The 57,671-nt window shown below is 35.3% G+C and carries 56 protein-coding genes; 14 read left to right on the forward strand and 42 right to left on the reverse strand.

Translation table 11 applies throughout. The features are described from left to right. Window positions 1-57: 57 nt before the first annotated feature. Complete coding sequence (locus CF599_RS13080; RefSeq protein WP_121966462.1) at window positions 58-597, reverse strand: hypothetical protein; 540 nt, start codon at window positions 595-597, stop codon at window positions 58-60. A 1,227-nt stretch (window positions 598-1,824) separates the two neighbouring features. Here CF599_RS13080 and CF599_RS13085 point away from each other — a divergent pair. From CF599_RS13085 to CF599_RS13115, 7 genes are all read left to right on the forward strand, one after another. Further along, on the forward strand, window positions 1,825-2,340 hold the full coding sequence (locus tag CF599_RS13085; RefSeq protein WP_121966463.1) for a cytochrome c: 516 nt from the start codon (window positions 1,825-1,827) through the stop codon (window positions 2,338-2,340). A gap of 26 nt (window positions 2,341-2,366) precedes the next feature. Beyond that, window positions 2,367-4,325: a Sec-dependent nitrous-oxide reductase gene (nosZ, locus tag CF599_RS13090; RefSeq protein WP_121966464.1), complete on the forward strand. Its 1,959-nt coding sequence runs from the start codon at window positions 2,367-2,369 to the stop codon at window positions 4,323-4,325. A gap of 85 nt (window positions 4,326-4,410) precedes the next feature. Further along, on the forward strand, window positions 4,411-5,019 hold the full coding sequence (locus CF599_RS13095; RefSeq protein WP_121966465.1) for a hypothetical protein: 609 nt from the start codon (window positions 4,411-4,413) through the stop codon (window positions 5,017-5,019). A 1-nt stretch (window position 5,020) separates the two neighbouring features. Beyond that, window positions 5,021-5,458 carry a nitrous oxide reductase accessory protein NosL gene (locus tag CF599_RS13100; protein WP_121966466.1) on the forward strand — a complete coding sequence of 146 codons (438 nt, stop codon included), beginning with the start codon at window positions 5,021-5,023 and terminating at the stop codon, window positions 5,456-5,458. A gap of 88 nt (window positions 5,459-5,546) precedes the next feature. After that, window positions 5,547-6,740 (forward strand): nitrous oxide reductase family maturation protein NosD, encoded by a 1,194-nt coding sequence (locus tag CF599_RS13105; protein ID WP_371514469.1) that lies wholly within the window; start codon window positions 5,547-5,549, stop codon window positions 6,738-6,740. Then, the gene (locus CF599_RS13110) at window positions 6,724-7,431 is read left to right on the forward strand and encodes an ABC transporter ATP-binding protein (RefSeq protein ID WP_121966468.1); all 708 of its coding nucleotides are present in this window, start codon (window positions 6,724-6,726) and stop codon (window positions 7,429-7,431) included. The genes CF599_RS13105 and CF599_RS13110 overlap by 17 nt, the downstream gene beginning before the upstream one ends. Continuing rightward, complete coding sequence (locus CF599_RS13115; protein WP_121966469.1) at window positions 7,424-8,206, forward strand: ABC transporter permease; 783 nt, start codon at window positions 7,424-7,426, stop codon at window positions 8,204-8,206. Before CF599_RS13110 ends, CF599_RS13115 begins: the two co-directional genes overlap by 8 nt. A gap of 49 nt (window positions 8,207-8,255) precedes the next feature. Here the strand turns inward: CF599_RS13115 and CF599_RS13120 are convergent, their stop codons facing one another. From CF599_RS13120 to CF599_RS13135, 4 genes are all read right to left on the reverse strand, one after another. Further along, the gene (locus CF599_RS13120; protein ID WP_121966470.1) at window positions 8,256-8,849 is read right to left on the reverse strand and encodes a Crp/Fnr family transcriptional regulator; all 594 of its coding nucleotides are present in this window, start codon (window positions 8,847-8,849) and stop codon (window positions 8,256-8,258) included. Window positions 8,850-9,388: 539 nt separating this feature from the next. Then, window positions 9,389-10,375: a hypothetical protein gene (locus CF599_RS13125; protein WP_121966471.1), complete on the reverse strand. Its 987-nt coding sequence runs from the start codon at window positions 10,373-10,375 to the stop codon at window positions 9,389-9,391. Between the two features lie 149 nt (window positions 10,376-10,524). After that, window positions 10,525-10,956 carry an IS200/IS605 family transposase gene (gene tnpA / locus CF599_RS13130; protein ID WP_121966472.1) on the reverse strand — a complete coding sequence of 144 codons (432 nt, stop codon included), beginning with the start codon at window positions 10,954-10,956 and terminating at the stop codon, window positions 10,525-10,527. Between the two features lie 476 nt (window positions 10,957-11,432). Beyond that, on the reverse strand, window positions 11,433-11,753 hold the full coding sequence (locus CF599_RS13135) for a hypothetical protein (protein ID WP_121966473.1): 321 nt from the start codon (window positions 11,751-11,753) through the stop codon (window positions 11,433-11,435). A 135-nt stretch (window positions 11,754-11,888) separates the two neighbouring features. Between CF599_RS13135 and CF599_RS13140 the strand changes: the two genes are divergently transcribed. Together CF599_RS13140 and CF599_RS13145 are read left to right on the forward strand one after the other, a co-directional pair. Continuing rightward, a complete protein-coding gene (locus tag CF599_RS13140) occupies window positions 11,889-12,827 on the forward strand; it encodes a Dyp-type peroxidase (protein ID WP_121966474.1) in 939 nt (312 codons plus the stop codon). A 255-nt stretch (window positions 12,828-13,082) separates the two neighbouring features. Further along, window positions 13,083-13,982, forward strand: a complete 900-nt coding sequence (locus CF599_RS13145; protein ID WP_121966475.1) for a DUF4299 family protein — start codon at window positions 13,083-13,085, stop codon at window positions 13,980-13,982. 102 nt (window positions 13,983-14,084) lie between these two features. On the opposite strand, the gene CF599_RS13150 is transcribed toward CF599_RS13145, so the two are convergent. The 5 genes from CF599_RS13150 to CF599_RS19660 form a co-directional block, all read right to left on the reverse strand. Continuing rightward, on the reverse strand, window positions 14,085-14,774 hold the full coding sequence (locus CF599_RS13150; protein ID WP_121966476.1) for an alpha/beta hydrolase: 690 nt from the start codon (window positions 14,772-14,774) through the stop codon (window positions 14,085-14,087). Between the two features lie 68 nt (window positions 14,775-14,842). Then, window positions 14,843-15,418, reverse strand: coding sequence for a Crp/Fnr family transcriptional regulator (locus tag CF599_RS13155; RefSeq protein ID WP_121966477.1), 576 nt, complete (start codon window positions 15,416-15,418; stop codon window positions 14,843-14,845). 112 nt (window positions 15,419-15,530) lie between these two features. Next, window positions 15,531-16,274, reverse strand: coding sequence for an MBL fold metallo-hydrolase (locus tag CF599_RS13160; RefSeq protein WP_121966478.1), 744 nt, complete (start codon window positions 16,272-16,274; stop codon window positions 15,531-15,533). 198 nt (window positions 16,275-16,472) lie between these two features. Next, complete coding sequence (locus CF599_RS13165; protein WP_121966479.1) at window positions 16,473-17,342, reverse strand: helix-turn-helix domain-containing protein; 870 nt, start codon at window positions 17,340-17,342, stop codon at window positions 16,473-16,475. Between the two features lie 14 nt (window positions 17,343-17,356). Then, window positions 17,357-17,521, reverse strand: a complete 165-nt coding sequence (locus CF599_RS19660; protein WP_173835550.1) for a hypothetical protein — start codon at window positions 17,519-17,521, stop codon at window positions 17,357-17,359. Window positions 17,522-17,773: 252 nt separating this feature from the next. On the opposite strand from CF599_RS19660, the gene CF599_RS13170 reads away from it, so the two are divergent. Beyond that, window positions 17,774-18,355, forward strand: coding sequence for a Crp/Fnr family transcriptional regulator (locus CF599_RS13170; protein ID WP_121966480.1), 582 nt, complete (start codon window positions 17,774-17,776; stop codon window positions 18,353-18,355). A gap of 339 nt (window positions 18,356-18,694) precedes the next feature. Here the strand turns inward: CF599_RS13170 and CF599_RS13175 are convergent, their stop codons facing one another. From CF599_RS13175 to CF599_RS13200, 5 genes are all read right to left on the reverse strand, one after another. Continuing rightward, window positions 18,695-19,198 (reverse strand): acetyl-CoA carboxylase, encoded by a 504-nt coding sequence (locus CF599_RS13175; RefSeq protein ID WP_121966481.1) that lies wholly within the window; start codon window positions 19,196-19,198, stop codon window positions 18,695-18,697. A gap of 451 nt (window positions 19,199-19,649) precedes the next feature. Continuing rightward, window positions 19,650-20,933, reverse strand: a complete 1,284-nt coding sequence (gene bioA / locus CF599_RS13185; protein ID WP_121966483.1) for an adenosylmethionine--8-amino-7-oxononanoate transaminase — start codon at window positions 20,931-20,933, stop codon at window positions 19,650-19,652. 286 nt (window positions 20,934-21,219) lie between these two features. Next, entirely contained in the window at window positions 21,220-21,792 is a 573-nt protein-coding gene (bioD, locus tag CF599_RS13190; RefSeq protein WP_121966484.1) for a dethiobiotin synthase, read from the reverse strand. Continuing rightward, window positions 21,779-22,900, reverse strand: coding sequence for a pyridoxal phosphate-dependent aminotransferase family protein (locus CF599_RS13195; protein WP_121966485.1), 1,122 nt, complete (start codon window positions 22,898-22,900; stop codon window positions 21,779-21,781). Before CF599_RS13195 ends, bioD begins: the two co-directional genes overlap by 14 nt. Before the next feature lie 3 nt (window positions 22,901-22,903). Next, window positions 22,904-23,506, reverse strand: coding sequence for a hypothetical protein (locus CF599_RS13200; protein WP_121966486.1), 603 nt, complete (start codon window positions 23,504-23,506; stop codon window positions 22,904-22,906). Window positions 23,507-24,176: 670 nt separating this feature from the next. On the opposite strand from CF599_RS13200, the gene CF599_RS13205 reads away from it, so the two are divergent. Beyond that, complete coding sequence (locus CF599_RS13205) at window positions 24,177-24,746, forward strand: Fic family protein (protein ID WP_256383866.1); 570 nt, start codon at window positions 24,177-24,179, stop codon at window positions 24,744-24,746. A gap of 222 nt (window positions 24,747-24,968) precedes the next feature. Here CF599_RS13205 and CF599_RS13210 read toward each other — a convergent pair whose 3' ends face one another. From CF599_RS13210 to CF599_RS13295, 18 genes are all read right to left on the reverse strand, one after another. After that, a complete protein-coding gene (locus CF599_RS13210; RefSeq protein WP_121966488.1) occupies window positions 24,969-25,796 on the reverse strand; it encodes a hypothetical protein in 828 nt (275 codons plus the stop codon). Between the two features lie 630 nt (window positions 25,797-26,426). Continuing rightward, window positions 26,427-29,420 (reverse strand): VWA domain-containing protein, encoded by a 2,994-nt coding sequence (locus tag CF599_RS13215; protein WP_121966489.1) that lies wholly within the window; start codon window positions 29,418-29,420, stop codon window positions 26,427-26,429. A 411-nt stretch (window positions 29,421-29,831) separates the two neighbouring features. Further along, window positions 29,832-30,089: a helix-turn-helix domain-containing protein gene (locus tag CF599_RS13220; protein ID WP_121966490.1), complete on the reverse strand. Its 258-nt coding sequence runs from the start codon at window positions 30,087-30,089 to the stop codon at window positions 29,832-29,834. A gap of 147 nt (window positions 30,090-30,236) precedes the next feature. After that, a complete protein-coding gene (locus CF599_RS13225) occupies window positions 30,237-31,157 on the reverse strand; it encodes a hypothetical protein (RefSeq protein WP_121966491.1) in 921 nt (306 codons plus the stop codon). 244 nt (window positions 31,158-31,401) lie between these two features. Next, window positions 31,402-32,514 carry an Ig-like domain-containing protein gene (locus CF599_RS13230; RefSeq protein WP_121966492.1) on the reverse strand — a complete coding sequence of 371 codons (1,113 nt, stop codon included), beginning with the start codon at window positions 32,512-32,514 and terminating at the stop codon, window positions 31,402-31,404. A 342-nt stretch (window positions 32,515-32,856) separates the two neighbouring features. Further along, window positions 32,857-34,791, reverse strand: coding sequence for a DUF262 domain-containing protein (locus CF599_RS13235; RefSeq protein WP_121966493.1), 1,935 nt, complete (start codon window positions 34,789-34,791; stop codon window positions 32,857-32,859). Between the two features lie 101 nt (window positions 34,792-34,892). Then, entirely contained in the window at window positions 34,893-38,264 is a 3,372-nt protein-coding gene (locus tag CF599_RS13240; protein WP_121966494.1) for a carboxypeptidase-like regulatory domain-containing protein, read from the reverse strand. A 149-nt stretch (window positions 38,265-38,413) separates the two neighbouring features. Further along, window positions 38,414-39,106 carry an HAD family hydrolase gene (locus CF599_RS13245; protein ID WP_121966519.1) on the reverse strand — a complete coding sequence of 231 codons (693 nt, stop codon included), beginning with the start codon at window positions 39,104-39,106 and terminating at the stop codon, window positions 38,414-38,416. 92 nt (window positions 39,107-39,198) lie between these two features. Continuing rightward, window positions 39,199-39,588, reverse strand: a complete 390-nt coding sequence (locus CF599_RS13250; protein WP_254050310.1) for a virulence RhuM family protein — start codon at window positions 39,586-39,588, stop codon at window positions 39,199-39,201. 60 nt (window positions 39,589-39,648) lie between these two features. Beyond that, complete coding sequence (locus CF599_RS13255) at window positions 39,649-40,044, reverse strand: four helix bundle protein (protein ID WP_121966495.1); 396 nt, start codon at window positions 40,042-40,044, stop codon at window positions 39,649-39,651. 156 nt (window positions 40,045-40,200) lie between these two features. Beyond that, a complete protein-coding gene (locus CF599_RS13260) occupies window positions 40,201-41,178 on the reverse strand; it encodes a zinc-binding dehydrogenase (RefSeq protein WP_121966496.1) in 978 nt (325 codons plus the stop codon). Window positions 41,179-41,248: 70 nt separating this feature from the next. Continuing rightward, complete coding sequence (locus tag CF599_RS13265; protein WP_121966497.1) at window positions 41,249-41,821, reverse strand: Crp/Fnr family transcriptional regulator; 573 nt, start codon at window positions 41,819-41,821, stop codon at window positions 41,249-41,251. Between the two features lie 191 nt (window positions 41,822-42,012). After that, the gene (gene dinD, locus CF599_RS13270) at window positions 42,013-42,873 is read right to left on the reverse strand and encodes a DNA damage-inducible protein D (RefSeq protein WP_121966498.1); all 861 of its coding nucleotides are present in this window, start codon (window positions 42,871-42,873) and stop codon (window positions 42,013-42,015) included. 364 nt (window positions 42,874-43,237) lie between these two features. Then, on the reverse strand, window positions 43,238-43,837 hold the full coding sequence (rclC, locus tag CF599_RS13275) for a reactive chlorine resistance membrane protein RclC (protein ID WP_121966499.1): 600 nt from the start codon (window positions 43,835-43,837) through the stop codon (window positions 43,238-43,240). A gap of 66 nt (window positions 43,838-43,903) precedes the next feature. Next, entirely contained in the window at window positions 43,904-44,740 is an 837-nt protein-coding gene (locus tag CF599_RS13280) for an AraC family transcriptional regulator (protein ID WP_121966500.1), read from the reverse strand. A gap of 936 nt (window positions 44,741-45,676) precedes the next feature. Beyond that, window positions 45,677-46,705: an RNase H family protein gene (locus tag CF599_RS13285; protein WP_121966501.1), complete on the reverse strand. Its 1,029-nt coding sequence runs from the start codon at window positions 46,703-46,705 to the stop codon at window positions 45,677-45,679. Between the two features lie 531 nt (window positions 46,706-47,236). Continuing rightward, window positions 47,237-47,923 carry a prolyl oligopeptidase family serine peptidase gene (locus CF599_RS13290; RefSeq protein ID WP_121966502.1) on the reverse strand — a complete coding sequence of 229 codons (687 nt, stop codon included), beginning with the start codon at window positions 47,921-47,923 and terminating at the stop codon, window positions 47,237-47,239. A gap of 450 nt (window positions 47,924-48,373) precedes the next feature. Then, window positions 48,374-48,922 carry a YqiA/YcfP family alpha/beta fold hydrolase gene (locus CF599_RS13295; protein WP_121966503.1) on the reverse strand — a complete coding sequence of 183 codons (549 nt, stop codon included), beginning with the start codon at window positions 48,920-48,922 and terminating at the stop codon, window positions 48,374-48,376. Window positions 48,923-49,171: 249 nt separating this feature from the next. Here CF599_RS13295 and CF599_RS13300 point away from each other — a divergent pair, with 249 nt between their 5' ends. Beyond that, window positions 49,172-49,789: a hypothetical protein gene (locus tag CF599_RS13300; RefSeq protein ID WP_121966504.1), complete on the forward strand. Its 618-nt coding sequence runs from the start codon at window positions 49,172-49,174 to the stop codon at window positions 49,787-49,789. Between the two features lie 66 nt (window positions 49,790-49,855). Further along, window positions 49,856-50,452 (forward strand): hypothetical protein, encoded by a 597-nt coding sequence (locus tag CF599_RS13305; RefSeq protein WP_121966505.1) that lies wholly within the window; start codon window positions 49,856-49,858, stop codon window positions 50,450-50,452. A 53-nt stretch (window positions 50,453-50,505) separates the two neighbouring features. Here CF599_RS13305 and CF599_RS13310 read toward each other — a convergent pair whose 3' ends face one another. The 4 genes from CF599_RS13310 to CF599_RS13325 form a co-directional block, all read right to left on the reverse strand. Next, complete coding sequence (locus CF599_RS13310) at window positions 50,506-50,913, reverse strand: hypothetical protein (RefSeq protein ID WP_121966506.1); 408 nt, start codon at window positions 50,911-50,913, stop codon at window positions 50,506-50,508. Between the two features lie 13 nt (window positions 50,914-50,926). Beyond that, entirely contained in the window at window positions 50,927-51,337 is a 411-nt protein-coding gene (locus CF599_RS13315) for a helix-turn-helix transcriptional regulator (RefSeq protein ID WP_121966507.1), read from the reverse strand. Window positions 51,338-51,477: 140 nt separating this feature from the next. Continuing rightward, window positions 51,478-51,825, reverse strand: a complete 348-nt coding sequence (locus tag CF599_RS13320; protein ID WP_121966508.1) for a hypothetical protein — start codon at window positions 51,823-51,825, stop codon at window positions 51,478-51,480. A 237-nt stretch (window positions 51,826-52,062) separates the two neighbouring features. Then, a complete protein-coding gene (locus CF599_RS13325) occupies window positions 52,063-52,356 on the reverse strand; it encodes a co-chaperone YbbN (protein ID WP_121966509.1) in 294 nt (97 codons plus the stop codon). A gap of 143 nt (window positions 52,357-52,499) precedes the next feature. Between CF599_RS13325 and CF599_RS13330 the strand changes: the two genes are divergently transcribed. Next, window positions 52,500-53,132 (forward strand): DUF3267 domain-containing protein, encoded by a 633-nt coding sequence (locus tag CF599_RS13330; protein ID WP_121966510.1) that lies wholly within the window; start codon window positions 52,500-52,502, stop codon window positions 53,130-53,132. A gap of 21 nt (window positions 53,133-53,153) precedes the next feature. Here CF599_RS13330 and CF599_RS13335 read toward each other — a convergent pair whose 3' ends face one another. The 5 genes from CF599_RS13335 to CF599_RS13355 form a co-directional block, all read right to left on the reverse strand. Then, on the reverse strand, window positions 53,154-53,867 hold the full coding sequence (locus CF599_RS13335) for a DUF1963 domain-containing protein (protein WP_121966511.1): 714 nt from the start codon (window positions 53,865-53,867) through the stop codon (window positions 53,154-53,156). Between the two features lie 4 nt (window positions 53,868-53,871). Beyond that, the gene (locus CF599_RS13340; protein WP_121966512.1) at window positions 53,872-54,588 is read right to left on the reverse strand and encodes a hypothetical protein; all 717 of its coding nucleotides are present in this window, start codon (window positions 54,586-54,588) and stop codon (window positions 53,872-53,874) included. Between the two features lie 412 nt (window positions 54,589-55,000). Beyond that, on the reverse strand, window positions 55,001-55,690 hold the full coding sequence (locus CF599_RS13345; protein ID WP_121966513.1) for an SMI1/KNR4 family protein: 690 nt from the start codon (window positions 55,688-55,690) through the stop codon (window positions 55,001-55,003). 9 nt (window positions 55,691-55,699) lie between these two features. Further along, complete coding sequence (locus CF599_RS13350; protein ID WP_121966520.1) at window positions 55,700-56,839, reverse strand: hypothetical protein; 1,140 nt, start codon at window positions 56,837-56,839, stop codon at window positions 55,700-55,702. Between the two features lies 1 nt (window position 56,840). After that, window positions 56,841-57,608: a TSUP family transporter gene (locus tag CF599_RS13355; protein ID WP_121966514.1), complete on the reverse strand. Its 768-nt coding sequence runs from the start codon at window positions 57,606-57,608 to the stop codon at window positions 56,841-56,843. Between the last annotated feature and the right edge of the window lie 63 nt (window positions 57,609-57,671).

Below are 57,671 nucleotides of genomic sequence, written 5' to 3' on the forward strand. Positions count from 1 at the left end.
TCTTCGGATAACCTATTTACAGGTGTAAAGATCGGTTATCCGAGTTAAGAGGATGATTTAAAGCATATTATAGATATGAAAAGCTCCGATAAAAGTTTTTATCGGACACTGATGATACTTAATATGCTGTGATAAGGATCTAATAAAAAAATTATTTAATACAATCGCTACATTAAAAAGTATCAAATAAAAAGCTAAGAAATAATTTATAAAACAAACATAGCCCTTTTGAATACTATTTGAAATGATCAATTTTCTACCATAGGTATAAAAATAAAGAGCATACATAATACCATAAAAATTAAAGATTGAAGATTGAAGCCATTGTTCAACCTCAATAATATTATCAAAGACAAAAACAACACATCCAACAATTAATAATTTATATATTTCTCTTCTCTCTATTTTTTCTTCTACTAGAAATAGTAGTGATAATAAAATAACATTAGCAATTAGAGGAAAGATATTAAAATCTGTATTTGAAATAGTTCTTTCAAAAAACGCTACACATAACGAAACAAGCATCGCTAGAAGCATAAAAAAAACACCTCTACCTAAATCTTGTTTACTCCCTATATTTGATTTTAAAAATCTCATTATGTGTTCTGTTATAATTTAAACAATTCACCCATTGCGAATACCTATACTACTAGGACATTTAATGTACAAAAAAGTCACATATTGACATAATATAACATTATATATGTACCAACATTAAAATAATATTTCACACTAAATGTTATTTATTCAAAAACAAATTTTTATATAATATTACACAAAAAACAAATTATTTATACTAAAAAGATAAAAATTCACAAATATGTTAAAGTTAAAATTTAACATATAGTATCTTTTTAATATCAATTTTTACAAAAAACAATCTACCACATACTAAAACACTACCATAAGCAATACACACACCTTAACTTATAATGTGATTTTAGTTTATTGATCTAGAGAGATGTATATAAATGTAGTACTCTCTTTAGATTTTTATATCTATCTTTACCAATAGGAATTTCAATATTCACTAACAAATTTAGACCAATCTTCTAGGTCAATATTATAAACTAATCACATCATACGTTAACAGGGTAAAACAGGCATTATTTATGCTATTTAGATTCGAGTGAGTCCATAGTGAGTCCATAATGAGTCCATAGTGACTCCATTAAAATAGGCTTTTTAATGGAGTCACTATAGACTTAGTATGTTATCAATATGCTCTTATATAGATTAAGCCTAAGATTCGTATGAACTAAACACTATAAAGCAATTCTACTTCATAGCTAATGCAGACTTATCTTATATAATTACTTTCCGCTTATATGACTATCACATATTCTCAATTAAACCTAGAATGTAGAATATTTAATCAATAGCTGCTAGTACAATAGCAAGCACCATAAACCTCTTTAATAGATAAAAAGTTAAAAGCACAAATATTTGACGACGATGCGATTATAATTTTAAAAATATACTATCTAATTCTAATTTTATAATAAAATAAACAATATGATAATCAATAAATTAACAACTAAAAAACAGTTTAAAATAATAAAACTACAAAATGCGATTTGAAACAACTTACTAATACCTAAAATAGATATAAAAAGTCAAAAAACCCCTCCATAGCAAATGAAGTTACTTTTTAAACTAACTTTATAAAAGCAACTAAAACAAAGCATACAAACAATTCATAATCAATACATTATTATAAAGGATAAAAATATCCTTTTATTTCACCATTTGTGATTCAAGTCATAAAAAGTGGCTAGTTATTGGCAGTAATTTAGCAGAAAATAAACTTAATAATACTATAATATGAGAACAAGTACTCTACCCCTATTGATTTTTAGCTCATTCCTAATCGTGAGTTGTAACGGAAAGACAGACAAGACAACATCTGAACCCGAAATTACAACTAATGAAAGAAAAGTAGAGACGGCTACAGATGAGGCTAAAACTACTTCTACAGATAATGGTGCACCTACATCAGAGCGTATCGAGTTAGATAATAAAGGTTTCGGCCCTGTAAAAGAGTTAAAACTTGGTGATATAGATAAAGCTCTAGCTGATAAAGGGCAAGAGATCTATAAAAATATGTGTACTGCTTGTCACAAACCGGACAAAAAATTCATAGGACCTGCTCCTAAAGGTATCTTAGATAGACGTTCTCCTGAATGGGTTATGAATATGATTCTAAACCCTGAGGTAATGATCGAAAAAGATCCTTTAGCTAAAGACTTACTTAAAGAGTTTAATGGAGCTCCTATGGCTAATCAAAATCTAACTGAGGAAGAAGCTCGTGCAGTACTTGAGTACTTCAGAACGCTATAGAACATCAAAGCTTAAAAAGTAATAATATGAAAAAAAACATTAACCTAGTATTAGCAGGTTGTGTTGCCTCATTATTTCTTATGGGATGTAATAATTCCAAGCAAGGTAATAAAGGAGCAATAGCAACAAATGCTGCGGAGAAAGTCTATGTAGCACCTGGAGAATATGACGAATATTACGGATTCTTCTCAGGTGGATTTAGTGGACAACTATCTGTTTATGGATTGCCATCAGGAAGGCTTTTTAAAGTAATTCCTGTATTCTCTCAAGATCCAGAAAAAGGATATGGTTATAGTGAAGAAACTAAACCAATGTTAATGACTTCTCATGGTTTCGTGCCTTGGGATGACTCTCACCACCCTGATATTTCTCAAACTAATGGAGAATTAGATGGTAGATGGATATTTATTAATGGTAATAATACTCCTCGTATCGCTAGAATTGACTTAGAAGATTTTAGCACTGCAGAGATCATTGAAATACCAAATAGTGCAGGGAACCACAGTTCTTCTTTTGTAACTGAAAATACAGAATACGTAGTAGCTGGTACTAGATTCTCTGTGCCTATTCCACAGCGTGATATGCCTATTAAAGATTATAAAGGAAACTTTAAAGGTTCGCTTTCATTCATTAAAGTAGACCAAAAAACAGGAGATATGGATCTGTCTTTCCAAATTCATATGCCTGGTTTTAACTATGACTTATCTCACCCTGGTAGAGGTAAATCGCACGGTTGGTTCTTCTTTACAACGTATAATACAGAAGAAGCACACAGTTTATTAGAAGTTAATGCTTCTCAAAACGACAAAGACTTTATCGCCGCTGTTAACTGGAAAAAAGCAGAGGAATATATCAAAGCAGGAAAAGGTAAAAAAATGCCTACTAAATATGCTCATAACAAGTTTAACAATGAGACACATACTGCTACTAGTACGATGAAAGACGAAGTACTAGTTCTTGATGCTAGTGAGCTACCTGGATTAGTGTATTTACTACCTACTCCTAAATCACCTCACGGTTGTGACGTTGATCCTTCTGGAGAATACATTATCGGTAATGGTAAATTATCTGCTAACCTTACAGTGCACTCATTTACTAAAATGCTAGATGCTATCGAGAAGAAAAAATTTGATGGTGAGGCTTATGGTCTTCCTATCTTAAAATTTGATGATGTATTAGCTGGTGTAGTGGAACAGCCTGGTTTAGGACCTTTACATACAGAATTTGATGGTAAAGGGTATGCTTATACTACATTCTTTATCTCTTCTGAAGTAGTAAAATGGAAATTAGGTACATGGGAAATCATAGATAGAAAACCTACTTATTATTCTGTAGGTCACTTAATGATTCCTGGTGGTAACTCTAGAAAACCTGATGGTAAATATCTTGTTGCGATGAATAAAATCACTAAAGATAGATACTTGCCTGTAGGACCAGATCTTAACCACTCTGCTCAGCTATATGATATCAGTGGGGATAAAATGGAGCTAATCCTAGACTTCCCTACTATCGGTGAGCCGCACTATGCTGCTGCTATTAAGGCGGATAAAATAAAGAGCAAATCAAGACAGATTTACAAACTTGACGAGAATAAACACCCTGCAGTAGCTAAATCTCCTAATGACACTAAAGTTATTAGAAAAGGAAATGAAGTACACATCTATATGACGATGATACGAAGTCACTTTACTCCTGATAATATCGAGGGTGTAAAAGTAGGTGACAAAGTATTCTTCCATATTACAAACTTAGAACAAGACTTTGATGTACCTCACGGATTTGCTATGATTGGAGCGAATACCTCAGAACTATTAGTGACTCCAGGTAAGACAGAAACCATAGTTTGGGAACCAAAACAAGTAGGTGTATGGCCATTCTATTGTACTGACTTCTGCTCTGCATTACACCAAGAGATGCAGGGATATGTTAGAGTATCTCCAGCAGATTCTAAGATAGAACTTTCTTGGTCATTAGATGACGAATAAGTATTGCTAAATACATAGTTGTTAGTTTACATTTTAGTTCATTAAAGGGCAAAGCACTGTCTTTGCCCTTTTTAAAAATAATATCATGAAAAAAGCATCAATATTGATGATAATAGGCTCTTGTCTACTTTTATCATTATTCTATTTCCCTTTGTGGAATATAGAATTAGGAGCCCCTCAATATCCTGTGCCACTAGGTATGGATATCTATATAAATGGAATTAAAGGAGTACAAGAATTTGACCTTCAGAACATAGATGGCCTTAACCATTACATCGGAATGAAGACCATCCCTAAACCGGAACAGATGTGGGAATTCTCTGTTTTCCCAATTGTAATAGCTTCAATGTCTATATTAGGTATTGCTATTGGGGTAGCAGGATTCTTTAATAAAGTAAAACCTGGTTTCTTCTTAGGATGGCTAATACTTATGGGACTACTAGGTATCGCAGGTATGTATGATTTTAATCTGTGGTTAGTGGAATATGGTAGTGATTTAGATCCTCACGCTATTATGAAGATGGTTGATACTGCAGGTAATCCCCTTACTTATGAACCTCCCCTATTTGGTCATCGTAAGATTCTAAACTTTGACGCTTATTCTTACCCTCATATCGGAGCATATCTAATGGCTCTAGGGATGTTACTAACCTTTATCGCTTACTTCGTAGGGATCAAATCTAAAAAGAATTAATATGAAATCACTTTACTTACTTGGCATAATATTTCTACTCACTTCGTGTACTGTAAAAGTAACTCCTATAGAGTATGGTACTGATAGCTGTGACTTCTGTACAATGGGGATAGTAGACAACAAACATGCCTCTCAAATAGTTACCTCAAAAGGTAAGAACTACAAATTCGATGCTATCGAATGTATGATTTCTTATGTTGCAGAAAACGAAAAAGAGCAAGGTCCTTATTCACATATCCTAGTAGCAGATATCTTAAACCCTGGGGAATTAGTTCCTGCTAAGGATGCTGCTTTTATAATCTCTAAGAATATACCTAGCCCAATGGGCGCTTTTTTATCTGCTACTAAGTCAACAAATGATGCAGATAGACTAATCAAAGAAAACACAGGTAATCTATACACTTATGATCAAGTAGTAAAGCAAATCAAGAAGCACTAAAAACAACATTATAACACCCACTATTGACATGCAAACAGTAACTAAAAATCTCTTGTTTTTATTTTTACTTATCCAAAGTTTTTGTGGGATGGCTAAGACTATCACTGTTGGTAAAAACTCATCTATTACATCTATTAAAAAGGCAATTGAACTAGCGCAGGATAATGATGTAATCCAAGTAGAAAAAGGTACTTATAAAGAAACAGATATATTTATAAATAAGCCACTAACATTAATAGGAAAGAATGCTACAATAGACGGTGATAACAAAGGAGAAATCTTTATCATAAAAGCAGATGATGTAACGATACAAGACTTTAAGATCATTAACGTTGGTACTAGTTATATTAAAGATTATGCTGCGATTAGAGTTCGTGAGAGCAAGAATTTCACAATCAAGAATAATGTTATCGCCGATCTATTTTTTGGAATTTACTTAGAAAAATCAAAAAACGGAAAAGTACTTAATAACAAAATATATGGTAAGGCTAAGAATGAGTTTAACTCAGGAAATGGTATCCAACTCTGGTATTGTAATAACATAGAGATTAAAAACAACTATGTGGAGAAAGTCAGAGATGGTATCTATTTAGAGTTTTCTAACTATTGTACCATAGATAATAACATAAGCAGAGACAATGTTAGATATGGTCTTCACTTTATGTTTTCTAACAATGATGTGGTCACTAATAGTTCTTATATAAGCAATGGCGCAGGTGTAGCTATTATGTTCTCTAAATTTATGACAATGACTAATAATACCTTTAGTCATAACTGGGGATCGGCCGCCTATGGAGTCCTACTTAAAGAAGTGAATGATACGAGTATTACCTATAACACATTTAAAGCCAATACAACGGCTATCAACATTGAAGGATCTAATAGAGTTGAGTATTTACACAATGATTTTATCAGCAATGGATGGGCGATTAACTCTAGAGGAGCAAACTATCAGAATACAATTAAGAATAACAACTTCTTAAACAACTCTTTTGACCTTTTATATCAAGGTCAGCTTAATCAAAATAGCTTTGATAATAATTATTGGAGCAATTACGCTGGATATGACCTTGATAAAGATGGCATCGGAGATGTTCCACACAGACCTATCAAGCTATTCTCTTACATTGTGAATAAGACACCTGAATCAATCATCTTCTTACGAAGCTTATTTGTTGATATTATCGACTTTTCAGAAAAAGTCTCACCTGTATTTACTCCTGACAATTTACTTGATTCTAAACCATTTATAAAGCAAATTAAACATGATAACAATAAGTGATTTACATAAAAAATTTGGAGAGATCCAAGTACTCAAAGGAATTGATTTATCTATTGAAACAGGTGTGATTGCTATTCTTGGGCCTAATGGTAGTGGGAAGACTACGCTTAACAAGTGTATTCTAGGTATGGTATTCCCTGATAAAGGAACTATAACAGTCAATCAACAACCTATCTCAAAACAATGGGAGTATAGAAAAGACATAGATTACCTACCCCAAATAGCTAACTTTCCCAATAACATTACAGTTCTTGAATTAATTAAGATGATTAAAGACCTTAGAGGAGAAAGTAAGAAAGACGAAAGCTACTTGATAGATCTTTTTAAACTTAGTCCTTTTTTAGGTAAAAAACTCAACAATCTATCAGGGGGAACAAAACAAAAAGTCAACCTACTGTTGACCTTCTTATTTGACAATCCTATTCTAATACTTGATGAGCCCACTACAGGATTAGATCCTGCTGCATTAATCACTTTAAAGGAATTAATCTTAAAAGAAAAACAAAAAGGAAAAATCATATTAGTTACCTCCCATATTATGAGTTTTGTGGAAGAAATATCTGACCAGATTATCTTTATACTAGAAGGAAAAATCTATTTTAAAGGAACTATTCAGGAATTAAAAGACGCTACAGGACAAAACAACTTTGAACATGCTATTGCTAATATTTTAACTGATAATCATGCTTAAGATCCTTAAATATAGTTTTTACGACCTGATAAGAAGTAGATGGAGTTACATTTACTTACTGTTCTATTTAGCCCTTGGCTTTGTACTATTATTCTTAAATAACGACATAGGTAAAGCTATTATAACACTGATGAATATTATCATTGTGTTAGTTCCTCTGATCAGTACTATTTTTGGTATTATGTACTACTATGATTCTAAAGAATTCACCGAGCTCTTATTAGCCTTGCCTATCAAGAGATCTTCTATCTTTTTAGGACAGTATCTAGGAGTTGCTCTATCCTTATCTATGAGTTTATTAATCGGATTAGGTATTCCCTTTATATGCTATGGACTATTTGCTTCAGACATCATATTTGACTTTCTATTACTACTTGTGACAGGGACCTTCTTAACCTTTATATTCAGCGCCTTAGCTTATAACATAGGCCTTAAAAACGAGAATAAGATCAAGGGATTTGGATTTGCTATCCTTTTATGGTTATTCTTAGCAGTAGTATATGATGGTATTTTCTTAAGTATCTTAATGATTTTCGGAGACTATCCTTTAGAGAATATTTCCCTAATAGGTACAGTTCTAAACCCAATCGACCTTTCACGTATATTAATTATACTAAAACTTGATGTATCTGCTTTATTAGGATACACAGGTGCTGTATTTAAAAAATTCTTTGGTGGTAATATGGGAAGCTTTATCTCTTTTGCTATTTTATTACTTTGGACTTGTATTCCCATCTTGGCTATTTACTTAACGGCTAAAAAGAAGAATTTCTGAAAAATACATTTAAGTCAACAAGCCTGTGTAAACTAGCTTGTTGATTTTTTTATATATACAATTTTCCTCTTTCTATTCGGAGTTGTTTTCTACACTCTATTTCTTTAATTGTTCTGATGACTGTTTCTACTCTAAGTCCAGTTAAGTCAGCTATCTGCTGCCTAGTTAATTCTACTAAGAACTCCCTTCCTTCTTCCACTGCACTTTGATTTTTAAGATAATGAAGTAGTGTCAATATCCTTTTATAAGAATCATTAGATGATATATCAGGAGCCATAATAGATTTATAGTATAACCTAGATGATAAAGCCTTAAAAACACCAAAACAAGATGTCTTCTCCTGCTCTAGTAGTAAGAAAAAGTCTTCTTTCTTGATAAGAACTATCTTAGAGTTAACTAAAGTAATAGCATTAGCAGGATAACCTATCTCCATAAATAAAGGCGGTTCACCGAAGCTCTCCCCTTCTCCAAACATTCCCTGGATAAACTCTTTGCCCTCTTCATTGTAATTATTCATCTTTACTTTACCCTGAATAATTTGATAGTAATACTTAGGTTCTTCACCCTGCTCTACAATCATTTGATCCTTGTCAAATTCCTTGACAAAACCATTATAACTCAGTAGTACATCGATATCAATCATAACTTTATAACCTTTCTTTTACTTGCTGAATTTACGATATTATTTAGCTTAAAACATTAGTATTCAGCAAAAACTTACTACCTAGTGTTATCAACTTTACTAAAACAAAAAAAAGGCTACTTCCTCATATAGGAAATAGCCTTCTTATTTTGACGTAGAAGTCATCTTTACTTTTAAATTTCTACAGACCCCTATACCAAAAGTCTTAAGATTTCAAGCTCTCAAACTAGCTAATGTCGTATCAAACCCATTAAGTAGTAAGTGAAAACTGTTTTTTAACTTCATATTTTATCACTCAATAAAGCTTGAATTAGTATGTAACTCTGTTGAATAGCTGTTTTAATTAATAAAAAACTATCAACCACAAAAAAAGGGATTTTAGATTATAAATCTTGTTTCAAATAGCTAAATAAGATCTAATTCTACACTCTTCTTGTAGAGTACATAAGCTGTAGGCATTTTATTTGTCTAGCGCTTCAAATTCCTACTCACCTCCATTATTTCTAAAAGTTAAGATGACTTCAATATCTTCTGATTTGCTATTTTTTGTAAACCAATTCTTTCTTTAATTCAATATCATTCGCTAGTCTTGCTGTTCCTGCAGATTCTACAACAGAAGAAAAATGACCATCAACAATTGAAAAAGCACCTATAAATGCATACATACTAGGAGTATTTCCACTTCCACGATAATCGTCAGCAAACTTACCAATCATATGATCAGATAAACGCAAACTAACTCCATTGTGGATTACGTTAACAACATAACTACTACCTTCTGATTGAGTACATTTTGTAAATAAATCAACATAAACTTTATAAGTACCATCTTTTAGGTCGTTATAGTAAATATTTTCATTTTTCACTCCATCAATAGAACAAGCAGGATTGGAATCAATATCTAACTCAGCTATTTTTCCTTCAGCACCATGAAGCACTCTATCCCCGTAATAAATATGATTGTTATCTGCATCAAATAAATGTAAATCTACATCATCCTCCTTATCCCAAGATAAAGAAACTTGCAATTCACCAACACCTGCTGTAACCGTTTGGAATTCTCTATAGTAAATACGAGTCTGTTCACCATCTGATATTGTTCCTACAATATTTAATCCAAATGAATCTAAATCCAATTTTTGAGAAAAGTTAAAAACAACTATGTATTTATAATTCCCCAATCTAGTTTGAACTTCTTCAGATGTCTTAAAACTATAATATCCATCATGACCATCTAAAGCAATTAACACTGATTCTAAAGGTGTAGTACTTGTAAGATTCATTATGGCCTTACCACCATTGATCACAAATTTGTTTACATTTATTTCTGTAATCACATCTCGCTCTCCTGCAGGTAAATCCCCCCCCTTGAACTTAGCTCCTTCAATATCAAAGAAATCATCCTTTAATGTATTTGGCGCTTGTACTTCTTCGATATTTGGTGATGAATTATCATCATTACTACACGATGTAGTACTCAACATAAAACTACCTACTAAGGCAAATAATAAAATTTTCTTTTTCATAACTTTTATTTAATTAACAATAACTAACTAATAATTAATAATTCTATGCAAACATAAGTCTAATTTAATACAGATAGTAAAATAAACCACTATGGACTGAAAGTCCATAGTTTGTTAAAGCAGACTAAAGTCTGCCTGGGTGGAGCAACTTACTCAAGTATAAAGTTACCCTCATTATCATTGGGTTTACGATGATGCTCTAAATATTCATTTAGCATTTCATCAGTAATATTTCCTGTACTCCAACAACCAAAACCTATCGCCCAAAAGTGACGTCCCCAATACCGTTGTTTCAAAACAGGAAATTCAATTTGTAACTTTCTTGATGTACGACCTTTTAGCAACTTGACTATATTACTCAGATTTTGTGAAGGACGATACTCTATGTGTAGATGAATATGATCTTTTGAAACAACTCCTTTTAGAATTTGAATATCTTCTGCTTCACAAATTTGAATTATTAGACTACGACATCGTATCTGAATATCGCCTTCCAATACTGGATATCGATACTTTGTCGCCCATACTAAATGCGCTGTTAAACGTGAAACACTATGTCCATTTGTGCGTTGGTATACCATATATCAAAGGTAAACATTTTTAGAAGCTGAAAGCTAAATGCACTAAAGTGCTTAGTTTTGACTACGGTCTGTGACCAATAAATTATTACTTTTTAGTATATTATATTCAATCAAGTAATACATCTATTGCATTTAATTACCTTTAAACGTGAATTAATAGATATTGTGAAAAATAAAGAGTCGGTTTTATAATAAAATAAATAATTAAAAGTTAAAAATAAGACAGTATGAGATTAAAGTAAATAGTGATAAAAACGATAAAAAAGTCAAATAGACATATCAGCCTAACCTCTTCATTCAGCCACATATTAAACTAATTACTCAATATCCACTAAGAATATTAAGCAATTACAAACTTATTATAACTAAACATTGTACATTAACTCTAAATATATCTATCTACTTGATTTCATTTCTTCCAACAAAACATTTACTTGTATTCTTATAATCTACTGTCATTTATATTATCTTCAGGATTAAGACTTCTTTATCAAGCCATTTACTTTCTTATCCAATACATTCCATCCTATAAAGAAACCTACTAAAAGAATCGTATAGATAACTAGCCATGGAAGAACAGGCGCATTAAGAAAGTTATAAAACATTACAGCAATCAAAAATAAGATAGGATAAATCATCACTAAGACACAGAATGTTTTTGAGACCAAATTATTCCAATAATAAAGTCCTTTCAAGTCTTTTGACTTAGGTGAACCAAGAGACATAAGTGATGGAACGAACATTGCTAAACTTCCTAAAAAAGCTAAACTCACTATAATCCACAATACTATTTGCATACGATACTTAATTTTAGACAAAACTACATAAATATATTATACCTCGTAGTCCGAATTTAACCATGTAATCCTTCTGTTTTAGCTGAAAAAATAAATACCTTTACAAGACTTACATTAACTATTAAAACAAATAAAATGAGTCAAAAACCACAGAATGTTACTGATTATCCGAATAACAACACTATTTTTTCGGTTTGGAAGTTTAAAGAGGGAGCTGAGATTAAAGAAGCTTTCGAAGCTTTATGTGGATTAGTAAAGAATCTTAATAGTTCATTTAAAGTTCGCGTGACAGAAGGCCCTACGAGTTGTATACTTGGAATTAGTCACGACGCTTGGTTAAAGCTTGGTCTTCCTACTCCACTGCCTAAAGAGCTAGTTCCTTTTAAAGAGATAAAAGGAGATAAACATACTGCTGTAGCTACTGATGCAGACCTACACTTACACCTAAGTGCTGTTAACTCTGCGATATGCTATGATATGGCGATGGCAATCTCTAAAGTACTACTTCCCGTAGCTGAGTGTACCGATGAAGTACAAGGGTTTAAGTATTGGGATGGACGTGCGATTATCGGTTTTGTTGATGGTACGGAGAACCCTAATGGGGAGGACAGAAACTACTTCGGTATCGTAGGTGATAGCGAGCCTAACTATAAAGGTGGTAGCTACTTATTTGTACAGAAGTACATCCACTTTATGAAAGATTGGGATAACCTATCTGTGGAAGAACAAGAGAAAATAATGGGACGTTATAAAGCAACAGATATCGAAATGGAAGAACATAAGAAGCCTTCTAATGCACATACAGCTCTAACGGCTATCGAAGATGAAGATGGCAATGAACTAAAGATTATCAGAGCTAATATGCCTTATGCTAACCCTTCTAAAGGACAGGCAGGGACGTACTTCATCTCATACGCATCAACGTTCAGTACAACAGAGAAGATGCTTAAAAACATGTTTATAGGCGAACCTGTGGGGAACTATGACAGAATACTAGACTTTAGTAAAGCGATATCAGGTACTTTATTCTTCGCTCCCTCACTAGATATATTAGATGATTATTCAGCAGAATAAGATAAAAAGAATAAAAGCTCCTTCGAGGAGCTTTTATTCTTTTTATGTTTTTTTGTGATTTTGTTGTTTTGGTTTTTTGTAAAGTGAAATAATCTTTCAAAGTACAGTTCCACAAAATCACGACTTAACAAAAAAACAACATCACGACTTAACGACATCACATCATCACGACTCAACAACATCACGGCTAAAAATCAAACACATAAATGAAATTATCATTATATTTGATAGCATTGAAAAATTAAATCAGATAATATGGCAATAGAAATAGCTATAAAACAGAAGGGTTTCTTTAAGAAAAAGATAACTCTAAGTATGATTAAAAGCCTCTTAGATAGTCACACTATTCTAGGAGAAAGAGATAGTAACTCTGCTTATGTCTTTTACGAATTAGATAGTGATAATATCGATGATATAAACATTGTCGTCCAAAATCCTAATCACTTAGGTCGTGGTTTTATGGTCCGCAAAAAAAGTAAAGACATAGAAGTAATCTTAAATGTACCATGTACTGATCAAGATGTTCTTGACTTCTTTGATTTTGTTTCTAAAACATGTACGTTCTTTAAGGTAAACTCTTTTACTATGGATCTAGAGAGACAAGTAAAACTAAAAGAACTCCCTACTCTAACACAAGACATCTCTGATTGGAATAAAGACTATCTATATCAGCAAGTACAAGACTTACATCAGAATGAACATATATTTATTGTTTTTGCTGTTAAAAACCCAATTCATATACCTGCTAATATCTTAGCACAATGGAGTCAAGAAAACATCACCGACTTAGAAAGAGTCTTCTCTACCTATCTTCAAAATAAACAACAAGAAGATTTGTATTACATGAAGCCTTCCTTCTTTCAAAAAGGAGATAAAATACGAGGGGCATATAGTCTAACAGAAACGGTAGATAGCATCATACCTAAAGAAGCTTTTATTCCTCCTATAACATCGGGGTTGCCTGATGGAGTTGCTCCTAACGAATGGACTGTCGGCTTGGTTCGCTTTAAAGGTAAAACAGATGCAGATATTGATCACTTGCCATATGAAGTTTTCTTAGATAAAATAAGCCATCTAAAACTAGAAGAATACGATGATCTCCATTGGATACTTAGAAATCCTACTAAAGAGTTCTTAGAAGGGCTATTAAAGTAATTGTATTACTATTAAAGTAATTGTATTACTATTAAAGTAATTGTATTACTATTCAATATAACAATAAAAAAGCCTCACTTATCTTAGTGAGGCTTTTATTGTTTATAAGGATGTAGCCGCTTCTATGATTAAAGCTACTACTTCTACAGGCTTAGATAATAAAGAAGCATGACTCGCATCTAATGTTACTATCTTTTTAGGATTCATACGCTCTGCCATCTCTTTTTGTGTTTCTGGAGGTAGCATATTATCTTGGTTAGATAGTTGATACCAACTAGGCTTAGTTCTCCAAGCTGGCTCTCCACTTTCTGCACCGAAACACTGACCATGAGTAGGCTTTTGGGCAAATGATAACGCCATCGCTTTATCTGCAGATATATCTGCACAGAATGCCTGATGATATCCTTCATATTTAATCCAAAAAAATCCATTTGCATCGGGATAAATACTCTCTCCTCCTGAAGCAGTTCTACGTCCTAAAAGCATCCCTAGATTCTCCCCTTTGTCTGGAGCAAATGCCGCAATGTACACTAACCCTAATACCTTTGGGTTATTACCCACATTAGAGATAACTGACCCTCCATAAGAGTGCCCTACTAATAAGACTTTCCCCTCTTGAGCTTCTATTAATTGAGTTGTTCTTAATATATCATCACTTAGTGAAGTCAATGGATTCTGAACACTTCTTACTTTATAACCAGCTTTTACTAATAACGGAATTACAGCTTCCCAATGTGAACCATCTCCCCACGCTCCGTGAACTAGAACAATCGTTAAATCTTTTGCTTCCATAAGTTTATCATATAAAATATTACGAGTATAAAATTAATGATTCTATAGGCTAATTTTGTTATCTTAAGTTAACTCTCCGAAATTCTTTTCTTTATTCTACTCAGTGATTCTTTAGTTATCCCAAGATAACTAGCGATATGTTTATGACTGATTTTTTCAAAGATAAGAGGGTTCTCCTCCATCAGATTTACGTACCTCTTCTCAGGACTATTATAGAGTAGATCTACGATGCGCTGTCTAGACTTAAGGTATAATCCCTCAACCATTTTTAATCTGTAGTCCATCCAATAAGCATCGCTCTGGTAGAGACGAAACAAATCATCTTTATGTAACAAAAAGATATCAGTCGTTTCTAATGCTTGAATATTAAGAATCGTCTTCTTATCGTTTAGTATCCCCTCATAATCAGTAACGCAGTTCCCATCGAAGAAAAACACATAATTAACTTCCTGTCCCTCTTCATTAGTGATATACATTCGCAAGGTACCTTTTTGAATAAAACCAATGTACTCACACCGTTCTCCTTCCTCTAATAACAATTGTCCTTTCTTATACATTCGCTTCTCTAACAGAGAGAAAAAATGTTCAAAATAAGGCTGTTCTACCTTAAATAATTGGTTATACTCTTGAAAGCTTTCTGACATCTCTTTTCTTTTAAAAAACGCTGTTATTACTGTAAAAATACAGTTTTTAGCTTATAAAAAATCAATTGTGAGACTTCTTTTTCGACTCAACGACATCACATCATCAACAACCTCAAAACTCCTCAGGATCGTGATATCCATACACATTTACACTTGAGTGTTCTATCATAAATCGTTTGATCACCTCTAATGACACTATTCTTAAATCATTATTATCCGCTCTAGCGCTCGTTAACTGATGTATAGGGTGATTAGGGTTAGTTAGTTCTTCTCTTAGATAATAAGCATCACCTACATATAGCCACCATTGCTGCTGTGCATAGTACACCACCCCAGAGTGACCTAAAGTATGTCCGGGTAAAGGAGTCAAGTAGACCTCTACTCCTACTATATCAAGCTTTACCACTTTTAACCTATTCCATAGTTCAGTATAATCAGCATATTTAACTAATTCAGAATCCGTAGGAAGCAGTGTTCTCACGTATCTAGGATTACCCGATAGATAGTTATCATATTCTGTTTTACTCAGGTGTACTCGTGCGTTAGGGAAGTCAATTATTCCTCCGATATGGTCACAGTCTAAGTGAGACAATATGATATCTGTTACGTGGCTTGGGTCTAACCCCAGTTTTCTGATTTGCTCCACAGCAATGCTATTTGCATCTAATCTAAACCCTACTGCCTCTACTAATTCAGGCGCTAATCTAGACTGTGCTAAATCACAGTCTCGTAGCCCTACTCCTGTATCTATCAGTATTAATCGATCCTCTACCTCTAATAAAGTACAATGCCCTATAGCGATATCACCTGTAGGAGCGTGAATCTCTAAGCAATTTAAATGGTGTATTCTTGTCATAATTATATCTCTTTGTTAAGAAAACAAAACTCACTATTCTAAAGTCTTGAAAATAGAATTATAACGACAAACTACTTTAATCTTAAATCTGCAGATAACGTTTAAACGAGAATCAATTGTACAAAACAGAGTAATATTAGTGATTAAAGCACACTGTAGTGTGGTTTAAGAGCTAATTGAAGCTATGTAAAGTAGAATTTATTCGTAGTAAATGGTAGTTGCAGATCTAAGGTTAATCTCTATAATGCGAAAAGGTGTGTGAATATCCGTATTCGATGTTTCTAGATATTTACTATGTTTAATGAAGCCCAAAGGACTCTCTCCTACAAATAGCTTAAACTCTCTGCCGAAATGAGATTGGTCAGCATAGCCTAAGTCATAAGCAAGTTGAGTTAACGATATCTCTCTTCCCTGTTGCATACTATGTAATGCCTTTTGAAAGCGGACAATGCGACTATAGGTATACGCATCTATGCCCACTTGTTCTTTAAAGTGTCGCTGAAAAGTACGTTGAGACATTCCGATTTTACTTGCAAGTACTGCTGTATCTACTAAATAAGTAGTTTGTCTGATTTGTGTTATAGCATAATCTAGTGCGGCCTCTGTAGATGATTCTTTTACCTTGCCTAAGAGATAATGTTCTATAAGTGAGATTGCTTCATGTATTGACTCACTGTCTTGCATCTGTCTAATAAGAGAATAAGGTAATAAGGCTACCGCATCGACCAAGGTATTGGTCAACTCAGTTGCATTCACTCCAAAAACCTTCTTAAATACTGTAGGATGAAAGTCTACTCCTAATAGGGTTGCCTCTGCTGTAAAGTGATTCAGACAGGGCGAATCACTCTTCTGTCCATAGATAAACGCCTTAGGTAATACACGATGGTCAGCGCTGTTTAATAAAAGGGATTGGTTTTGAAACAATTGAATGATTAACCCTGTATTCCCTGAGGCGATAATGCGGTAAAAGGATTGTTCATTATGCCCCATAGAAAGCACTTCACCAATCCAAAAACGACTGATGACTCCCCTTAACTCTTTTCTTGGTTGGATATAGTTGACTTGCATAACCTGTTACTAAACTATTGTTTCTCACCACTTCGATAAATCACATAAGCTCCTATAATAATACCGATAAAGGCAAGTAACACAAACATCTCTTGTGGCAACTCACCATTGAGTCCTCCTATGGAAATACTTAGAAAAACAACAGCAACTATAATTATTCCCCATCCTAACAACTTCATAGCTAATCTATTTTAGATAGGTAAAGATAATTATTTTGTTTTTTATAGGAGAGTATTCAATATCATACCTTTTCTTCTTTTTACAAATCAAGTAAATATTCACCAAAAACAACTATTTCGCAATAGTTCATACACAATATGTGTTGTTTAGCAAAAAAACACGTAATATGCTAATTTTTAACTAATTAATTACTCAAACGGCACTAATATTGCGTATCTTATATATATTTAATTCCCTAAAGATCAGGTGCTATGATACACAATCCTATTTTACTTAAACTAGAGGAGATAAATATAAATCTAAGTCCGGAAGAACTAAAAACAATGCTAGATGCCTTTACTATTGAGCATCTAGAAAAAGGAGAGTTCTTTCTAAAACAAGGTGATCAAAATGAGACTATTGGTTTTTTAACTAAAGGCTCCTTATATGCCTATTCTATTGATAAAGATGGTTATCAGAAGGTCAATAATTTCTACTATCCTGTCGAAAATGCAATCCTCTTTAATTACGACTGCTATTATCACAAGAAACCTTCAACTTTATACATTGAATGTTATACACCGTGCGTTTTTTATGCCATTACACGTTCTAAAATAATAGATCTATGCAATGAATTCGCCCCTTTACTTAAACTTGAAGAAGAAGTTCTAAAAACAAACTTACAAATGGCAGTTCAAAAAGCAAATATCTTACAGAGCGATTCTAATGTAGATAAGGTAAAAATACTACAACAATATTATACGCAAGTGTTTTCTTATTTTCCTTATTCCTACATCGCATCTTATTTAGGTATTCACCGCAATACCTTTAATAGAATATTTAAACAAATATAATTTTTGCACTATTTAGTGCATTGCAACAATCTTATAGTCAATACATTTGTATTAGTTAAAACAACACAAATTAATAACAACAACAATAATAATAAAATACTGTTTTTTCTGGGTAATTCCTTTAAAAGCATTTTAAAATTTAAAACAAGATTGTTCCGACAAACAATCTTTTAGACCTATGTTAACAGAAAAAAAACAATTGTTGTTCTTAACTCGAAGGTTAACATCGCCCCATTTCAAAAAAAGAACTAGTTGTTTACTCAGCTAGTTCTTTTGCTTTTAAAACAAAAAACCGACATCGCTTTCGCAACATCGGCTTTATTCATCTACTTTATTTTTCTACATATATCTATCCCAATTGTCTTCTAATACCAATCCATTGGTACAGTACAGACAGCGTTTCTCTTTAATCTTTTTCATCTCTCCACAGTCAGGACAAGTTACCTGCGCTGTATCTTCATTCACTCGCTGTTGAAGTTCGATACTATCATCATAGCAGTCTCCTCCTTTACCTCCTAACGTTACAGTGTATTTATATCCACGTTCACTTGTGAACGCACACTCTCCATCTGCAATGTTCTGAGGAGCAAAGTTTGCCTTATCCAACCAACCTTCCTCAGGCCAATTGATCTCTGTCAAGTTCCCTCCTTTGACCTCTACGCTCAACTGATATGTACTGCTACTTCCTGTAAAAGGATTCGCATACTTAATCTCTGCGCAGTAAGTTCCATCTGTATAATAGTCACTCTCACCATAAATGGTAAAACCGTGTGACCCGGCACTTTTTTTGCAAGCGAACAACAATAATGTTAGACTTACAAACAACAGAACGATTTGTTTCATTATCCTATTTAAAATACCTCAACCTAAGTAAGACCTTGCTTTAGCCTTGATATACGTTATAAAAAATCACTACTTACACACTCCACAGCTATTCCCCTTTTGAGAACAATACTTGCAGTATTTGCAATTCTTACACGCTTTACAATTTGATGAACCTGTACAGGTAGCATAACTTACTGAACTATAATTACCTACAAAAGCAAGCAAACTAAACACAGATAATGTAACTAATAAATAACTCTTTATTGTTTTACTTTTTATCTCTATTAGACAATAATAATGCCAATCAAAACTACCTCTATAATTCATCACGCTAAAAGCGGTGCAAATGTATCAAAGTATATGTGAAGAAAAACTTAAATTATCATCTTTATTTTATACTTTTTAAGGAATTATTTTAAGAGAAATAAAGAAGAAAAAACACAATCATTACGACTGTTTAATCACTAACTTACATCATCGACAAAGCTTCTAATATACAGCCATATATGTAATCCAAATCTTCGTCTGATGTACAGTAGGGTGGCACGAGATAGATGATATTTCCAAGAGGTCGCATTAACACTCCACGTTCTAAAAAGAAGGGATACAATGTATCGTGCATATCACTGAAGTAAGAAGTATGCTCTGAAGTCTTCCATTCCATCGCAAAAATAGTTCCACACTGACGAGCATCTAACACCTTAGAATGTTGTTTTAACTCATTGATAAACGCCTCGTGTTTACTTGCTATTCGAGTGATGCTATCTTGAGTACTTTGTTCTAATAGTAGATCCATACTTGCTAATGCTGCTGTACAAGCTAATGGACTAGCCGTAAACGAATGTCCATGAAATAATGCCTTGGTCTTATCTTCTGTGTAAAAAGCTTGGTAAATCTCCTCTGTACACGTAGTCATCCCTAGAGGTAGCGTACCTCCTGTTAATCCCTTAGAGAAACACATCACATCAGGTGTCTCAGTCAAGTGATCCACAGCAAATAGCTTACCTGTCCTCCCAAAACCGACAAATATCTCATCTTGTATCAAGAGTATTTCTCTCTCTTTACAGTGCTTCATTAACGCCGATAAATGCTCTGCCTTGTGCATCAGCATTCCCCCTGCACCTTGTACTAATGGCTCATAGATAAAGCATATCGTCTCAGAGGCGTGCATATCGATAAATGCCTTAGTCTGTGCTAGATTATCCTCAGTAGGCGTGTCTATAAACAATACTTCAAACAACATCTCCCCAAAAGGATCAGTCCAAATCCCTCTACCACTCACAGACATTGCGCCGAAAGTATCTCCGTGATATCCATTCTTAAAAGCGATAACCTTGCGCTTATTTCCTCCTTTGTTATAATCAGCTTGTATCGCCATTTTAAGCGCTACTTCTATAGCTGTAGACCCATTATCTGTATAAAAAGCCTTCGTTTGACTCTCAGGTAATAACGCTAATAATCGCTCTGACAACTCTATCGCGGGCTGATGTGTAAACCCCGCAAAGATCACTTGCTCTAACGTAGCTACTTGCTCACTTAATTTCTTAGCGATATAAGGGTGTGCATGCCCATGTAAAGTCACCCACCACGAAGACACCGCATCTATATATCGCTTGCCATTCGCGTCGAATATATAACTCCCCTGCCCCTTAACGATAGGGATAATATTATTAGCTGTCTTCATCTGCGTATACGGATGCCAATTGACCGCGTAATCTCTATCTACTAATTCTTGTTGTTGTTGTTGTGTCATTTCTTTTGTTTTTTTGTGATGTTGTTTTTTTGTGATGTCGTGGAGTTGTGATGGTGTGATGGTATGATGTTGTGATGTTGTGATGTCGTGAAGGTGTGATGTTGTGATGTTGTGACGTCTATATCCACAGACCACATCACCCTATGCCGAAGGCAACAATTCTTAATTCTCCACCTTTGTAGATATACATTCTTCAAGATATATCATCTTTTAAACGCAGAATCAAACTGTAAACTGTAAACCATCAACTGTAAACCACATCACCCTATGCCGAAGGCAACAATTCCTAATTCTTAATTCCTAATTCCTCATTAAACACAACCTCCGTCTCCTCACCTATCTCCCTTTTAATAGCCTCCATAGAATAAGGATTAAACTCTCCATTAAACACTAGATAAGCGATAGGTATTCCCCTTGACTTTAATGCTTCTATAGATAATATCGTGTGGTTAATACACCCGAGATAATCCCTAGTGACTAAGACCACAGGGAGGTTAAGATGAGCGATTAGGTCGATCATATAAGTATCCGAATTAATAGGTACGAATAGCCCTCCTGCACCTTCTACGATAAGGTTATTATCCGTCTCAGGCAGTGTGAAGTCAGTTAATTGTATCGTTATACCCTCTCTCTCAGCAGACTCGTGTGGTGAAGCAGGTATCTCTAATGCGTAGCGTTCTTTATGAATAAGAGTGCCTTCAGATAGTGCTTTGACTTTCATACTGTCTGAATCGTGCAAATCACCTGATTGGATCGGTTTCCAATAGTCTGCTTTAAATTTGTCTACTAATACGGCTGATATGACTGTCTTGCCTATTCCTGTGCCTATTCCTGTAACGAAAAGTTTAATGGGTTCCATTGTGTTGTTTTATAATTTGAAATAATTGTATAATCTCCTCTTGTGTATTAAATGCGTGTAGGCATATGCGCAAACGCTCCGTACCCACCGCTACAGTAGGTGGTCTAATCACACAGACATTGATGGTTGCCTTTTGTAAATCTGTCATTAAATCAGTGACGTTATTTACCTTGTTTAAACGGATAGTTTGTATCGGACTAGCAGTTATAGACATACCCTTAGGAGCTAGGGACTGATAGGTATGGATTACCCCTTGAAGTTTCTCTTGCAAGTCTTTATGTGTCAAGATAAACTCATACGCTACCCTAATACTCACTGCCATCAAAGGACTTGGCGAAGTGCTATAGATAAAGGGCGAACCGAAGTTTACTAGTGCTGACTTTAATGCCACACTACCTAGAACACTTGCTCCGTGTACTCCCATTGCCTTGCCATAGGTTATCACAGTTGCGAATATCTGTGGATATAACCCCAACTCACTTACTCTGCCTAATCCATAGACTCCGATAGCGTGTGCTTCATCCACTATCAAAAAAGCCCCATATCTCTGCGTTAAAGCAATGATCTTTTCTAAAGGAGCTAAGTCTCCATCCATTGAATAAAGACTCTCTATCGCCACGTATACCTCTCCTGTGGCTTGCTGAAGTAACCGTTCTAGATCTAGCAAGTCGTTGTGCTTAAACTTCCATTTGCGCGCTCTAGATAATGTACACCCATCGTGTACTGACCGATGGATATACTCATCTACGATAATGGTATCTCTAGGTGTCGGCAAATTGCCAAAAAGAGCGAGATTCGCCTGATACCCCGACCCAAAGAGCAACGCCTCCTCTACGCTGTGTACCTCTGCAATATACTGCTCTACATCCTCCACTATCTGTGAGTTCCCACTAATAAGCCGAGACCCTGTACTTCCACCTAATAGCTTTGGGTTAGCGTATACCGTATCTAATAAACATTGTTCAAATGCCTTATTTTGGTTTAACCCTAGATAATCATTAGAGAAGAAGTCTGTCGCTGTGGAGCTATATTGTTTTAGTTGACGGTAATTCCCTTGATCAATCCGCTCTTGAAGGCGTTTCCTTAAGGATAAAGGCAATATCTCCATCTCTTAGGCTATCTCATTTGTGATTGCCTCTAGCCACGCTAGACTAAGCTGCTGTTCATAGTGAAGAATCACTTCAGCGTGCTTCTCCCAATCAGGAGTGAACGCTTCTAACTGAATGATCATTTCCTCTAGATGCCCTTGTTCCTCCGCGATTATTGACTTAACCATTACCTTAGACGAATGCGTTTCTAATACCTCTTGGTAAATAGGATAGAGCAAATCAGCTCGTACCTCGATTGCGTAAGTCACTAGCAAATAAGCGGCAAAACGAAGTGACGCACCACTTAACTGTAAAGTCTCCTTTAGGTATCTCACACAGAAGATATCGAGGCGCTGTAGATATTGTTGTGTTTGTATAGGTGCTAATAAGCTAGCAGTATCATATCGCTCCGGAAAAGGAACGGATAGCTTTTTGATTTGCTTCTTTAGGTAGTAGGCGTGCCTGTGCTCCTCTGTGGCGTGCTTGAGTTGAAGGAAAGTTACCTCGTATGGATTCTCACAGGCAGATATCTTACGAGCCCCTGTATTCTCCATAAAGGACAAGGCATTTAGCCACTTGCTATGTAGGGTGTCATTCGCTACGATAGTATTTAATAGTTGTTTCATCTTGTGTTCGTTTATGGCACAAAACTAGAGCGACTAGGTGGACTATATGGAAGCCAGTTTAAAGAAAAAAGCTAGTCCGGAGAGGTTAATTAGGAATGATTGCCTTCGCCATTAGAGTAGTGAATGCTATACACATTTCGTCTACTATCTCATTGGGCAATGCGAGCAGTATCCGTGAGGGGTTCTTGCTGAATAAGGCCCTCTGAGCAAGCATTGGGCAGTGAATACGCACTTATCTAGCAGATATCAGGAAGGGGGAAGAGATTTATGAAAGTACACTTTAATTATCATTTCGTAATACAAAACACTTCATAGTTTATATCACTTGTTAAGTTTTATCGCTACGCGGTTTCTTCTTTTACTTTTTTTCCTTGATGAAAAAAAGTAACAAAAAAAATCAAGGCTTTAACTCCTAAGCGGCCAATTACGGCACAAATTCCTGAAACAAAATTAACTCCCTTCGGTCAGACAGAATTTTGTTTCGGGGAATTTACACCTATTGACACTCGCTTATCCGTTAAGGCCGTTGGTGCTTCGCAAGGGTAATTACGTTCTATAAGAACACTTCAATTATTACTTCGTAAGGTAATTATCTTTAATAGAGGTAAAATCACTCAAAACAAGAAAGATAACAATGTTGAACTAATATAAAGACATATATAAGTTTGAAATTTTTGACGACCGTTTGGAAATAACTTCTTATGGTAGCTTACCTGAAGGGCTTTCTAAGGATGAGTTTTTTGAAGGATATTCTATAATTAGAAACAAGGAATTGATGCGCATTTTCAAGGATTTAGATTTGGTAGAACAATTAGGATCAGGAATTCCAAGAATTATACAGGCTTATGCGCAAGATTGTTTTCACTTTTCTGAGAACTTTTTAAGAGTTACGCTGCCTTCAACGGAATCTGTAACTCAAACCAAACAAGTCACCGAACAAGTCACCGAACAAGATACCGAACAAGATACCCTGCAAGATACCCTGCAAGATACCGAACAAGATACCGAACAAGATACCGAACAAGTTAAAGTACTAATTTCAAATATGTCAGATGAAAGATATAGTAGTATTGAATTAATGGTACTTGTAGGGATTAGACATCGACCAACTTTTTTATATAATTACTTACAACCCGCTATAGAAGCAGGTTTAATAGCATTGAGCATTCCTGATAAACCAACAAGTCGTAATCAAAAGTACTATTTAACAGAGAAAGGTAAACAACGTCAAAAAACTTAAGGTAGATACATTTGTATAGTAAACTCTTAAAGACATATCACTAAAAGAAAAACGCTACTTTAGCTTCAACCCAGAATCAGCGATAGACAGATAAACGAGAAGTAATTATACAAAATAGGTCTGAATTAGCGATACAAGCATACTATAGTATGGTTTTAGAGCTAATGAAAGAGCTATGAAGTAGAATTGATTCGCAGTATTTGGCTAACGTTTATTTTGGGTTTAACCCATCTTATAATGCAATTGTAAGAATCGGATGCCATAGAATGAGAAGTTGTGATCTGTGCGAACGACCTCATCCTTATCTACATAGATGTGAATGCTCTCGTGTAAGGCACTGACGAACTTCGCCCAGTGTTTTCCTTTGTGGTTGGTGACATAAAAGTAGAACCCTGTCTCGCCGAACTTCTTGCCATTACTCTGTAAGAATAAGCTTCCGTCAGCCATAATCTCTTGGTTTAACAGTACAGTGGCATTGCCATTAGGTAAAGGGAAGACAACCTTAAACAAGGTTTTGTCCTGACTAGGTAGATAAGTATGAGTGTATATACCTGAGAACAAAGTCTCTCCTGTCTGTTTTATCTTGCGGTACCAAATCGTCCATACAGTATGATTTGCGCTCTTTAGCTTTATTATTTCGCTCTCTAATCCCTTGGCTAGACTTATGGTATTAGTAGGCATATTGAGCTGTTGTAATCGCTTACTAAACAACCATCCTAATAATACTCCAAAGGGCTTAAACACGCCTTTCCACTCGCACCATATCTCTACGTTGTAATCAGAGGTATGGGTGTAAAAATCTATTATCTGTGGATGTAATCTAGCATACTCTTCTGCTGTAAAGCGAAATATACTGAAGTCTTCGATTAGTCCACTCCCCTGCTCATTAGTAACTACTTCATATTGATACTGTGTCGCTAATCTGTCGATGTATGACTTGTCTATAATAGCTGTATCTCCGACGATTCCTTCTAGCCAAGGTGTCTGAGTGAAATTAATACGCTGTCCTGTTATTTTTACCCATAGCTGAGTAATTAAGTCTTGTAGCATTATAGTGGATTAGTGTATATAAACCTAGATTCCGCACTCGCCCAATACTACGAATAAATTCTACTTTACATCTCTTTCATTTCTTCTAAAACCATACTATAGTATGCTTTTTTCATAAATTCAGAGCTGTTTTGTATAATTTACTCTCGTTAATAGGTCTATCGCGTATTCTAGGTTAAAAGTAGTGTTTTAGAATTAAGTTTGAAAGGATACTTCAATTATCACTTCGTAAGAGTAATTATCTTAACATAGCCTATATCACGTCCTGTCGGCACACAATCGTAGGGATGTATTACATACATCCACAAAAAATATCAACGATATTTTAATAATACATACTGTGTCTCGACAAGGCACAAAACACTGACACAAACCATTGTGTGTTGAGTACTCGTCACGGATTTCAAATCCGCGACAACTAAGCGCTTCGCAAGAGGAATGGGGTGATAATATGATGACGCAAAGTCGGGAGACTATTGCGTAGCGATAATTACGGTATAAAAGAACATTTCATTTATCATTAATAAGAATAATAATCTTTTAAACACAAGTTAAAAACTGTCAACCGTTAACCGATTACTGTAAACAAAAAAGCCACCTCAGTTAAGGTGGCTTTGAATACTATACTATTTAAAATTTGATTGTTTCTACTATCTCTTTTTCTTTGCGTTCTTTTAGGATAATGGTCTTTTTAGTGACTTGTTGTTTACTTGTACCGAAGTATTTATATACCTCAACATAGGCTTTAGCAACTGATCTAGTCTTGACGTCATTCTGTGCGAAGTAGTTAATTGCGATCTCATATTTCCCTGACTTCGCTTTAGGTAACACGTACATCTCAGGTCCATACCCTTGTCTTACATCTAGAGAGATATGTCCACCTTGCTTAGTATTTCTATTGCGGTAAGAGCATTCTTCTCTATTCGATTCTAAGACGTGTAAGTCAAGATCTGTACTCTCCACGTTCCAATATACCAACGCAACAAGATCATTCTCTATCTCTCCTTTGAATTCGTATATATAATCATCATTTACTTGTGTTTTAAGTTGTTTGACGAACATCTTGTCTTTTATCGACTGATTTGAATTCTTTGTTTCTAGTTGTTTAATAAAATTAGAGGCAAATAGTCCATTAATCGCTTTAATACTTCCGTAATCTCCTCGTTTAAACCCATTAGAAGTTCCGATGTAATAGAAGATTAATGCCAACTTAGGGTTAGTCTGCTCTAATGCTCTAGCCATATTAAAGTAAATTAATCGGTCTTGCTCACGTGTCTTTAATACTTTCTGACCTAGGTAATAAGCGTCATATCCATATCCTATATTCATCGTATAGGTCAACAAATCTCTAAGTACATCAGTATCTCCACCATTCTTCTCTACGATAGAACTCAATAGCTTTAAGGCATCAGCATCCATCTTATTATGCGTTCTTAAATTTGCTAACTCATATAATACATCAAAAGTCACATCTGCATCACTTAACGCATCGCCTTCAGCAGAAGTCTGTTGCTTCTTAGACCACACCTTATACTTTTGGTCTTTAGGTTTGATTATAAAGTCTTCATTAGTCATAGATTCTAGATAACTCTTCAGCATATCGTCATCTTTGCCTAATATGTTCTGTTTTTGCAAAGTAGCAATCCAATTCTCAAATAACTTCTTCGCATCAAAAGGATTAGCGTGTAAGAACTCTTTCCTTAGTTCGCTAACCGTAAAGTCACGTACGAAGTCTTTCGCTTTACTTCCTTTGTTAATCCCATAGTTCTCATAATCACGTGGGGTTTCTAACATCAAGAATGAAGTATAGTTACTCACTATTCTAAAGTTGATCGAATAATTAACCACCGCTGACTTTAACGCATCGCCTATTTGATCAAGGTTACCTACAGCTATCTTACCATAGATACGAGATGCTAGGTCAGAAGACACTCTATAAGAAGGCTTAAACTCTATAGTAGCCATACTCTTGCCTGAAGAAGCTTTAATCACTATCGGATTACTCATATCACCACGAGCACCGAACTGTAATATTTGTCCATCGTACAAGTCTGTCACACCACCTTCTATCAAGATATCACTAACAGAAGCACCTGATATACTATTTATGTTCCAAGTCTTATAGCGCAATGCTTTTGCACTTTCTACTAACTGCGCACCGCTGTTCGCTGTGAAGTTACTACCTCCTGTTTTATTACTCAGGTAATTTAACACCTCACTATTCGCTCCTGCTATTCCTGTCTTAAAAGTATAGACACGATCGCCTGATTTGATATTACTCAGTAGAGCATCCTTAGACTCATTCCCCCAATTTAGATCACCATCACTTAGCAGTAAGATATTCTTAGGAGTAGAAGTAGCCGCTAGCCATCGAGGTGTAGAAGCTTCTTTTAAAGCACGTCCTAAATCTGTAGCTCCCTCAAGCGCTAAGTTGTCAAGATAAGTCTTTAACGCAGCTCTATTTGCTTTCGTATTCGTTGTATATTCTTCTTTATACCACGTGGTTCCTATATTAAAATTAAGCACTGAGAAACGCTTTATCACATCTTCATTCTTCTCTAATACCTCTGTCATCAGGTTAACCCATATGCCGAAAAGCTGTGGATTAGAACTTAGAGAGGTATCTAACATAAAGACTACATCAGGGGCAATATCTGTGTTCTCTACTTTAGGTAGTGATACACGCATCGTACCTGCGATATACTCTCCTTCGTTATCTTTCTGTACTAAAGCAATAGGTTCTATGGTATTAAGCTTAATATTTATAGCTTTAATACTAGGGTTATGATAAGTTAGATATTGTTTATTATTCTTGTGCGCTATCGTCGCTTTATCACGATCAGAGATTGTGTATAACTTGTCATTAGCAAGTGCTAAGTCAACACGCATCTGGTTATTCACCACAGGCAACTGTAGTCCAAACTCACGAAAAGTAGTAGCCTCTACCATACTAATATCGTAACCAACTACGACGTGGTGAAGTCTATCTTGTTGTAATGGGTATATGCGGCAGTTAAACATATCTGCTCCTGACCACTCCATCAGTGCAGGGTCTACCTTTCTGACTCTAGTACCATAGTAAGCCTCAGAGGCAGTCTCCTTCTCTACTATCTTTGCTTCACGAGTATTATGCTGATCTCTACGAGTAGGTAGTGTCTCATAAGACAAATCAAAATTGTCTGTATTATAATTAAACAACGTCGCTGAGTCAATGTCTTTCGCTGATCTTCTACCTCTATCACTGTCAAGCATAGTTGCTTCACCAAAAGCGAAATAGTAAGGTACAGCATCAGCAGGCAACTTAAGTTTAAAGGTTCCCTCTAGTCCGTTGCCTTTATCGTTATAGAAGTATGCGTCTATCAACACACGTACGCGGCTTCCATCTACCTGTACGGCTACTTGCGCATCCTCTAGAGGTAAGAAGTCTTCATCACCAACTTGTATACGCATCGCATTCTCATCGATAGAGGATTTCTTCCAAGTCTCTGTATCAGTTGACTCCTCTGATACATCAGCAGTGGTCTCTGCTGTAGACATATCAAGGCGATCTTCTGCCTCTCTCTTTTGACCACACGAAGTCAATAACACTCCTGCGAGTACAGTGTATAATAGTATCTTTCTCATAGCATAAGAATTTACATAAAAGTAATTCTTATGATAACGTTCTAAGTTGATTAATCGTATAAATAGCTGTTAATTAGATTATAATAGTGAGTGGTACTTTATCTTAATGACGCAAAGTCGGGAGACTATTGCGTAGCGATAATTACGGTATAAAAGAACATTTCAATTATCATTAATAAGAATGATATTTCCTTAAACGCAAGTTTAAAACAGTTAACTATTATGTGATATCAACTTTGGTACTGCGTGGAGTTACGAGTGGGGTCTCTCCTATCGTCGAGATGACATAGTTTGGGGTGATAATATTATGCTAGTAAAACTAAATCTATTGGGAATTATCTTTAAATCTTATAAAACCTAATTCAGACATTACTATGATGTTTACACTAATAATCTGATTCTTTGCCATAATCAATACAATGAGTCTGTTATTTCTGCTTTTTGATTAATGAATTGATACAGTCCTTGCATCTGATCATAGTATTGTAATACTTTTAAAAGTGTATCTAAGGTACAGTTGTCTCCATTCTCTAGATTTGATATCGTAATACGTGACATCGCTAGCTCATTGGCAAGTTCCTGCTGTGACATATTAGATTCTTTACGCAGTTGTTTACACCATCCTCCGATAGTGCTCTTAACCTCTTTTATAGTAAGTACATCAAACATATATTGAATATTATATTATTCAAATATACCAAAAATATTCAATATGAATAATATATTATACATAAAAAACGATTCAACTTATCACTTCATAAGAATGATAATCTTTTAAACGCAAATTTAAAACTGATTACTGTAAACTGTAAACTATCATCCATTAACCTTATTTTCTACAACTAATCTAGGTTGTACATAAGCTCTATACACATAGACTGCTCCAAAAGAAAAAGTAGCCACAACAAATGTAGCGATAGGAAGATTAAGTACTTTCTCTGCAGGGAATACATAGACCAAGAATGGGAAGGCATATACCGCCGGTACACGCATTTTAAACAGTTGCGATAGCCCATACATCAATACCATAAATAGCGAAGCTAAGACTAGCCAATGCTCAATAAACTGATATAGTAGTACACCTATACTTATAGCAAGTGTTAGAATAGCGACTTGCTTGATGGCTATTTTAAGAGAATACATCTTCATATTTAATGATTCATATAGCACTACAGCGATAGGCGGGATAACAGCCATCTGCTCATTACCTGTGTAATAAGCAATCACTATCCAAGCTAAACTTATTAGGGCATAAGGATACATCATCCTTGTGTTTACCTTGCCTTTAGGGTCTATTCCTTTATTTAGTTTCAACAAGTATACTACTAGCATTAATACAAAAGTAGTCGCTAAAATAGCATAGATAAATGACCACGCATGCGCATTAGTCACTATAGGAAGAAATCCTGTAGCTAATGCGGGTGGTAAACTGTAGTTCACTACTCTCATCACTAAAAGCATCAAGACTAGAACCAATACGATCTTAACGATATAAGGCAGTGCTAACATATTTAGTCCAAAGCCCATAAAGGCAGTCAGTGAGGGTAAGATAAATATCTTATCGGGCTGTCTTAACCAAGCCTTCTCTTGGAATATCCATAATCCTACTGTTAGTGCTGCTACTTCAGGGAGTACTATCTCCGGATCTTGAAAATAAGTAGCCACTACAACCATCAAAAGAATAAATACAAAAGCTAATAGATAGTGGTATATACTTGGTTTATGTGATGTGTTCATTGTAATTCGTTATTTTTATAACGCAAAAATACTTGAACCTAGCGACATATTACTTATATAATTTGGTGTTTTTGTTATATAAAATGTATACTACAATTATGATATATTATATTTAAAACATCCCCAATTACATGACTTCAGATCGTTTTAAAAAACAAAAAAGCTATTATCTGAGACAACAGCTTTTTGTTTTTAGTTTGACTTATTACTAGTCAAACTAGATAAGAACCTTATATATTATAACTTAATCAACCAAGATAAAATCTATATAATCTTTAATCGAAGGATTGTCTTTACTTGTTACTGTAATTCTAACATTTCCTCTCTTACCTTTTGCTCCTACGACTATTCCTCTTTCATCAACAGTAGCCAAAGTAGTATCTGAAGAGACAAAATTAAATAAGGTTTTGTTTAAAAATCTAGGCTTCGTTGTTAACTGCAATGTATAAACTTTGCCTTCTTTTAATTGGACAGATTGCTCTATAGAAGGTTTGCTGATATAAAGGTAACTTGGAATATTAGAAATGATTTCTTCGTCTATATATGCAGTAACACCGTTTAATGCAGTAACGGTAATTCTAACTTTTCCTATAGATACTCCTGTAATAACTCCCTCATTAGAAACCTTTGCAATTTTTTCATCAGAACTTTTCCATACTAAATTAGTTAATGGTACATATTCTTCTCCTGTGCTTAAAGTATACTTTGCATCTTGTCCTACTGCCAATTCATCCTTAGGTAGACCTACAACAAAATGTAATTCCTTTAGTCCAAATTTCTTTATCTCTAAAGTAATTTCTGAAGTATACTCTGGTTTATTTTTTACTTCTACTTTTATATTTACTTTTCCTGAGGTTAAAGCAGTCACAACACCATTTTGCACAGTAGCGATATTGGTATCGTGGCTTGTCCATACAAGATCATTTAAATTTAGATTATCTGCTTTTAGTAATGATTTTAAATCTCTTGTTTTCGTTTGTTCTAAGTCCATTCCTTCTTGTGATGCTAAGAAGTAAAGCTGAGTCAATCCTACCCTTACATTTAAAGTAGCTCTTTTATCTAAACCTTTAACTTTAGCAACAATTACAACTCTAGAATTTATCTTCCCTATTAACATTCCATTTTCCACTGATGCAATTTCTGTGTTACTACTGTTCCACTCAATATCTTTAGGGTTTACATTTTTTAATTCTAACTCTTTTAATAGATTTACTTGTTCTCCAATAACAACAAATTTATCCTGAGTTATAAATTTTACATTTATTTCTGTATCTGTTTTTGAATTGTTATCATCAGAAGAAGAACAGTTCATTAAAAGAAATGAACAAATCATTAATAAAGTTAATTTAAGTTTCATATGTTTATAAATAAAATTTACAGCAAATCTACGCAGAAAACAATATTAACATAACTAGTTTATAAGAATAATAGGCTTTTAAACCCGAATTTAAAACTGCACACTGTTAACCGACAACTGTTAACCATTAATACATAAGGTATTGCGTCTCTACATTTATCATTTATAAGAATAATAGGCTTTTAAACCCGAATTTAAAACTGTACACTGTTAACCGACAACTGTTAACCATTAATACATAAGGCATTGCGTCTACACATTTATCATTTACAAGAATAATAGGCTTTTAAACGCGAATTTAAAACTGTACACTGCTAACTGACAACTGTAAACCATATTAATCTAAACCTCATCTAATAACAACTTCTTCATCTCTGTGTCTTGTATCATCGGTAGTTCCCAATGTTCAATAAACGCTTCCATCATCAGGCGTCCTCTTGTCTCAATACTTTCTTTGGTCCACGCAGTGTATTCTAGCAAATCAAGTTCTAGTTTGCTTAGGCGGTACTCGTGCTTGATGGCATTCTGTATCTTATGCTTTACGCGTTCAAAAGAGTTAGACTCATAGCGATTATACGCTAAGAACATATTCCCTATCGAGTAGCTGTAACGGTCTCTGTTGACCTTTTGCATCGCGTTAATATCCTTGTACATATTTCTGACTTCATACTCATCATACTCAGGATAGACTAAGTACACCTTCGGCTCAGTCTGCTCTAGGAGCCCACCTTTGCCCTCTTCTATAGTTTTTAGAAAATAGTCTAGTCCTGCCCAAGTCTTAAATCTACTTCCCTTGTGAATATGGCGAATCACTTCTTTCCAACGGAAGTGTTCTACACGGGTATCCATCAGCATATTGAGCAGATACTCATTTTTATGTGCTCGACCACGCTGATAATAGAAGTTGATATCACGATAAGTATCTTCCACATTCAGGGTAGAGTTATTCCCTTGTAATAAAAAGCACATAATATTATGACGCTCCATTGCAAAGAGTAGTCGTTCTACACTGCTTAGCTTCTCTGTTAGTTCTAACTCAGATAGTCCGTGGTCTACCTTCACAGGCAAATCACGCATTAGTACCGCCAATACTAGATTAAGCATATACTTACCGTATCCTCTAGGGAAATTAGTCAAACGCAGTAACGACTTCTGTATAGCAGGTGTCGTGATATAGACGAAGTCCTCATCGCTATCCACAGCATAAGGGTTATTAATGAAGTACCACAGGGCTACTGCCTTGCGCATACTCTCTAGCCACTGTGTTAGCTCGCTATATTCGGCATAGTTAACCTCATCACTCTGCTGCTCTAACTGAAAGTCAATGGTAAACAAGTGCTTCTGATAAGACTTAAAGTCTGTACTCACCATCTTAGAATGCGAGAAATACAATAGCCAAAAAGCCTTTAAGAATGCGTCATCATCCATCGCTTGAGTAGGATTACGACCAAGCCATTTATACACCTCTAGCCAACTCTGATTGACTTTCTTGCGACTGCGGTCAATAGTACTCGCTACGGTCAACTGCTTAGAGACGATATACAAGACTCTATTCTTTAGACGCTCAAGACTTGACAATTGTTTTCCTCTAAAGTTTAGGGTTTCAAATACCATAGACACATCCAATGGACGCTCCTTAGACTCGTTTAAGTTCAATATAGAGAACAATAAATGCTTAGTAAGCTTATCTATCCAAAAGGCAAGTTCGACTTGTGTAAACGCCTTAATTCGCTCGCTAAAGAATTCCTTAGCAAAAGACAGGTTATGTGTATATAGCGTCTCTGTCTCCTCTGCATCATACTCAGCGTCATTAAATATCTCTCGAATCAAGTAGTTATGCGAAGGCACATCGACGTGATAACCGAAAATATAACGGTAGCTATCTGCTTCACTTACCTTAAAGTATTGGGCAGTGAGCTGCTGTTTTAAGGGGCTATCTTCTAATGCCATCACTAACTCTGACAGCAAGATAAGAATCGTAGTTAGTCGCTGCTGACCATCGACGATATTAAAACCATCATAGCTATTCTCGCCTATTAGTAACTTCCCTGCTCTAATCCTAAAACCCTCTCTGCGTATACACTCGATATCAAAGTTACTAAAGTCAGTAACAGTCAGAATACCTGTGAAGTGAAAAGCATTGCGGTTGTGATGGGTATTGTTCAGATCTCCCCACAACTCTTCCAACTCCTTCTTAGTCCACGAGTAACCTCGCTGATAATCAGGAATACGAAATACTTTACCTTTAAATACTTCTTCGAAAGTGATAATGTTCATAGATGGGCTAACTTAAGGAGAGCAAAAGTAGGTAATATCAAGTAGACGGGCTAATTAGTTTTACTAAAAAGAGCTACCTAATCAGTAGTTCTTTTCATTTATTACTTAAATATTACAGTCTCTACGACCTCTTTACTCTTGCGTTCTTTTAGGATAATAGTCTTTCTGATTACTTCCTGTTTAGGAGTACCGAAGTATTTATATACCTCGATGTACGCCTTAGCTGCTGACTTGGTTCTCATACCACTCTCTGCAAAATAGTTCAGCGATATCTCGTACTTTCCTTCTTTCGCTTTTGGCATAATGTACATCTCTGGTCCGAAACCTCTAGTTACATCCACAGATAGTTTACCCCCTAGTTTGGTTGTTTTATTGCTATAATTACACTCTTCATTAGATGGTTCTTTTATATGAAGATCTAAGTCTGTACTATCTATATTCCAATATGTAAGCACAACTAAATCACTGTTATAATTAGCCCCATAGTAAGAAGCATAGTCTTTCTTAGCTGTTGCCTCGAGCTGTTGCATAAACATCTTCTCTTTGACAGACCAAGACTCTTTATTCTTGTTTTGTTTTTCTAAGAATGCATTGGCAAATAATCCGTTTATCGCTCTTATACTACCGTAATTATCCGTTTTAAACTGTTTAGAAGCGCTGATATAGTAGAACACTGCTGCTAGTTTAGGATTGTTATCTTCTAAGGCACGTGCCATATTAAAGTATACTAATCTATCGTAAACACGAGTATCTAATATCTTTTGTCCCAAATAATAACTGTCATAACCACTCTGCATATTCAGCGTATGGGTAAGCAAATCTCGCAATACACTTACATCACTACCGTTCTTCTCGATAATCGAACTCATTAACTTCAGCGCATCTGCCTCTGACTGTGTCTTGGCACGCTTAGCTGCTAATACTTGTAGCGCATCGAAAGTCATCTCCTCACTTGCTAGTAAGTCTATTTCCTCTTTCGTTTGACTTTTCTTTTCCCATACTTTAAACACATTAGAAGTAGGGTTAATAGTAAAGTCTTGGTCTTTCATTTCTTTGATATAGTTATCTAAAATATCATCATTACTCTCTAAGATACTTTGTTTTCTCAACATTGTAATCCAATTCTCAAATGCTTTCTTCGCAGTCAATGGATCAATAGAAATAAACTCTTTTAATAGTTCTGTTACAGTAAACTCCTTCACAAACTTCTCTGCTGTATCAAAGCTCTTCACCTTATATCTGTCATAATCAGCCTGTGACTCTAACATCAAGAACGAAGTAAAGTTACTCACTACACTGTAGTAAATAGAGTAATCTACAATAGCGGTCTTCAGCTGCTCGCCAATCAAATCTAACTGAGTCAATGCGATCTTACCGTACATACGAGACGCTAAGTCTGAAGTAACTTTCTTCTCTGGTTTAAACTCAAATATTTTAGTACCTGCCGCACCTGAACTTGCTTTAATCTGAATAGGCTTATCTAGTGTACCTCTTGCTGCTAGTTGGATGATTTGCCCATCGTATAACTGTGTAACTCCTCCTGCTAATAAGATATCCTTAGCTGATTCACTTGACACGCTCTCTACCTTCCACGTTTTATATCTAAATGCCTTCGCACTCTCTAACATCTGAGCCTCGCTATTAGCTGTAAAAGAACTCGCTCCTGTATACCCACTCAAGTAGTCTAATAGCTCTGTATTAGTACCCGACATTCCCGTTTTATACGTATAGATCTTATCTCCCTTATAAATCATATTAATCAATAAATCACGAGAACTTACTCCCCAATTTAAATCTCCATCACTTAATAAGAAGATACTCTTATGCTTGTTTTGTGCTAACCACTTTGGTGCAGAAGCTTCTTTTAAAGCTCTTCCCAAGTCTGTGGCTCCCTCTAAAGAGAGGTTATTCATATAGCTTAATAAATCTTGTCTATTCTTAGCTGTATTACTGATAAATTGCTCTTGATACCACTTAGTACCTAAATTGAAATTAACTACTGCAAAACGCTCTATAACGCCTTCATTCTGTGTAAGTATCTCATTAACTAAGTTTACCCATATCCCAAATAACGTAGGATTAGAACTCAGTGAAGTATCTAACATAAACACGGCATCTTTAGCTATGGTGTTGTCTATCTCACGAGGCAAGTTAATACGCATTGTACCCGCTACATAACTCTCTCCCTCATTACTCTGAACAAGCGCTATAGCCGAGGCATTGTTTAGCTTCACTTTTACCTCTTTCTCACTAGGGTTAAAGTAGGTTAAGTATTGTTTATTATTACTTTTCTCTACGATAGCATCTTTAGACGGTGTGATTACATACTGACTATCATCTGCCACTGCTACATCTAGGCGCACCTTACTCTTCGCCTGAGGTAAACTAAGTACAAACTCTCTAAAGTCAACCCCCTCGATCATATCTACATCATAACCAACTACGATATGGTGAAGTTGATTCATCTGTAATGGGAATACTCTACAGCTAAACATATCTGCTCCTGACCACTCCATAAGCGCAGGATCTACTTTTCTGTTTATCGTAGTGAAGTAAGCATCCGCAGCAGTTTGTTTCTCTGTTATTTTAGCTTGTTTAGTAGACTTCTGGTCTTCTCTTTTTTGAAGTCCTATGTTAGACAAGTCGAAGTTGTCTTTTGAGTAATCGTGTAACTTAGCTACTGGAGTAACGTCTTTGCCTTGTTTATCTCGATCGAAGACTGTTGTTCCTCCGAAAGCGAAGTAATAAGGTGACGCATCCACAGGTAGTTTCAGCTTAAACGTTCCTTCTAAGCCACTCCCTTTAGTATTATAAAAGTACGCATCTATCAGTACTCTAATGCGGTTACCATCTATCTGCATCGCTATCTGAGCGTCTTCTAATGGTAGGAACTCATTATCCCCTATCTCTAAGCGCATAGAGTTGTCTTTAAGTGTCGATTTTTTCCAAGTTTCAGTAGAGCCTTCATTTTTTTGTTTTGCTCTATCTCCCCTTGCTATTTTCATATTCCCACTTCTATCAGCGACTTCTGCAGCATCATAACTTATATCAAGCATAGCAGAGGGACTAGGAGAATAACTGCTAAACTTCGCAGAAGCATCTTTATTATTATTTCTACTCTCTCTCCTAGAAGATCTCTCATCTGAGTAACTGATAACAACCACTTCATCTAGTTGATCAGTAGAGGCTTCTAAAGTAACGTTGTAATAATCTTTATTCTTCTCTATTTTCACTTCCTTGTCTTTCATTCCTATAAAAGAAACGACAATAGAAGTATTCTTTGCATCACTAACAGTAATGGTAAACTTCCCATCAAGGTCTGTTTGGACTCTATTAGTAGTTCCTTTTTCTGTAACTAAAGCACCTGGCAATTCTATACCACTTTCCTTAACTATTCCTCTTATAGTCCTAGTCCCTGCTAGTACTGTCAAGCTACAGCATAGCAACATAAATAAGCAAATAATCTTTTTCATATCGAGCGTATTATTTATATATTCATTAAATTTAACACATATTAAACGATAATAACGCAATAATCACATATTATTGTTATACTCCACAAAAAAAGCCCATCTAACATTAGATGGACTTATATAACTAAGAGTGAATACTATCTATATTCTTAGTTTAGATAGTCGACTACTTCTTTTATGTTTTCTATTTTTCTAAATTTAGGATAAGGAAGTTCTGTTTCTACTACTTCGTGTGCCCACGTCACGTGAAACGGTATGTGTAATGCCGATCCTCCTAACTCTAACACAGGTATAATATCTGACTTTACAGAGTTACCCACCATTAAGAACTCCTTAGGAGTAGATGACAACTTAAACAATAGCTTAGCATAATCTGCCATCTGCTTATCACTCATCACCTCCACGTGGCTAAAATACTGTGATAAGCTAGAGTTACTCAACTTGCGCTCTTGATCTAATAGGTCCCCTTTAGTCGCTAAAACTAATTTATACTTGCCGTTTAGTTGTGCTAGTGTTTCTTCCACTCCGTCTAATAGCGTGATTGGTTTATCTATTAAGTCATGTCCTAAAGCTAATATATTGCGCACTAACACATCATCCATACGATTACCTGTGATCTGAGTACCTGTCTCTAGCATACTTAGTAAAAAGCTCTTCGCTCCAAATCCATAGCGATCAAGGTTTCTCATCTCTGTCTCAAACAAGACCTTAGATACCTGCTCCGCTGACAGATAATCTTTTAACAACACACAGAATGCTTGCTCCGTCTCTTGGTAATATATCTCGTTATTCCACAGGGTATCATCAGCATCAAATGCGATTATTTTTATGTTTTTACTCATCATTTCTATTTATTGTGTAGTCAAATATAATGGTCAATATACAGCTTTAAAAAGACATTTGTCTTTAATAATTTATTTTGGATATGCACTCTTTATTTCGCTATACCGTAAGACAACCTTGTCTCTTCTACGAAACGGTCAAAGTCAGATATATACTTATAATCTTGTACTGTGCGGTATTTACCAAACAGCTGTTTCCCTTGCTTTAATCGCTCATCATCTAAGGTAAACCCCTTAATCAAGTACTCTTTTAATACACCATTCGCCCACTTTCTAAACTGTGTTACTTGTACAGAGTTAACCCGATATCCTACAGATAATATCATATCTAAATTGTAGAAATTAGTCTTGTAATTCTTACCATCCGAAGCAGTATGTGCAATTTTTGCACATACTGAATTCTCTTCTAATTCACCGTCTTTAAACACATTAGCAATATGCTTAGTGATTACACTTCTATCAACACCAAATATCTCACTCAACGCTTTCTGAGAAGCCCATATCGTCTCTTGATAATTCCAGAATTATCACTTATTCTAGGTTTAATCAAAATCACCACTAAGTATTTCTTGCCATACTCTCTCATTTGCTAGTCTGATTTCATTTAATGAATTATGGACTCGATCTGTATTCTCTAGTAACATCTCTATTGTTTCACTTGGTAAAGCTTCTAAGTTTCTACAAAGCAGAAAATAACAGTCTAAAACAGCACATCCACTGTTAGCAGCTTCAAAATTATCAACCTGAGCTTCAAAATCCTCTACGCAATAATAGAGTTGTATGTTAATAGGAATCTGTAGAGCACGCTCCCTAATACTAGTAAACAAATCAAAATGATTTGAATCCTGATCTATCATAACATTTCTATAAATACTAGTTGCTAAATTCATTGCCTCTTTCCAAACTTCTAAATCTTGGTATGCTTTTCTTTGTATCATAATGAATAGTTTTAATTCACCTATATCATCTCAAGAACAACACCAAAACATCCTTTTAAATATGAACAAATTGTAAACTGAATATTATATAACCACCCTACAATCAACAAGAAAAGCCCATCAAACGATGGGCTTTTATATATCTTCAACTAAGAATTACTCTGTCATAATCACTAATCGCTGTCCACTAGATAGCTGTTTATCCCAAACTTCACTAATCTGTTGCCAATTATAACTTACTGTATCTATATGCAACCCACCCTTTGTCGCAAGGTCAAATGCCTCCGGTAGTAATTCTTTAAAGAAGCGCATCACCTCCTCATCTGTCCAGCTACCTATTCCAGAGCCTAATAACATAATATCTGTACCTCTTAAGATAGAAGAAGACAGTTCCATCATATCTCCTGACATCGCCCCTACATTGACAAAACGAGTTCTATGTTGATACTTCCCTTTGCCCTTAAGTGCTGTTAAGATACACGATGCACTCTCTCCCCATAGATAATCTATCACCACATCTATAGACGTGGCTTGATGTATCTGATTAAACGCTTGTGTTAAGCTATCTTTCTCTTGACTAAGCACTATAGTCTCATCAGCTCCGAGCTCTTTTAAATAAGCTAAAGCATCAGTATTTCGACCAGTAGCGATTACTTTACTTGCACCATAATATTTAGCCATCTGTACTGCTACTTGCCCTGTGACTCCGGTTGCGCCATTGATTAACACGACATCCCCTTGCTGTAATTTACCTCTTAATAACATAGCGATTACTGATCCCATTAAGGCATTCGGAAGTGCTGATGCCATAGCCAAGTCCATTCCTTTAGGTAGAGCGACTACTTGTGCTTTGTTGACCACAGCGTACTCACCTAACATTCCGTGAAGTCCGAAGCCATACGCTAAACGTCCATCTGCTAGCTCGCCTACCCCATCTGTACCAATGACAAAAGGTGAAAAGAGCTTACTACTCACAGAGTAATGCATACCACTAGCGATAGCCCTATCTAGATTCTTAATAGATACAGCTTTAACTTTCATTAAAATTTCTTGTGATGAACCGACTTCCACTTGTTTAAAGTCGGATGTAAATACGGGTGTTGCCCCTTTTTCTTTGACAATAACTGCTTTCATATCTCATTCTATTTATAGAGATAAAAGTATTGTAAGACAGGTAGCTATAACGATAACATTTGTTATCAAATCAAGACTTGAGTAGTCTACTTTTAATACGGCTCAAGTGAACCTTAGAGATACCTAAATAAGAAGCAATGTAATGCTGAGGAATACGTCTGATAAGTTCAGGGCGTGTCTCATACAGCTTTAAATAACGCTGCTCAGGCGTAGCATTCACAAAAGACAGACTGTGAGCGACATAGTCAAAAGTACGTTGGAAGATCACATCGATAAACAAATCTCTGTATTCTCTCTCTACTAAAGCCTCTTCTAACAAGGGCTTTATATCACTCTTATCCGCTACCCAAACCTCAGTAGTCTCTATTGTATCTAAGGTAAACCTACTCGGTACTCCCTTCCATAAACTCTCTATAGACGACACCATACTGTTCTCTAAGAAGAACTGAAACGTAACCTCTTGTCCATCTTTATTAATCCAAGCACGCATACAGCCTTTCTCTACCCAAAACACCTTATTAGCCACATCACCCTCTTCTAACAACACTGTTTTAGCAGCATAAGTTTCCTTTCTAAAATAAGGCTTATAGGTATTGATAAACTCCTGACTGATTAAAGAATCTCTATCTACTTGTTCGAACATCGGGTTTTGTGTTTATGACTTGTGTTTTTAAGAGACTAAGGTAGGGGATTTACTCTAATCTTACTCTCTGTAATTTTCATTTAATTCTCCAAGGGAGCAATATACCCTTTGCTGATTGCAAGTAATTCTATTTAACTCGCTCTAAGAAACAGAAAGTATATCTCGTTTTATAAAGAAGATGTACTCTCTCCTTATTCGCCATCATTATCCTTCTTTTTATTTAATATTTTAGTTTGTTGTTTCTCTATCTTCTTTACACTATCTACCGTAGGCAAATCTTCGGGCATCATCCCCCCTAATTCTTCGATTGTCTGACGCACCTTAGCACCTACTTCATAATGTGTTTCATTCGCTTTTGCTTTGCCTTGGATATTCTCTCTGCGCAGTTTATCCTCAGTCTGTGTCGCTCGGAATAAGTTGGCTGCTAATTCTGTGCTTCCCATATGGTCTAATATCTGCTGGCTCTTACTTAATCCTTTTTTATGATGAATACTCTTAGCATCTAAGCCTCCGTATAAGCCTTTATAACCGTGGTTTTGAAAAATAGCATAATCTAACGGCCTAATCACTCCCGCATCTTTTGCTGCAGCGGCAAGTTGGGTATTGTGTTTTGCTAATTCATTTCTCAAAAACAAGCGTCGCTCGTCTTCAGTTGACAAATTAGCATATTCATCCATCTGGCGTATTTCTTGTATACGTGTTTGGACTGCAAAATACGTTTGCCCTTGTGCTACTATCTCTTTGGATGGATCCGCATTTTGAACCACAAGGTAACAAGCATAACGAGACATTCTCACACTATCTACCTCGCGATGAGCTGTTTTACCAATTGCTATCATATCGAGGATATCCTCGAAATGATCTACTATATTTTGTCCGCTATTTTCACAGGCTGTCTTAGCTCTTACTACCACAGGAAGAAAATGTCGATACTCAGAATACTCCAGTATTTTTGCTAAATCGCGCGCACTCCAATATTCATTGCCATTCTCGTCAATGCGTTTGATTTGCTCAAACAAGCTCTCGTTTATACTTTGCATATCACTTCCCATAACTAAAATTATTTTTTCAATAAATTATCTTTAATACGTTAACAATAGCTTCCCTAAGAGCGATTAGATACCATAGTCTCTTTTTCTTCTCGCTATCTTGCTGTAAGTTACATTTTTTTGATCTAACTCAATAACTTATTCCGCAATTATCTGAATTAGGATAAAATAACCTCAACCTAAAAGACGAGGTCATTCTAATCCTATTCACTCAGCGATGTTTTCTGACTTTGTAGTTATCTATAAAACCAAAAGCCTACTCATATCTGAGTAGACCTTTTATACTTATTCTCATAATTCTACTAGAGAGTAGAACTAACTACTTGATTATTTTATTTCCTTAATACATCTAACTATAGAACCATCATTACTTTAATATCCTACGGGCACTATCACTAGCAATGACTAATCCCGCAGCTAACATAATGACATCTTTAAGTACTAAGCGTCCTGCTCCAGATAGGTAAGGAAAACCATAGTTGGGTGTTGGGAAATCTCCTCCAAGATTGGGAACATATACTTCCGGGGTTGTAATTAAAAAAGTTAAGGTCACAATAGACATTCCCACAGTCAGAATCCCTCCTATAAAGCCTATTTTGGGAAACCAAATACCCAATAGAACAAATACCCCTATCGTTATGATAACCACCCCTAGAGCGTAAGAAAACAAGTACGTACCATTAGCAGTGTGCCAATCAATGTTCTTTTGAACTGTTTTGCCCTCAGGATTTTTATATTGGGTATAGGCTGCCACTTCTTTTCCGTTTGCATCTATTGTCTTTTGATCCGCATTGTGGTAAAAGAAACTCATAAAGGGACTGTTTATAACAAAAGGCACTATTCCATCTGCCTCATACTGAAAGGCCTTTAACCCTCCTATCCACAACATAACTATAAAGATACTAAGGCGTATCAGATGAATTGCTTTAACTTGTAACTGGCTGAAAAATTCTAAAATCTGTTTCATTGTATATTGTTTTATAAAAGCATAAAACTACTGTACCCATACACAACAAAACATAGACAATTCCCGCTATTCCATAGACTTTTTTGCTACAATAGAGATACCTACCTGCTCTCGAAATACTTTAGGCGAAACCCCTACTTCCTTTTTAAAATAGCGACTGAAGTAAAACTCATCCGAAAAACCCAACTCACTTGCCACTTCTTTTATGCTTTTATGTGTAAGGTGCAGTTGCTTTTTAGCCTCTAGCACTAAGCGCTCTTGGATTAGCTGTGTAGGCGTTTTTCCAAAGTATTTCTTTACTTTTTTACTAAAGACATCCGTTGACAGATTGTATTTATCAGCATAGAAAGACACTGATTTATAATGCACAATATATTCTTCTAACAATTCTTTAAAGTTTGCCACCTCCCCTATAGCAGTCATCTTTACTTTCTGACTAGCATTACTTATTTGTTTCTCTTTGCTACTTAAGGCTAAAATCAATTGCAAATAGGTCTTAACTAGTGAGATATCATAACTCGTTTCTGCTTGGTCTAGCAAACTGATTTTACTACAATATTGCACTAATTCATCATACACCTTATCCTGCAATACCACAAAAGGAATTTCAAAAGGAGCGTTAAACAAGATACCATTGCAAGCGACCTCCTCTTTATGGTATTCTATGCAATAAAAATCACCGTGAAACTGCAGATAATACATCTCTTCAATATGCAGTGTATTCCATTTCAAAATTTGATAGGGAGACAAAAAAAGGATATTTTTTCCTGAACAAGTGTAGGTATGAAAGTCTAAAGTAAACGTTGCCTCTCCTTCAAAAAGAATAGCATAATAGAAAGGCGAATGAAGAGAAGGAACCTCCTCCTCCTTTGTAAATTGGGTTACTTTAATCAATTGTTTCATAACTGAATTGTTTTGTTTTCAAATATACTTTCTTTATGCTCTCTCTAAACGGTTTTCCGTAAACTATCCTCTTTTTCGAGTAAGTCTACATACGTTTATCACAAAACTACAACCTCTTTATATTTATTTTTCTTCCACCTTCCCATAACTTCCTCTATTAGGAGTAATATTCCTATCTTTATCCCAAATGTCTCTAAATGACCTCTTAGTTCCATTTATTTCCTTTAAATTCCTAAAATGGGCTTTTAAAAAACACACAACAGAAACAAAATCAACCAATTACAATATGTGTTTTATGATTTGTTCGGTACGGGTTTGGTTAAGTCCAGTGTTTGTTCGGAAGGAGGGCCTGTTTTCCGAACAACATCAAAAAAACACCCAACCATAATCCGAACAAAACTTTACTCAATAGAAAGTTTCCTCATTAACTTGTTTAGTAAAAGTATCTTAACTTTTGAGTTTATCTTTTACTGTTACATTTCATCAAATACAAAGTATAAATCTCTGTGTAAATGTGTTACAAACTTGCGTTATGCAAAGTCTTCTCCTTCTAGAGTAACCTATACTGCCAAAAGTATCGCTTACATCCATGCACTTTATCAACTAGGGCAAAAAACGGAGTAAATAGGAGTAAATAGGAGTAAATAGGAGTAAATAGGAGTAAAACGGAGTTACCTCTTTTATAGTTAATCCTAGTAACAGCAAAGGATAGAAGTCTATTCACTCGTCTAGAATCTCTGTGTTGTTCCCAATTTGTTCCCGGAAAGTCCGTTCTAGGGCATCTCCCGGGAACATGACTAAGAGGAGACTAAAATGAGACAGAAACAAAACATAGTGATAAAACCCGAAATATGAGATAGACATATAGATGAGAGGTAATTATACAAGATCGATCAAACACAAAAAAACCGGAGCATTGCTCCGGTTTATATTCGTTTATCTGTAAAAACACCACTGATATAATTCTGTGTTATAGGTATCAATCTTACAGTTGGGAATTATCTGTTTTAACACCCCTTCTTGGTGTTGTTTGCGCAAGAAGCGGTTAAGGAGTACTGGATAGATAAAACGTTCCTTTAAGGTCTTATTTTTATGTATTACGTTATATAGCTCTATAGAGCGCAATTCGTTTACCATAGGGTGATTCTCAAAGTAGTCATTTAGATGATCGCGGATAGTCACCAGTAGTTTGATATCACTAGGCATTCTAGTAAAGGTGACAGGGCGGCTGTGGCTCTGACTTTCTTCCTCCTCATCTTCGTGTTCTTCTACCTCTTCGTCTATATCATCTAGTGCTTCGTAGGTAGGTTCATAGATTACTACCTCTTCAGGTTCTGCTACAGTATTGAGCTCTTGATTCGTAGGCTCAAGTGCATCATAGATAGGTTTATCAACTACCTCCTCTATAGGCTCAACTATAGTATCTAGTACCACTTCTATCTCTGCAACTCGATGTTCATCTATTAGATCGTGTAAGTTATAGTGAAGTTCCTCTAGATATGATCTATAGACCTCATCTATTTGCAACTGAGGTTGGAGTAGAATACCCGCTCCTATCTCACGACACTCTACTAACTGCGGGTATTTCTTATAATTAGTTACGTGGTGAAAGGTAAGTTGATGTCTTTTCATTTGGACAGCAAATCGCTTCCATAGGTCAATATTCAATGGTGGTTCTCCATCGCCTTTTAGCCAGTCGTTATACATCCACTTAGTCACCCATCCTTTTTCGTACGTATTCAGCACATACTTCGATGTTGTATAAATAGTTACCTCAGAACCTTCTTTGATTTGCTCTAAGCCATTTACGATCGCCATTAGGGAAATACGAGTCTGTGAATTCTCTATATACCCCTCTCCAAATGATTTGCATTGATCACCGATACACAGCATATTCGCATACGCTTTAGCATCGCTAGACGTGTCTATCTTTACTCGGGTATATAGGTCTATCTTGTATTTCATCTTTATTGCGTTTTAGCAGTTAGGCTATTTTGCGTTTTTAAAGATAAGAAGTTCTGATGAATTGGTGTTATTTGTTTTTTTGTGATGGTGTGATTTTCCCTCGCGCGCCGGCTGGCTCCATCGCTAAAATTGTCCACAGGACACTTTTTTAACGCTTGGCCCTGTGATGTCGTGATTTTGTTGTTTGCCTTCAGCAGGGAGTCATATATACTGTGGTTACTGTATGTTCTTTAAGAAGTGATAAAGTAAAACCTAGCGCAGCGACTTCCTAACGTAGTTGCCTTCCTAGCCGAAAGGCGCCTCCCTTTAATCATCTTGTATCTAGTAACAAGAGAAAAATCAGAAATTCCGATTTTCTTTAGATTCCTTCTTTTTTAGCTTCTGTGTAATACTGATACAACAACTCCAAAACCACGATAATTAACTACTTTATTTGAATTAGCAATATGCAAGATTTGCACATTGTTTTATTCTCAAAACTCTTCCTACACAAAAAAACCACTGAGAAGTTACTCAGTGGTTTCTATATATTTACTCGTTACTAGCTGTTGGTTTAGTGTACTGAAGCAGCCAATTATACAGTTCCATATGTCTGTATAGATCTTCTACACTACCGTGGGTTCCTCCTTTGACTACTTGTAGTTCTACAGGAGCTTTCTTATCACAGCTTTGGATAGCGTTCATTATCTTTTTAGATTCTTTAAGAGGCACGATAAAGTCTTTATCACCGTGAATTAACTTGATCGGGATATTCGTTACCGCACAGGCATCTCTCTCTTCTCCCCCACCACAGATAGCGATAGCTGCTGCTATACGATGTGGATACTTACCTGCATACTTCATCGTTCCGTATCCTCCTAAACTCATCCCCGTCACGTAGATACGACTCTCATCTATGTTATAATTAGCGATCATATAGCTGACTATCTCATCTACTTTATCTGCATTCCAAGGACCTGATGGCAACTGTGGTGCAACTAGATAAGCAGGGATATCAAGTCCCTTTTCTACTCCTTTTAATGCACCATATCGCTTAACTCTGTCAATATTAGTTCCCGATAAACTTCTTCCATGCAAAAAGATAATTAATGGATTTTTGTCCTCCACTGTCTTCGGTTCGTTTAACCAAAACTGATATGTTGTTTTGTCTAGAATAGCTTTGGGCTGAGCGAAGGCTGTCATTGAGATTAGACAGATTAATGCAGTAATAAATTTCATAGGTTTTTAATGGTAAATATAGGCGTATTGTCGTAAATACAAAAGAAATAATCCCTCACATCCACGACTTCCTTCTTAAAAAAGAAGTTTTTATTCATTTACAAACTCATTACCAACACACTAAGTTTTTAACAAAAATTACATATAGAGTACTCCATAACATCAATAATCAAACAACTCAGCCGATAATACACAAAGTTTCACATAACAAAGAACAATTATAGATAGAACTTTACAGGAAACTATATATTAGAATATATTTAATTATTTTTGTTAATAGACAATATTAAAACACTATTTATCACCTGTTTAAATAAATTAAAAGAAATACAGATTATTAATAAAATTTGACTTATTACCTAACCTCTTTTACATAGCGCGTTAAAAGAGGTTTTTTTATTCATTAGTTAGTCTACACAAAAAAAGCAACCCTTAGGTTGCTTCTATATATTATTCTTGAAAATTCTTACTGACGATGTAGCCGATAATATAGCCAACATACGAAGTGAAGTTCTCTAGGCGATGTGTGTCTTCTACATAGATTACATCACTACCTTTAGCATTATGTCTAACATTAAACTCGCTAAAGTCTAATACTTCATCTTCTTTAGCTAAGATCACAAGAGCATCTTCTACGTTGTCGATCTTGATTAAGCTATTCTGAAGGTTCTCAGAGAATACTAGATCTGTATTAAGACGCTTACTATAGTCTAATAATGGACTTGTCAGTACTAATACTGTATTAAGTCCTGCTTCTTTTCTCATCTCTTTTAATTGGTACGCAAAGTTGGCTCCTGTAGAATCACCTACTATAATGACATCTTGCATCTCTGCAGTATGACTTAAAGCAGTCTCTAATAAAAAACTAAAGTTAGTATCCTCATCCCATTCAAAAATAGTCCCAGGTACATTAGGCATAACTTCCTTTATATCTTTAAACTTACGAGATTCTCTATTAGAACCATATCCGTGTATGTATATTAAAAAGTATTCTTTCATAATAAGTTAAATAAAAACAATAGCACATCTGTGTGCTCTCTGAGGCTAAATGTACTGTTATCTCTTGCATTTACAAGCTTTTTTTGTAAAAAACATTTTAAAACCTGCTATAATTAGAATATTTCTCAATTGTAAAAGAAACAATATTCTCATTATTAACATTTCTTACCTAAATTATTTTGTATCTTGGAGGAAGATTTCTTGTCCCTTACAGCTAACAATAATGCAACTCTATAAAACAAAACCATTATGAAAAAAGCTAATCAACAAGTATTACATGCATTGCTCTCAAGCAAAGAACTAGCCAGTGTATTAGAAAACACAAAAGACACTATCCAAGAAGATGCTATCTTCAACTACCTGTTAAAGAATGACGTATTGTTTAAAGTTGACTGTGAACACGCCCATTTAGATAGTGACGCTATATCGTTTATTATTAGAAGGATGAGTACATTAGGAGAAGAATTTGCTCTTAATGAAAAGAAATTGGACAAGAAGGTATCTAAAGCCATCAAGAAAGAAAAAATAGAGAAGAGTGAGGCACTTGCCTACCTAATTAATCAGATACGAAAAAAACTACCTAAGAACTATACCATCTATAACTTAGAACGTGGTGATGAGGCTTACTACATCGGGGTAATAAAAAAGAAAGACTTAAAGAAACTAAGCAAACTTGATTTGGACTTTGGTATATTTCACAAGTTTAAAAGTGATGCTGACCACGAACCGTTTTATGTCATCGAATGCTCGTGTGGAGCAACCTATATTTGGGAAACACAAGAGGATGATACTGATCCGACTAAGGGCGTGTGCCATAGCTGTGGCAAATCATTTGCAGATGACAATAATACTGTATCTCCAAATTAAAAGAGGAAAACAAAATATATTAACTAAATATCATTATCTTTAGTCTTATCAAACACCTTAATTCTAATGATAAGTAATCCGTTAAGAGCTTTTATATTTTCCTTATTTATAGGGATTTCAACAGGTGCATGTAGTAGTGATGATCTCAAAACTACTCCTCCTATAGAAGAATCAATTGTCGATTTGTCAACCCCACGGATTTTCTTATTCTCCTCTAGAGTCATCCTACAGCAATCTACTTTTATAGAAAAGGCTGTCACGGACAAAGGAACGGAGCGATTAGAAACTGAATGGGAAGAGCAAGTAAGAAAGGACCAACCAGTGTCCTTTACGATCTCAAATGATAGACTAGAGATATACATCGCAACAGGTGAGAATAAAGCCTTCGCTACTAGTATTAAAAATAATCAGATTAATATAGTACTTGGCGATGGTACCCCTTATTTGTTTGCAACGTTATCTAAAGACAATAAAAACCTCTCTGTCGTTTCTTCTTTCTACAAAATAAAGGGAATTGATAGAATTCAAAACACAGTAAAAGAAGATTACTTACATGCGTATGTACCTATAGGTCTACACAACTATAATATAAAGTATGATCATCTTAAAGATATACAAGGTCAGTATCTGCGTATAGCATTTGAATACAAGATAAAACCTTAGTAACATAAACGTGTATAAACTAATAAAGGAGCTCGATGAGCTCCTTTATTAGTTTATTTATTTTCGCCTTTGACTGATGTATGATTTAATACAGGTAATATTGCATGATGTAGATTAGTTCCTCTAAATTGACTAAACATAATCCCTCTTAATGTACTTACTGACATTGAATGAAGCATCGTAATAAACTCTGCGGGTAGTTCCATAATCTGCTCCTTCTTATTCTCAAAGTTCTTTAAGTTAGGAACCTTATAAAACATATTTGCCTCTACCACAGCTAGCTCTACCTTGTCACTAGATAGTATATGTCCTTGTAAAACAACTAAAATAAGTTCTTCGTCTAACGCAAAACGATGCTCTATATCTAACTTAAACTCAAATATATTATCACTATAAGCAAGCGCTTCATTAGTAAGACTAAATCTTCCTAACTCTATTCTATCAATCTGAAAGTCAATCATCACCTCTAAATAGTTATATTATTTCATAATCCTTAGCAAATGAAAAATTAGATAAGGGTCTATTCTTATAATTTCTTTCTCCATAGGGTATTTCATTCTTAATCTCCTTTTTATCCATTAGAACAGGTGCTTCATTATAATTAGCAATTAGAGTAATATCCAATACCTTACTTATGTTATCTAATGTGTCAGTAGTAAAATTATGTGTTCCACTCAACCATTTAGTAATAACACTATTCTTTTGGTTCAATAATTTGGCTAGAGTAGTTTTATTTATACCTTTTGCTTTCATCGCATCAGCTATATATGCAGCAATCTTCATCTTGGAAGTAGTTTCTTCAAACTCTTCAGTTGATATCGTAGATAAAAAATCATCTAGAATATCACTATGATGTACATTAGGTATTTGTATTGTGTTCTTCATTATTCTAGATTAAAAATTATATCTCCTTCTATTGATAAAAAATCTTTTGAGATAATAAGATCATTATTTCTTCTCCTCATTTCTATTTCCTTTGATAACTCTCTAATTACTTTATTCTCTATTAGCAACTTCGGTGTTTCTTAAAGAGCCCTAGTCGCTTTAGACTTAAACCCTCCACTACCAAGAATAATCATACTAGTTCCATACCTTATACAGTACAACCTAAGGTTAGAATTAGGGCTATCATATAACGCACATACTCCATCACTTAATGATCCCTCATTGTGTTTAAAATAGTCATACCTCGCTCCTACAATTTTAAAAGAATTAATTCTCTTCACTATACTTTTAAGTTCATCTGTGTAATTAACCTTATGTTCATTAATAAAGTCATCAAACAGAGTAAGGCCTGTCTTAATATTTAACAGTGTATACACTGTAATATTGCTATTACTTAAATTAGGAATCTTAACTAAATGATACTCCATCTATAGACAAATGTACTTACACTATTTCACTTATAAGTGAAATTACTAATTAAATTGTTCTTAAAAAAAATATTTGATAGTTTTTTACTCTTTTAATCACCCTATATCAATCTATTAATCAAACCCTTATTACAAAAAAAGCAAGTAGCTCAGACATACTACTTGCTTTCATAATATAAATTGCAAAGATTGCCTTGAATACTTAATAAGTATATCTGACAAGGTTAATTCATAAGTTTACTTACTAATCTCAGTTACGATATCCCTTACTTCCATTATCCCTGTGTGTTTCCACTTTACTTCACCGGCCAGATCTACTAATACCATAGTGGGTATTGCTCTTATGTGAAACTGTGCAGATATCTCCTGATGCTGATCTACATCTATACGTTGCAACTTGACATACTGTGTAATCTCTTCCATCGATTCATCTATTATCCTTGTCAACATTTTGCAAGGTCCACACCAATCTGCATAAAATTGTAACAATACGGGCTTGTCTGTTTCTTTTAAAATATCAGTTAAATTCATCACTTGTTCTGTTTATTATTTGACTAGAACAAAACTAGAGATAGACAGATAGAACAGTCCTATACGAATGGTAGATTAAACAGCACAAAGCACATTTTATTGTTTTTTTTCTTAATTTGCACATACTCTAAAACTCACTTACAATGGAAAATAACACAAGCACCTCTAATCAAGACGCTAAACCTGAAGGTTTTGAAGATTATACAATGGAAAAGAAGACCATTGATTTAGGAAAAGCAAATGGATATGCGTTACTGAGTATTATTCCCATCTCTATTGTCAATATAGTTCCATACTATTTAGTTTGGGGAAAACTAGTCAGCATAGATGCGCTAAAAGGAATTCACCCACTAGTAGTGATAGGATATTGTCTATTGTATATCGCAGTAATGGTTATAGGAGTCATAGCACACGAACTTATACACGGAGCTACGTGGGCTATCTTTGCTAAAAGAGGCTTCCGTTCTATGAAGTTTGGAATTCTAAAACAGTACCACACTCCATATTGCCATTGTAAAGAACCGCTAAAAGTCAGAGCCTATAGCATAGGAGCCATTATGCCTGCCATTATACTAGGTTTTATACCTTCTATAATCGCTATATCTATTGGTAGTTTCGGATTACTGCTATTTGCTATCTATTTCACTATGGCAGCTATGGGAGACTTTATGATCATCTACCTTATCTATAAAGAAGATAAAGACACTTGGGTACAAGATCACCCTAGTGAAGCGGGATACTATCTACTGAAAGAACCAAAAAAAGACAGCCGATAAGCTGTCTTTTATAGTTATATTCTAATAAAAATCATAGTATATACTCCAATCCCCACTCTCTGCATTACGAGCAAACATAAAGCTACCATTATCCACTACATTTAGATTCGCCTTCTCGTTAGTAGAGATTTGAAATACGAACTCATACCCTTCTCCGTACCCCTCATCCACTCCTATTCCCGATTGGCAGTATGAAGGATAACCGCCCAACTTAGTGTCATAACTATGGCCTTCGAACTCCTCGTAGTAGCCTTCTATCTCTCCATCGTTCTCCATCTCACAGATTCTATCTTCTTGCTCTAACGTTAATCCTCCTCCATCCCAAATAGGATAATCTGTAGTCACTAATCTTGGCTTTAAAGGAAATGCCTTAAGGATAGAATCTTTATTGCTTAATTCCTTTTGCACAACCTCTTCTAACGAACGGTATTCTCTGATTAACCACTTACTGCCCATTGGCTCTAATTGATCAGGATATTCATAAGACATAAATACCGTCAGTAGCTGAATACCTTCTAATGCTTTGGGTACATAAGGTAGATTAGGCAAGTATAGTTGTAGCAGGGGGATCATCTCTTTCCCTTTATCATCTAATGGAATGAGTTCATCCTCTTTATACGCTGAGACACGTGCTATCCAAGATTCCTCTATAGTATCTAATGGGCGAAAACCTCCTACATCAAATGCCGTAGCAGATCGTGCTATCTCTTGTTTTAATTGCTCTAATGTTTTCATCTTCTTACGAATAAGAATTAAAGCAGATCACTGCTTCTTCACTTTCACTGTAGTAAAGTGCGCAGTCATTACCATCTGCAAAAAACTGATAACCAATAGTCATTCCTATAGCGTTATAATTAGCAAAACTCAATGTATCAGGTAACATCTCATCAAAGTACTGTATGCTCATCGTATCATCGAAGTCCTCATCTCCCTCTTGATACACATACTGACTAGGGGTAGCCTTACTAAAGCCATCTATTAACTGTTTATATCTTCCGAATTGCCCTGTCTTTAGAAACACCAATTTATTAAATGAATAGGCATAAAAGAACTCTATATAACTATCTAAATCAAGATCATCATCAGCTAAGTCAGCCACTAAAGGTATCACTCTCGTTGTATAATCTGCTAAAGACAGCTTAGTCTTAAAGTAAAAGTCTTCATTGTTCCAAAACTCCTGTTCTAAGGCATACTGTATTGCTTTAGCTACCTTATGTCCTTTATAGATAGTGATATCTCCACTAAAGGCATACTTGCCCTCACATAGCGTGAAGCGATAATACTCTTCTGTATTTTGATCAGAATTACTCTCGTAGTCTGTCCAGAGACCATTATGAGAGACGAAATGTACACTCTTGCCTGAGGATAGCTCTACAGTACATAGCGGATAAAAGATTCCCTTTAAAGTATCATCTACGAATACTTCTTCAAATTTAGGATATAGGTTTATAGTCATTATAATGTTCTTTTTCTAAGGCGAAATATACAAAACAAATAGGAAACAGAACTTGCTATGAATAGGTATAAATGAAAAAAGCAGTCATCTAATAATAGGTGACTGCTTTTTATGCGAACTAATAATAAACTTTCTATGTTTTCTTAACAGTTACTAATATAATTAATTATTTTAACATATAGCAAGATATTATTATTTATTTTTATCTAAATAAACAACCTCTTCTTTTAAGTTGTTAAGTTTTATACCTTAAATCCGCAGATAGCATTCAAACGAGAATGAATTGTACAAAACAGAGCAAAATTAGTGATTAAAGCACACTGTAGTGTGGTTTTAGAGCTAATTGAAGCTATGTAAAGTAGAATTTATTCGCAGTAAATGGTAGTTGCAGATTTAAGGTTATACTTTTTTCTTATTCTGAGTACGGAAATGATACATTCATCTTCTCATAAGGAATGTGCTTCGTGATAATCTCCTTGTACTCCTCTTCAGTGAGCAGTCCTCTACATTGTTCACCATAACTCTCATTGTCATAATCAATCAACGGACGTCTCGATAACTCTTCTAATAGTGTTACTTTATCCACTGATAGATAACGACTGTGTGTCTTTAGCGTAGCGCTTACACTATCTAAGAACTCTTCATCAGATACATTGTTATACGTATCTAGAAGGCTCATATCAGATACGATCCGCTTAAAGATAAAGTCGCGTAGGTTCTTCGCCTCATAAGTAGCCTCGATATCATCGTGCCATACAAATACGATAGGATAATCCCCCTCTACTTCTTCACTCATCAGAAAGCAGTACATATCCCCTGCTCCATTCTTAGCAAAGGGAATAAAGCTGTACTCTGCCTTGATCGCCATATAGTTCTCCGGATCTCTAAGCCAGTCTATTTCCCCTGCCACACTAGCCACAGGACATAGTTCAAAGTCATCACTGAATAGCAGTAAAGTAGGATTATCTTTTAACTTAGGGAATGTCTCCGCGTACCACGTAGCTCCATATACCCCTACATCAAGCATCTTATCTTGTTCTAACTGTTTATACAACTCAGGATAAACTATGTTGTACTTCCGTTCTAATTCTACTACTATCATCGCTTCTAACTAAAAATCTCTATACTCGTCAAACCACTTACTCGCCTCTTCCTCTTCTATCTTTATCGGACTAAAAGACAACAGTTGCATCACAGCATCTCCTGTATCTTCGCGTTCCTCTGTCTCTATATTAGGCAAGGTATTAATCACGGCTATCAACGTTTTGATTGCTTCTTTAATATCGTCCTTGGTTTTTCCTTTTTTGATTGCCTTTAAAGCCTCTTTATACGCTTTTACAGCCACTTTACTATTCTTGCTTTGCCAAGAGCTGAATGGAATACTAAACTCCGTTATAAACCACTCTAACTTCTTTAGATTAGAAACTGACGCATACTTAAAGGTTCTCTCTAGTTCTAATGCAGCTAATTGTTTCTTTAATTCTTTACCGCCTTTCTCCTCTATATTCCAACCGATAAAGTAGTTTAACTTAGCCCAACTCGCTAAAGCAGGGATTCCTTCTAAACTAGGTACATATCTTAACTCAAGGCTTTCTAAACCCTCGAACTGCTTTAATTCTCCTAGATTACATACATTTCCTGATAGCGCTACTGCTGTTAGATTAGTAAACTGCGCTAAACTACTACAGTCAAACGGTTCTCCATTTACCTTGGTATGAATACTGACATCTTTAATATGTGCTGTCGTCTTAAATGTTTGTAATTTCAAGGGAGATGCAGCATCATGAGCAAACGAGAAAGACAACGCCTCTAGGTGTTCATAGTTCTCTAAGATTAGATTATTGATATTTCCTCTAAAGAATACTTCCTTTACCCCCTTGCCTAATATTAAGCGGATAGGTTTATCGATCACGACGACTAACTGCCCTATATCAGCTGTACTAAAGTCTGCCTCTGCACAGTCTAAGGGAGTCCAGTCTAGCTGTTCCATCACACGAGTAGCACTCCACTGAATAAACGAAGTGTCATCACCGTGATACTGCATCACACGAGGCCAATTGCCCCCTGCAGGAACCTGAAACTCATTAAATACCTCCCAGTTAATCTTATCTCCTACTTCTACTAGCGCATCGCACTTAGACGCTGTCACGCCCTTCGTACCGATGGCAAAACGCCCTTGTCCAGCAGTTACTTTTACTTTATGACTCTTCTCTGCCGTTAGCGACAGATAAAACGGTTTATCTCTTTCCATATTAATTATACCAAACTTCATATCCGAAGCGACATATCGCTACGAACATAATAAATAAAAATACATATCTCACCCATTGCTGTCCCTTAAGGATAGCCATCTTCGCACCACAGTACCCACCTAGACCGTTACACACAGCCATCGGGATCGCTACTTTCCATATAATAGCTCCTTTTAATAGGAACAAACAGATACTACCGAAGTTGGTCACTAAGTTAATCAACTTCGCGTAAGCAGAAGCTTTAAAGAAGTCAAACCCTAGCAAAAAGACAAATCCCATAATAAAGAATGTACCTGTAGCAGGCCCGATAAACCCATCATAGAATCCTATTACCACAGAGATAGTCACTCCCCAGACATACTTCTGTCTATCGGTGATCTCTGTAATGGCTTTTCTAGTAAAGTCTTTTTTGATATAAGTGAATATCCATAAGGCAACCAATATGACTAATAGAAGTGGTTTCATAAAGTCATTATTGACCACAGTAAGGGTATAAGATCCTAAGAATGCACTCCCAAAAGAGATCAATGCTAACAAGCCAAAAAACATCCAGTTGACCTTCGCCTTTTTCATATACTGTCTTACGGCAATAGCTGTCCCTGAGAATGCAGGTATTTTAAGTGTACCAATCACTGAAGAAACGGGTATTTGGGGTAACAATGCTAACCCCATAGGTGTCTGTATTAGGCCTCCACCTCCTGCTACAGCATCAATAAATCCTGCAAAGAAAGCGACTATACCTAAATACAATAAAATGTCTAATTCCATCGATATAGTATAAGTGCACAAATGTAGAAGTATTACTTAACCTTCTAAAGACAATGGCTAACT

This window comes from Myroides sp. N17-2 (assembly GCF_002286775.1).
Taxonomy (GTDB): Bacteria; Bacteroidota; Bacteroidia; order Flavobacteriales; family Flavobacteriaceae; genus Flavobacterium.

Coding starts and splice junctions, on each gene's coding strand:
- CF599_RS13215 (WP_121966489.1), bottom strand. CDS start 29,420: ATGAGAAAGATACTATTATACACTGTACTCGCAGGAGTGTTATTGACT.
- CF599_RS13200 (WP_121966486.1), bottom strand. CDS start 23,506: ATGAAACAACTATTAAATACTATCGTAGCGAATGACACCCTACATAGC.
- nosZ (WP_121966464.1), top strand. CDS start 2,367: ATGAAAAAAAACATTAACCTAGTATTAGCAGGTTGTGTTGCCTCATTA.
- CF599_RS13320 (WP_121966508.1), bottom strand. CDS start 51,825: ATGGAGTATCATTTAGTTAAGATTCCTAATTTAAGTAATAGCAATATT.
- CF599_RS13295 (WP_121966503.1), bottom strand. CDS start 48,922: ATGAAAGAATACTTTTTAATATACATACACGGATATGGTTCTAATAGA.
- CF599_RS13305 (WP_121966505.1), top strand. CDS start 49,856: ATGATAAGTAATCCGTTAAGAGCTTTTATATTTTCCTTATTTATAGGG.
- CF599_RS13155 (WP_121966477.1), bottom strand. CDS start 15,418: ATGTCAGAAAGCTTTCAAGAGTATAACCAATTATTTAAGGTAGAACAG.
- CF599_RS13110 (WP_121966468.1), top strand. CDS start 6,724: ATGATAACAATAAGTGATTTACATAAAAAATTTGGAGAGATCCAAGTA.
- CF599_RS13325 (WP_121966509.1), bottom strand. CDS start 52,356: ATGAATTTAACTGATATTTTAAAAGAAACAGACAAGCCCGTATTGTTA.
- CF599_RS13095 (WP_121966465.1), top strand. CDS start 4,411: ATGAAAAAAGCATCAATATTGATGATAATAGGCTCTTGTCTACTTTTA.
- CF599_RS13145 (WP_121966475.1), top strand. CDS start 13,083: ATGGCAATAGAAATAGCTATAAAACAGAAGGGTTTCTTTAAGAAAAAG.
- CF599_RS13100 (WP_121966466.1), top strand. CDS start 5,021: ATGAAATCACTTTACTTACTTGGCATAATATTTCTACTCACTTCGTGT.
- CF599_RS13285 (WP_121966501.1), bottom strand. CDS start 46,705: ATGAAATACAAGATAGACCTATATACCCGAGTAAAGATAGACACGTCT.
- CF599_RS13080 (WP_121966462.1), bottom strand. CDS start 597: ATGAGATTTTTAAAATCAAATATAGGGAGTAAACAAGATTTAGGTAGA.
- CF599_RS13150 (WP_121966476.1), bottom strand. CDS start 14,774: ATGGAAGCAAAAGATTTAACGATTGTTCTAGTTCACGGAGCGTGGGGA.
- CF599_RS13260 (WP_121966496.1), bottom strand. CDS start 41,178: ATGAAAGCAGTTATTGTCAAAGAAAAAGGGGCAACACCCGTATTTACA.
- CF599_RS13175 (WP_121966481.1), bottom strand. CDS start 19,198: ATGAAACAAATCGTTCTGTTGTTTGTAAGTCTAACATTATTGTTGTTC.
- CF599_RS13140 (WP_121966474.1), top strand. CDS start 11,889: ATGAGTCAAAAACCACAGAATGTTACTGATTATCCGAATAACAACACT.
- bioA (WP_121966483.1), bottom strand. CDS start 20,933: ATGACACAACAACAACAACAAGAATTAGTAGATAGAGATTACGCGGTC.
- CF599_RS13235 (WP_121966493.1), bottom strand. CDS start 34,791: ATGAACATTATCACTTTCGAAGAAGTATTTAAAGGTAAAGTATTTCGT.
- CF599_RS13300 (WP_121966504.1), top strand. CDS start 49,172: ATGAAAAAAGCTAATCAACAAGTATTACATGCATTGCTCTCAAGCAAA.
- dinD (WP_121966498.1), bottom strand. CDS start 42,873: ATGGGAAGTGATATGCAAAGTATAAACGAGAGCTTGTTTGAGCAAATC.
- CF599_RS13335 (WP_121966511.1), bottom strand. CDS start 53,867: ATGAAAACATTAGAGCAATTAAAACAAGAGATAGCACGATCTGCTACG.
- CF599_RS13135 (WP_121966473.1), bottom strand. CDS start 11,753: ATGCAAATAGTATTGTGGATTATAGTGAGTTTAGCTTTTTTAGGAAGT.
- CF599_RS13240 (WP_121966494.1), bottom strand. CDS start 38,264: ATGAAAAAGATTATTTGCTTATTTATGTTGCTATGCTGTAGCTTGACA.
- CF599_RS13085 (WP_121966463.1), top strand. CDS start 1,825: ATGAGAACAAGTACTCTACCCCTATTGATTTTTAGCTCATTCCTAATC.
- CF599_RS13225 (WP_121966491.1), bottom strand. CDS start 31,157: ATGAACACATCACATAAACCAAGTATATACCACTATCTATTAGCTTTT.
- CF599_RS13280 (WP_121966500.1), bottom strand. CDS start 44,740: ATGAAACAATTGATTAAAGTAACCCAATTTACAAAGGAGGAGGAGGTT.
- tnpA (WP_121966472.1), bottom strand. CDS start 10,956: ATGGTATACCAACGCACAAATGGACATAGTGTTTCACGTTTAACAGCG.
- bioD (WP_121966484.1), bottom strand. CDS start 21,792: ATGGAACCCATTAAACTTTTCGTTACAGGAATAGGCACAGGAATAGGC.
- CF599_RS13330 (WP_121966510.1), top strand. CDS start 52,500: ATGGAAAATAACACAAGCACCTCTAATCAAGACGCTAAACCTGAAGGT.
- CF599_RS13220 (WP_121966490.1), bottom strand. CDS start 30,089: ATGTTTGATGTACTTACTATAAAAGAGGTTAAGAGCACTATCGGAGGA.
- CF599_RS13125 (WP_121966471.1), bottom strand. CDS start 10,375: ATGAAAAAGAAAATTTTATTATTTGCCTTAGTAGGTAGTTTTATGTTG.
- CF599_RS13355 (WP_121966514.1), bottom strand. CDS start 57,608: ATGGAATTAGACATTTTATTGTATTTAGGTATAGTCGCTTTCTTTGCA.
- CF599_RS13165 (WP_121966479.1), bottom strand. CDS start 17,342: ATGCAAGTCAACTATATCCAACCAAGAAAAGAGTTAAGGGGAGTCATC.
- CF599_RS13195 (WP_121966485.1), bottom strand. CDS start 22,900: ATGGAGATATTGCCTTTATCCTTAAGGAAACGCCTTCAAGAGCGGATT.
- CF599_RS13345 (WP_121966513.1), bottom strand. CDS start 55,690: ATGATAGTAGTAGAATTAGAACGGAAGTACAACATAGTTTATCCTGAG.
- rclC (WP_121966499.1), bottom strand. CDS start 43,837: ATGAAACAGATTTTAGAATTTTTCAGCCAGTTACAAGTTAAAGCAATT.
- CF599_RS13230 (WP_121966492.1), bottom strand. CDS start 32,514: ATGAAACTTAAATTAACTTTATTAATGATTTGTTCATTTCTTTTAATG.
- CF599_RS13115 (WP_121966469.1), top strand. CDS start 7,424: ATGCTTAAGATCCTTAAATATAGTTTTTACGACCTGATAAGAAGTAGA.
- CF599_RS13315 (WP_121966507.1), bottom strand. CDS start 51,337: ATGAAGAACACAATACAAATACCTAATGTACATCATAGTGATATTCTA.
- CF599_RS13350 (WP_121966520.1), bottom strand. CDS start 56,839: ATGGAAAGAGATAAACCGTTTTATCTGTCGCTAACGGCAGAGAAGAGT.
- CF599_RS13245 (WP_121966519.1), bottom strand. CDS start 39,106: ATGAGTAAAAACATAAAAATAATCGCATTTGATGCTGATGATACCCTG.
- CF599_RS13310 (WP_121966506.1), bottom strand. CDS start 50,913: ATGATTGACTTTCAGATTGATAGAATAGAGTTAGGAAGATTTAGTCTT.
- CF599_RS13120 (WP_121966470.1), bottom strand. CDS start 8,849: ATGATTGATATCGATGTACTACTGAGTTATAATGGTTTTGTCAAGGAA.
- CF599_RS13290 (WP_121966502.1), bottom strand. CDS start 47,923: ATGAAATTTATTACTGCATTAATCTGTCTAATCTCAATGACAGCCTTC.
- CF599_RS13170 (WP_121966480.1), top strand. CDS start 17,774: ATGATACACAATCCTATTTTACTTAAACTAGAGGAGATAAATATAAAT.
- CF599_RS13340 (WP_121966512.1), bottom strand. CDS start 54,588: ATGACTATAAACCTATATCCTAAATTTGAAGAAGTATTCGTAGATGAT.
- CF599_RS13105 (WP_371514469.1), top strand. CDS start 5,547: ATGGCTAAGACTATCACTGTTGGTAAAAACTCATCTATTACATCTATT.
- CF599_RS13160 (WP_121966478.1), bottom strand. CDS start 16,274: ATGACAAGAATACACCATTTAAATTGCTTAGAGATTCACGCTCCTACA.
- CF599_RS19660 (WP_173835550.1), bottom strand. CDS start 17,521: ATGAAGTTGTTAGGATGGGGAATAATTATAGTTGCTGTTGTTTTTCTA.
- CF599_RS13255 (WP_121966495.1), bottom strand. CDS start 40,044: ATGATACAAAGAAAAGCATACCAAGATTTAGAAGTTTGGAAAGAGGCA.
- CF599_RS13265 (WP_121966497.1), bottom strand. CDS start 41,821: ATGTTCGAACAAGTAGATAGAGATTCTTTAATCAGTCAGGAGTTTATC.
- CF599_RS13210 (WP_121966488.1), bottom strand. CDS start 25,796: ATGCTACAAGACTTAATTACTCAGCTATGGGTAAAAATAACAGGACAG.